The sequence below is a fragment of the Streptomyces sp. NPDC058307 genome, from assembly GCF_042880295.1.
Lineage (GTDB): Bacteria > Actinomycetota > Actinomycetes > Streptomycetales > Streptomycetaceae > Streptomyces.
This window is the reverse complement of sequence record NZ_JBHVYZ010000007.1, coordinates 21,953-78,405: the sequence shown is the minus strand read 5'-3', so window position 1 is coordinate 78,405 and position 56,453 is coordinate 21,953. Positions and strand designations below refer to the sequence as shown.

The following is a 56,453-nucleotide window of genomic DNA, read 5'->3' as shown; positions in this document are numbered from 1 at the left end:
GTGGATGGATCAAGGCATGCCGCCGGACCTCCTCACGGACCTCCAGGAAGCGCCCCAGCGGGTCCTCGGACTCCCGGCTCCACGGGAACGAGGTCGCGTACGGGCCGAGCATGCGCAGCTGATCCAGGGCGTCCGTCCAGCGGCCGAGGCGGACCAGCACGAACACCAGCTTGTTGCGGATCTCGGCCGGCCAGGGGTCGGCCGCCGCGAACGTGGCGGACAGCTCGATCGCCCGGTCGGCCGCCGCGTCCAGCCGCTCGCGCGGCACCGCGTCTCCGCCGGCCTCGGTGAGACAGGCGAGCGCTGCCCGCGCGGGCAGCGCCTGGATGAGGGAGCCGGGCGGGGCGTCCTGCGCGGCCCGGTCGGCGAAGTCGAAGCACTCGCGGTACGAGCCGCGCCAAGAGGCGGCCAGATAGCGCAGGGCGGCGACATGGCAGCCGTAGTGGAGCGGGGCGCGCCTTAGGGCCGCCTCCCACAGCTCCCCGAAGTAGGTGTGCCCGGCCTGCGAGCCGCGTGCGTGGTCCAACGCGATCCGCCACGGCACCGGGTCGCGGTCCTCGCCGCGCGCCGCGGCCGTGATCAGCGGGCTCACCTCGCGCAGCAGCTCCGTGCGGGCTGGTGAGTCCCATGCGCGGTCCACCGCGAGCTGGGCGCCCAGGAGCAGCTGGTCCGGGTCGTACGGGGCTTCGGCGCGCCAGGCGTCGTACCACTCGGGGCGCGAGCGGGCGAAGACGGAGAGGCGTCGGACGTACCGGTCGCGCAGCTCCCAGTCGGCGTCCTCGCGGGTCGCGCGGAGCAGCTCGGCCGCGCGCCCGTGGCCGCCCTGTCCGGCGGCGACCAGCGCGGGGCCGAGCCGGTCGTCGGGTACGTCGAGCAGGACCTCGTTGTCGGCGGGCAGCCCGCCGGTGAGGTACGCGGGCATCCGTGACGCGCGGATGAAGGGGGGCAGCAGAGCCATGGTGTCGACCATTGAAAGTCGGCGGGTCGAGGCTGCGCCAGTGCGAACGTGCAATTCGTGGAAAGTTGTATGTCGCAGGGTCAAAGGACGGTAAAAAGATGACCGTTCAACAACTCTCTGACCTGCGGTCTCACCGGTCCCTACCGGCGCCCTGCCGATTTCTTCACAAGGCCGGTCAGTTCCGCCGCAGCAGCCTCGAGGCCCCCGCCGCCACGGTGGTCGCCAGGATCCAGCCGAGCAGGACCATCGCCGCCGCCAGCCACTGCCAGCCGCCGCGCAACTGCCAGAACCCCACCTGCCCCAGATCGATCACCGGAAGCAGCAGGTCGAGAGCGAACAGGGCGGGATTCCAGGCCGGATGGTCGCCGCCCTTGAGCGGCGGATGGCTCGCGTGTGCGAACGCCATGGAGCTCGCGGCCCACAGCACCGCCATCCATACGGCGGCCCGCCCGGGCCGGTACCCGTAGGCGACCGTCCAGTCCTGCACGTATCCCCACAGCTTGGCGGCCGGCGGCAGGCTCTCGCGGCGCCGGCGCTGCTTGGCGAGCAGCACCTCGCGCGCGTCCTCGTCCTCGCCGCCGGCCCGCAGCACGGCGGCGAGCCTCTCGTACGGCTCCGGGTTGTACTCGGCGGTCGCGGCCGCCACCCACTCAAGCCGCTCGGCCAGCGGGAAGGGACCGTGCGGCACGAGGTTCTCGTAGACGAAACCGCCCATGTGCAGATTGCCGGGCCCCGGCCAGGCGCTCGCCCGGTCCACGAGGTTGCCGACGCGCGCGCCCGACAGCACCACCTTGCCGCGCTGCGGCCTCTCGCCGAGGAAGCGCAGCTCGGGCGCCTGGATGCGGCGCAGCGACAGCTCCTGCTCGTCGGTGAAGGTGAAGCGGGCCCGCTCCAGGTCCACGGCGTCCCCGAACCGCCCGTCGTCCAGCCGCACCCCGCCCTGGCACTCGAAGCGCTGGATCCGCGTCCCGCGCGCGGGAGTCGCTCCGCTGAGCATGGCGGCGCCGACGCCCGCGGGGGTCAGGTACAGCGTGCGCTCGACGGTCAGCTGGGGGGCGTTCAGCGCGAGCCGGGTGTACGGGTTGGTCAGCCGGGCGCCGCGCAGGCTCAGCGAGACGCCGATCGTCGCGCTGCGCAGGCTCAGCTCACCGTGCGACTCCAGCAGCTCGGCCTGCAGGTCCTGGCCCACGGTCATGCCGTCGGCGGCGATCGAACGGCCGCTGCGGTCGCGGTAGACGATCGCCTGGTTCATCAGCAGGTCGGTGCCGATGTGCGCGTCGGTCAGCCGTACGCCGTTGTGGAAGCGGCAGCGCGGCAGATGCAGATCGCCCTCCGTGTGCACCCGGGCGGCCTCCAGGCGCGGCACCGAGCAGTCCACGAACCGCGCGGTGGTGAAGCGGGCCTCCGGCAGCAGGACCTCCCGCTCGAAGCGGCAGCCCTTCAGCTCCACGTACGGCACCACGGTGCCGCCCGCGAGGTCCAGGGTGCCGCTGATCTGCACGCCGGTGAGCTTCAGGGACGACACCCGGCCCGCGAGCGCGGGCGGACCGTCCAGGAGCAGCCAGCACACGATCCGCGCGCGTACCGTCCGCTCGGGGCCCCAGGGGTGCCCGCCGTGCGGATCGTCGACGACGGTGTCGCCGCTGCTCAGGTCGTACACGGTGCCGTTGCGGAAGGCCTGCCACATGCCGGCCTCGGCGGCGGTCAGATCGTCCGGCAGGTCCCCGCTGCGGATGCCGGCCCCCTCGGTCACGGTTCTTCCAGCTCCTCGGTCACTTGTGATGCGTACAGCCGTTCATGCCCGCTGAGTAACCCACTGAACGCTAGACGTGAGGGGGATCTTCGGGGTTGCGTATCAGCCATTGGAATGCGCGAACGGGTCCTGACGAGGGTCTGAGAGAATTGGGACCGTGATCTCCCGAATCGATCTGCGCGGCGACGCCCTCCCCGAGGGCCCCGCCCTGCGCGACCTGCTGCCCCGAGCCGACTTCGACGTCTCGGCCGCCCTGGAGAAGGTGCGTCCGATCTGCGAGGCCGTGCACCATCGGGGCGACGCGGCGCTGATCGACTTCGCCGAGAAGTTCGACGGCGTGCGCCTTGAGCAGGTGCGGGTGCCCGCGAAGGCCCTCACGCGCGCGTTGGAGGAGCTCGACCCCGCCGTCCGCGCGGCCCTGGAGGAGTCCATCCGCCGCGCCCGTATCGTCCACCGCGAGCAGCGCCGTACAGACCGCACGACCCAGGTGGTGCCCGGCGGCAGCGTGACCGAGAAGTGGGTGCCGGTCGACCGGGTCGGGCTGTACGCGCCGGGCGGCCGGTCGGTCTACCCGTCCTCCGTGATCATGAACGTGGTGCCCGCGCAGGAGGCGGGGGTGGAGTCCATCGCGCTCGCCTCGCCGGCCCAGGCCCCCGCTTTTGAAAATGACCCGGCCGGCGGCCTCCCGCACCCGACGATCCTCGCCGCGTGCGCCCTGCTCGGCGTCGACGAGGTCTACGCCGCCGGTGGCGCGACCGCCGTCGCGATGTTCGCCTACGGCACCGAGTCCTGCCCGCCCGCCAACATGGTCACCGGCCCCGGCAACATCTGGGTCGCCGCCGCCAAGCGTTACTTCACCGGCAAGATCGGCATCGACGCCGAGGCGGGACCGACCGAGATCGCGATCCTCGCGGACTCCTCCGCCGATCCCGTCCACGTGGCCTCGGACCTGATCAGCCAGGCCGAGCACGACCCGCTGGCCGCGGCCGTCCTGGTCACCGACTCCGTCGAACTCGCGGACGCCGTCGAGAAGGAGCTGGAGCCGCAGGTCGCGGCCACCAGGCACATCGAGGACCGGATCGTGCCCGCCCTGAAGGGCAGGCAGTCCGCGATCGTCCTCGTCGACGGCATCGACGAGGGACTCAGGGTCGTCGACGCGTACGGCGCCGAACACCTGGAGATCCAGACGGCCGACGCCGCCGCGGTGGCCGACCGGGTCCGCAACGCGGGCGCGATCTTCATCGGCCCCTGGGCGCCGGTCTCCCTCGGTGACTACGCCGCCGGGTCCAACCACGTGCTCCCGACCGGCGGCTGCGCCTGCCACTCCTCCGGACTGTCCGTGCAGTCCTTCCTCAGGGGCATCCACATCGTCGACTACACGAAGGACGCGCTGGCCGAGGTCGCGCATCACGTGGTCACGCTGGCGGAGGCGGAGGACCTGCCGGCCCACGGGGCGGCGATCAAGGCTCGGTTCGGTTGGAAGGTACCCGGTCAGTGACTTTCGGCATCGACGATCTCCCCGTACGGGACGAGCTGCGCGGCAAGTCCCCCTACGGCGCGCCCCAGTTGGACGTCCCCGTACGGCTGAACACCAACGAGAACCCCTACCCGCTGCCCGATGAGCTGGTCGAGCGCATCGCCGAGCGCGTCCGCGAGGCCGCCCGCGACCTCAACCGCTACCCGGACCGGGACGCGGTCGAGCTGCGCACCCGGCTCGCCGAGTACCTCACCGACACCTCGGGGCACGAGGTGGGCCTCGCCAACGTCTGGGCGGCGAACGGCTCCAACGAGGTCATCCAGCAACTGCTGCAGACCTTCGGCGGACCGGGTCGTACGGCGATCGGCTTCGAGCCGTCGTACTCGATGCACGGCCTGATCGCGCGGGGCACCGGCACGGGCTGGATCTCGGGTCCCCGCAACGAGGACTTCACTATCGACGTCGAGGCGGCCGTGCGGGCGATCGCCTCCCGCAAGCCGGACGTCGTCTTCATCACCACCCCCAACAACCCCACCGGCAACGCGGTCCCACCCGAGACGGTCCTCGCGCTGTACGAGGCCGCGCAGGCGGCGAAGCCCTCGATGGTCGTAGTGGACGAGGCGTACATCGAGTTCAGCCATGGCGACTCGCTGCTGCCGCTCATCGAGGGGCGGCCGCAGCTCGTCGTCTCGCGGACCATGTCCAAGGCGTTCGGGGCGGCGGGCCTGCGCCTCGGTTACCTCGCCGCGCACCCGGCGGTCGTGGACGCCGTCCAGCTCGTACGGCTGCCCTACCACCTGTCGGCCGTCACGCAGGCGACCGCGCTGGCCGCCCTGGAGCACACCGAGACGCTGCTCAAGTACGTCGAGCAGCTGAAGGCGGAGCGGGACCGGCTGGTGAGCGAGCTGCGCGCGATCGGCTTCCAGGTCGTGGACTCGGACGCCAACTTCGTGCAGTTCGGGCTCTTCGACGGCGAGGGCGGCTCCCACGCCGCCTGGCAGAAGATCCTCGACCAGGGCGTCCTGGTCCGGGACAACGGCATTCCGGGGTGGCTGCGGGTGTCCGCCGGAACCCCCGACGAGAACGACGCGTTCCTCGACGCGGTCCGTGAGTTGAAGAAGGAGCAGAGCACATGAGCCGCGTAGGACGTGTGGAACGAGTGACCAAGGAGACCTCGGTCCTGGTCGAGATCGATCTCGACGGGTCCGGCAAGGTCGACGTGTCGACGGGCGTCGGCTTCTACGACCACATGCTCGACCAGCTCGGCCGGCACGGTCTGTTCGACCTGACCGTGAAGACCGAGGGCGACCTGCACATCGACTCGCACCACACCATCGAGGACAGCGCCCTCGCGCTCGGCGCCGCCTTCAAGCAGGCGCTCGGCGACAAGGTGGGCATCTACCGCTTCGGCAACTGCACGGTTCCCCTGGACGAGTCCCTCGCGCAGGTCACCGTCGACCTGTCCGGCCGTCCGTACCTCGTGCACACCGAGCCCGAGAACATGGCGCCGATGATCGGCGCCTACGACACCACGATGACCCGGCACATCCTGGAGTCCTTCGTGGCCCAGGCGCAGATCGCGCTGCACGTGCACGTGCCGTACGGGCGCAACGCCCACCACATCGTGGAGTGCCAGTTCAAGGCGCTCGCCCGGGCCCTGCGCTACGCCTCCGAGCGTGACCCGCGCGCGGCGGGCATCCTCCCCTCCACGAAGGGCGCGCTGTGACCGGCCTGTCGACCCTCCTGATCGTCGTCGGCCTCTTCCTGGCCGGCGGCATCTACTCCTTCGTCAAGCAGCAGATGCCCAAGGGACTCATCGTGCTGCTCTCCATCGCCGCCGGGATGTGTCTCGTCGCCGGTGTCATGAGGCTGGAGGTGTGGAATTGAGTGCTCCGTCCTCGAAGAAGGTCGTCGTCTTCGACTACGGCTTCGGCAATGTGAGGTCCGCCGAGCGCGCCCTCGCGCGCGCGGGCGCCGACGTCGAGATAACACGCGACTACGACAGGGCCATGAACGCCGACGGCCTGCTGGTGCCCGGCGTCGGTGCCTTCGCCGCCTGCATGAAGGGCCTGCGCGAGGCCCGCGGCGACTGGATCATCGACCGCCGGCTGTCCGGCGGGCGCCCGGTCATGGGCATCTGCGTCGGTATGCAGATCCTCTTCGCGCGCGGCATCGAGCACGGCGTGGAGAGCGAGGGCCTCGACGAGTGGCCCGGCTCGGTCGAGCCGCTCAAGGCCGACATCGTGCCCCACATGGGCTGGAACACCGTCGACGCGCCGGCCGGCTCCCGGCTGTTCGCCGGCCTGGACGCCGACGCCCGCTTCTACTTCGTGCACTCCTACGCCGTCCAGGACTGGTCGCTGGAGACGCACAACAAGGCGATGACGGCTCCCAAGGTCACCTGGTCGACCCACGGCGAGCCCTTCGTGGCCGCGGTGGAGAACGGGGCCCTGTGGGCCACCCAGTTCCACCCCGAGAAGTCCGGCGACGCCGGTGCGCAGCTCCTCACCAACTGGATCGGAACACTGTGAGCAAGCTCGAACTGCTTCCCGCCGTCGACGTCCGCGACGGCCAGGCCGTCCGCCTCGTGCACGGCGAGTCCGGGACCGAGACGTCGTACGGCTCCCCCCTGGAGGCCGCCCTGTCCTGGCAGCGGGCGGGCGCCGAGTGGCTGCACCTGGTCGACCTCGACGCGGCGTTCGGCACCGGCGACAACCGGGAGCTGGTCCGGCAGGTCACCGAGGCGATGGACATCAAGGTGGAGCTGTCCGGCGGTATCCGCGACGACGCCTCGCTGGCCGCCGCCCTCGCCACCGGCTGCACCCGGGTCAATCTCGGCACCGCCGCCCTGGAGAGCCCGGAGTGGGTCGCCAAGGTCATCGCCGAGCACGGCGACAGGATCGCGGTCGGTCTCGACGTACGCGGTACGACCCTCAAGGGCCGCGGCTGGACCAGCGAGGGCGGTGACCTGTACCAGGCGCTGGAGCGGCTCGACAAGGAAGGCTGCGCGCGGTACGTCGTCACCGACATCGCCAAGGACGGCACGCTCCAGGGCCCGAACCTGGAACTGCTGCGCAACGTCTGCGCGGCGACCGACCGCCCGGTGGTGGCCTCCGGCGGGGTGTCCTCGCTGGAGGACCTGCGGGCCATCGCCGAGCTGGTTCCGCTCGGTGTCGAGGGGGCCATCGTCGGGAAGGCGCTGTACGCGAAGGCGTTCACCCTGGAAGAGGCCTTGGAGGCGGTGGCTCAGTGAGCGATCTGCGACGCGTTGCGACCGGTGCGCCCTGGGAGGAGACCTTCGGGTACTCCCGGGCGGTGGAGCTGCCCAACGGCCTGGTGCTGGTCTCCGGCTGCACCTCGGTGGTGGACGGTGAGATCGTCGCGGGCGATCCGTACGAGCAGACGGTCAACTCCTTCAACGTCGCGTTCGCGGCCCTGAAGGAGCTGGGGCTCGGCCGGGACGACGTGGTGCGCACCCGCCTGTACCTCACCCACGCCCGGGACGTCGACGAGGTCGGACGCGCTCACAAGGAGCTGTTCGACGCCGTCCGGCCCGCCGCATCCATGATCATCGTCTCCGGCTTCGTGGACCCCAGCCTGGTCGTCGAGGTCGAGGTGGAGGCGTTCCGAGGAGACACCGCAGCATGACCCTCGCCGTACGAGTGATCCCCTGCCTGGACGTGGACAACGGCCGGGTCGTCAAGGGCGTCAACTTCCAGAACCTGCGCGACGCGGGCGACCCCGTCGAGATGGCCAAGGTGTACGACGCCGAGGGCGCCGACGAACTGACGTTCCTGGACATCACCGCCTCCTCCGGCAACCGCGAGACGACCTACGACGTGGTGCGCCGCACCGCCGAGCAGGTCTTCATCCCGCTGACGGTCGGCGGCGGTGTCCGCACGGCCGAGGACGTGGACAAGCTGCTGCGGGCCGGGGCGGACAAGGTGGGCGTGAACACCGCGGCCATCGCCCGCCCCGACCTGATCCGTGAGATCGCCGAGCGGTTCGGCCGACAGGTGCTGGTGCTGTCGGTGGACGCGCGGCGCACCCCTGAGGGCTCCTTCGAGGTCACCACCCACGGTGGCCGTCGCGGCACCGGCATCGACGCCGTCGAGTGGGCGCACCGGGCCGCCGAGCTGGGCGCCGGTGAGATCCTGCTCAACTCGATGGACGCGGACGGCACCAAGGACGGCTACGACCTGGAGATGATCGAGGCCGTCCGCAGGCACGTGACCGTCCCGCTGATCGCCTCCGGCGGCGCGGGCAAGCTGGACCACTTCCCCCCGGCCGTCGCGGCGGGCGCGGACGCGGTGCTGGCGGCCTCGGTGTTCCACTTCGGCGATCTGCGGATCGGTGAGGTGAAGGAGACGCTGCGGGGGGCGGGGCACCCGGTTCGCTGAACCACCAAGATGCGAAAGAGAAGTTGCGCAAAATCTGTTGTGCAACTTTTCTTTCGTATCTATGGTCGAGGGCATGGCAAGCACAGAGAACCGCCGGATCAAGGACGTCGGAACCCTCAAGGCGCTGGCCCACCCGCTGCGGGCGAACCTCTACCGGCTGTTGTTCATCAAGGGCGTCGCCACCGCCTCACAGCTCGCGGAGAGCGTGGACGAGGCCGTCTCGCTCGTCAGTTACCACCTGCGCAAACTCGCCGAGCACGAACTCGTCGAGGAGGCCGAGCCGCAGAGCGGGGACGGCCGAGAGCGCTGGTGGCGGCCCGCGTCCGACGGGGTGAGCATCCACGACGAGGACTTCCGCGGTGAGCCCGGCAAGGCGGCCGCACACATGGCGGCCACCCGGCTCTTCCACGAGCAGCGCGCCGACCTCTACCGGCGCTATCTCGACGAGCGGGCCACCTGGGGCCCGGAATGGAATGCCGCGGCCCCGGACAACGAGTCGTGGCTGCGCCTGACCGCGAGCGAACTGGGCGAGCTCCGCGCGGAATGGGAAGCCCTGGTCGGCAAGTACGACGAGAAGGGCCGCTCGGCCGAGGCCGCCGGCGACACCGAGGGACGTGAGGACGTCGCGCTGTTCGTGTACGGATTCCCGTTCCGCGCCTGACGTCCGGAGAGGACACCTTCCCGTGACCACCACGCACACGGCCCCGCCCACCGCCCCCGAACTGCCCGCCCACCGCGACGCCAACGTCCTGCGCTGGCTCGCCGCCTACACCGCCTCGATGACCGGCGACAGCGTCTACTACATCGCCCTGTCCTGGGCGGCCGTACAGGCCGGCTCACCCGCGCAGGCGGGCGTGGTCATGGCGGTGAGTGCCCTGCCGCGGGCGCTGCTCATGCTGGGCGGCGGAGTGATCGCCGACCGTCTCGGGCCGCGCAGAGTGGTCATCGCGAGCGACGCGGTGCGCTGTGCGGCCGTGCTCGCGGTGGCGGGGCTGCTGTTCCTCACCAGCCCGGGGCTGTGGCCGCTGGCCGTGCTCGCCCTGGTCTTCGGGACCGTCGACGCCGTGTTCATGCCGGCCGTGGGCGCCCTCCCCGCGCGCGTGACGAGTCGCGGACAGCTCGCGCGCGTGCAGGGCATGCGGGGACTCGGCATCCGGTTCGCCAGTGTGGTCGGCGGACCGCTCGGCGGACTCGCGGTGGCGCTCGGCGGAGCGGCGGCCGCCTTCACCTTCGCGGGGCTGCTCATCGCGGTCTCGGTGCCGCTGCTGGTGGCCGTACGGATACGCGAGCTGCCCGCCGACGGCAAGGGGAGCGGTGGCACCGCCTGGCGTGATCTGAAGGGCGGCCTGGCCTACATCCGCCGGCACCGTGTCCTCGCCCCTTTGATGCTGGCCATCGCCTTCGGCGACCTCGGGTTTGTCGGCCCCCTCAACGTGGGACTGACGCTGCTCGCAGAGGAGCGCGGCTGGGGCGCCTCCGGGATGGGCTGGGTGCTCGCCGGGTTCGGTGTGGGCGCGGGCACCGCCTCCCTGCTGCTGACCGTGCGTGGCCGGCTGCCGCACGCCGGCCAGGTGGCGGCCTACGCCATCCTCGCCGGATCGGTCGCCATCGGCTCCCTCGCCTACGTGCCGTCCGTCCTCGCGGCCGTCGGGGTCGCCCTGCTGGTCGGGCTGCTCGCCGGGCTCAGCGGGGCGCTGTGCGTCGCCCTGCTCCAGACCCAGGCCGACTCCGCCTACCTCGGTCGTGTCACCGCCGTCTCCGGACTGGTCAGCCTCGGCTTCGCCCCGCTGAGCATGCCGCTGTCCGCCGCCGCCATCGGCACCTGGGGCACTGGGCCGGTCTTCGTCGTCAGCGCGATGGTGTGCGGGCTCGGCGGGGTCGTCGCCCTCGGCGCAGGGAACCTGCGCCGCGCCGAACTCCCCGCCTGAGCCGTCAGATCCCGAGCTCCTTCGCCTCGTGCAGCTTGGCGATCGCCTCCTTGTCGCCGTCCAGCTCCACCTTGGCCGCGCTCTGCCGGCCGTACAGGAACAGCAGGAGCTCCGACGGCTCGCCGGTCACCGTGACGACCGGTGTGCCCCGGTGCGCGACCGCCGTCTGGCCGTCCGGGCGGCGCAGCACCAGCCCGGTGGGCGCGCCGCGCCCCATCAGCCGGGCGGTGCGCTCCAGACGGGACCACAGGGCGTCCTGGAAGACGGAGTCCAGCTCGCGCGGTGTCCAGTCGGGGCGGGCCCGGCGGACGTCCTCGGTGTGGACGTAGAACTCCACCGTGTTCGACAGCTCCTCGACCTGCTTGAGCTGGAACGGCGAGAAGCGCGGCGGGCCGGTGCGGATGAGCTGGATCAGTTCCTCGTAGGGCTTCTCGGAGAACTCGGTCATCACCCGGTCCAGGCGGGACGCGAGCTGCTTGATCAGCAGGCCGCCGGCGGCGTCGGGTCGGCGCTCGCGCACCACCACGTGGGCGGCGAGGTCGCGGGTGAGCCAGCCGTCGCAGAGGGTGGGGGCGTCCGGGCCCTCGGCCTCCAACAGATCGGCGAGCAGAAGTCGTTCACGCTTGGCGAAAGTCGACATGCAGTCAGAGTACGACCGCGTGACGGGTCCGCACAGTGGACACCACGCCGGGCTTGTCAGTGGCGCGCGGCACAATGGCCCCATGACCAGCACGCCCTCACCCAGCAACCTCGACCCGGAGATCGCCGCGCGTCTCAAGCGCAGCACCGACGGGCTCGTCCCCGCCATCGCCCAGCAGTACGACACCGGTGAGGTGCTCATGCTCGGCTGGATGGACGACGAGGCGCTGCACCGCACGCTGACCACCGGCCGCTGCACCTACTGGTCGCGCAGCCGCCGGGAGTACTGGGTCAAGGGCGACACCTCCGGCCACTTCCAGTGGGTCAAGTCCGTCGCCCTCGACTGCGACGCCGACACCGTGCTGGTCAAGGTCGACCAGGTCGGCGCCGCCTGCCACACCGGCGCGCGGACCTGCTTCGAGGCGGACGTGCTCCTCGAGGACGGCGCTGGTTCCGGTACCGCCGCCTCGGATCAGTAAGGTCAGCCGCCATGGACCTCGAGACCTTCCGCAAGCTGGCCACCGACCGCCGTGTCATCCCCGTCACGCGCAAGCTCCTGGCCGACGGCGACACCCCGGTCGCCCTCTACCGCAAGCTCGCCGCCGAGCGCCCCGGCACCTTCCTGCTGGAGTCCGCTGAGAACGGCCGTTCCTGGTCCCGCTACTCCTTCGTGGGTGTGCGCTCGGCCGCGACCCTGACGGCGCGTGACGGCCAGGCGCACTGGCTCGGCACCGCACCGGTCGGCGTCCCCGTCGACGGCGACCCGCTGGCCGCCCTGCGCGCCACCATCGAGGCCCTGCACACCCCGCACCAGGAGGGCCTGCCGCCCTTCACCGGAGGCATGGTCGGCTACCTCGGCTACGACATCGTCCGCCGCCTGGAGAAGATCGGCCCCGGCGAGCGCGACGACCTGAAGCTCCCCGAGCTGACCATGCTCCTGACCAGCGATCTCGCCGTCATGGACCACTGGGAGGGCTCGGTCCTGCTGATCGCCAACGCGATCAACCACAACGACCTCGACACCGGTGTGGACGAGGCCCACGCGGACGCGGTGGCCCGCCTGGACGCCATGGAGGCGGACCTGTCCCGCGCGGTGGCCCAGCCCCCGGCGGTCCTGCCGCCCTCCGAGCTGCCCGAGTACACCGCGCTCTGGGGCGGCCCCGACTTCCAGGAGGCCGTCGAGGACATCAAGGAGCGCATCCGGGCCGGCGAGGCGTTCCAGGTCGTCCCCTCCCAGCGCTTCGAGACGCCGTGCACGGCAAGCGCGCTGGACGTCTACCGGGTCCTGAGGGCCACCAACCCCTCCCCGTACATGTACCTCTTCCGCTTCGACGGCTTCGACGTCGTGGGCTCGTCCCCCGAGGCCCTGGTCAAGGTCGAGGACGGGCACGCCATGGTCCACCCCATCGCCGGCACCCGGTGGCGCGGAGCGACCCCGCAGGAGGACCAGGCCCTCGCCGACGAACTGCTCGCCGACCCGAAGGAGCGTGCCGAGCACCTGATGCTGGTGGACCTCGGACGCAACGACCTGGGGCGCGTCTGCGAGCCCGGCTCGGTCGAGGTCGTCGACTTCATGTCCGTCGAGCGGTACTCCCACGTGATGCACATCGTGTCGACCGTCACCGGCAAGGTCGCGCCCGGCCGTACCGCCTTCGACGTCCTGACCGCCTGCTTCCCCGCGGGCACCCTCTCCGGTGCCCCCAAGCCCCGCGCGATGCAGATCATCGACGAACTGGAGCCGTCCCGGCGCGGGTTGTACGGCGGCTGCGTCGGCTACCTCGACTTCGCGGGCGACTCCGACACCGCGATCGCGATCCGTACGGCCCTCCTGCGCGGCGGCACGGCCTACGTCCAGGCGGGCGCCGGCATCGTCGCCGACTCCGACCCGGTCGCCGAGGACACCGAGTGCCGCAACAAGGCGGCGGCGGTCCTGCGGGCGGTCCACACGGCGAACCGGCTCGGCGCGTAGGGCCTTTCGGCGCCGAATGGGGCGCTTCTCACGGAACCCCGGGTCACCGTCCGCCCGGGGTTCGGGTGATAGTGGGGTACGTGACTGCCGTACCCCACCCCCGTTCCGAAGCCGCCGGACCCGCCAGGGCCGGACGTCTGAGTCTCGCCGTCGCCCTGATGTGCGGCGCGCTCGGCGCCGCCGTGGCGCTGCTGGCCACCCGCCAGCAGTGGTCCGAGGGCACCGCGACCGTGGCCGGCGGCGCCTTTCCCCTGACCGCCAAGGGCAGTGACGTCACCGGCGTCCCCGCCGCCCTGGCCATAGTGGGCCTCGCCGCGCTCGTCGCCGTCTTCGCCGTCCGCAAGGCGGGACGCCACCTGGTCGCCGCGCTGCTCGCGCTCTCCGGCGCGGGAATCGTCGTCGCCGCGCTGGTCGGGGCGGGCGATTCGTCCGCGCTGGACGAGCAGGCCGCCCAGGCCTCCGGCGACACCTCGGCGACGGTCGCCTCCCTTTCGCACACCGCCTGGCCGTACGTCGCCGTGGTCGGGGGCGCGCTGATCCTTCTGGCCGGGCTGCTCGCCCTGCGGTACGGCCGGCTGTGGCCCGCGATGTCCGGGCGCTACGAGCGGGACGGGGCGCCCCGGGTCCGTCGTAAGGCCCCCGTCGTGGACCCTGACCGGCCCGAGGACATCTGGAAGGCGCTCGACCGAGGAGAAGACCCGACGGGGGCGTAGCGGCCGCCCGCGAAGCGCGACCCCGGATCACTTCGTGCCCTCGCGTGCGGGACAATGACTTCGAGCGTCCGGCTCAGACATGTACTTCAGCACCTAGGAGCAAGCAATGGCGGGCAGCAGCCACGGTCACACCCCGGCCGCCTGGACCGGTGTCACTATCGCCTTCATCGGGTTCTGCGTCGCGGGCGCCTTCATGGTGATGGCCCAGCCGGCGGGCTTCTGGGCCGGTATGGCGATCGTGGTCGTCGGCGGTGTCGTCGGCTGGATCATGAGCGCGATGGGGATGGGCATGCCCAAGGACGCCCACAAGCCGCTCGCCACCACGCAGCATCCCGAGGTCGAGACGGCCGAGGCCAAGAGCTGACGCGCGGAGAGCTTCGTGGAGGGGCGGCCCGGCGAGAGCGCCGGGGCCGCCCTTCACGCGTACGTGGGGACCGGCAGGGCACAATGCGAGGCGTGAACGCCGACACCCAGCGCGCACCCCGGCTCACCGGGCTCGCCGTCCCGGGCGGCATCCTCGCTGCCGTCGCCGGGGCCTTCGCGTACGTGGGGACCGTGGACCCCAACCAGCCCGGGCACTACCCCGTCTGCCCGCTCTACCGGATCACCGGCCTGTACTGCCCCGGCTGTGGCGGACTGCGCAGCGCACACGCGTTCGTCCACGGCGACTTCCTGGCCGCGCTCCAGGACAACGCGATGGGCGTGGTGGGCTATCTGGGCTTCGCCGTGCTGTGGACCGTCTGGGTGGTCCGCACGGTGCGCGGCCGGCCGCTGAAGCTCGGCCTCGGGCCGGTGCACCTGTGGACGGCGGGGACATTGCTGCTGGTCTTCACGGTTGTCCGGAACCTGCCGTTCGGTGGCTGGCTTCATCCTTGATCGGCTGGCGAAGGTCCAGTATGGGGGCGCCTCCCGCCCGAGCATGCGAAGCTTGTTCGAGGGTGGCGGAGGGACTGGCGTCAACCGGATGCGAGGGGTACGCCGTCCTGCGGATACCATCGCAGTGACCACCTCTTTTTCATCGGTCGCTGGAACTGTCAACCGTCTGGAAGGGGGCCGCTCGCGTGAGTGTGCTCGACGAGATCATCGACGGAGTCCGTGCCGACCTCGCGGAACGGCAGGCGCGCGTCAGCCTCGACGAGCTCAAGGAGCGCGCGGCGAAGGCTCCTGCGGCCAAGGACGGCGTGGCCGCCCTGCGCGGCGACGGCGTCAAGGTCATCTGCGAGGTCAAGCGCTCCAGCCCCTCCAAGGGCGCGCTGGCCGCGATCGCCGACCCGGCGGGCCTCGCCGCCGACTACGAGGCGGGCGGCGCCGCCGTCATCTCCGTCCTCACCGAACAGCGCCGCTTCGGCGGCTCGCTGGCCGACCTGGAGGCCGTTCGCGCGCGGGTGGACATCCCGATCCTGCGCAAGGACTTCATCGTCACGTCGTACCAGCTGTGGGAGGCCCGGGCCTACGGCGCCGACCTCGCACTGCTCATCGTCGCGGCCCTGGAGCAGCCCGCCCTGGAGTCCCTGATCGAGCGCGCCGAGTCCATCGGGCTCACCCCGCTCGTCGAGGTCCACGACGAGGACGAGGTCGAGCGCGCGGTGGACGCCGGAGCGAAGATCATCGGTGTCAACGCGCGCAACCTCAAGACCCTCGAAGTGGACCGCGGCACGTTCGAGCGGCTCGCCCCAGAGATCCCCGCCCACCTGGTCAAGATCGCCGAGTCCGGCGTCCGCGGCCCGCACGACCTGATCGCCTACGCCAACGCCGGCGCCGACGCGGTCCTGGTGGGCGAGTCCCTGGTGACGGGCAAGGACCCGAAGACGGCGGTGTCGGACCTGGTCGCGGCGGGCGAGCATCCCGCACTGCGGCACGGCCGCGGCTGATCTTTCGCTAGAGTTGACGCCGATGACTCTCACCGTGACGACCGTGGACCGGTACGCCCGCCTGGCGCGTGGCTGCCGTCCCCGAGGCTGCCGTGCCCCCGCCCGCCGGGTGCACGGCCGCCGCGTCAGGTATGTCATCGGTGACGAACCTGGACAGGTGAACGGCCGTCGATGGCAGCGCGCCCTATAGGGGCGCGGGGAACTGCGCGACAAGCCGCAGACGACCTTTCGTCGTCGGACAAACCCCGCCCCCACGGCGAATAGTGTCTTTTCAACGCACTCACCGTGAGGTATTGCCATGCCCAGCGAGTTCTTCATCCCCGACCCCGACGGTCAACTCCCCAGTGCCGAAGGCTACTTCGGCGCGTTCGGCGGCAAGTTCATCCCGGAGGCCCTCGTCGCCGCCGTGGACGAGGTCGCCGTCGAGTACGACAAGGCCAAGCACGACCCCGAGTTCGCCCGTGAGCTCGACGACCTGCTGGTCCACTACACCGGCCGTCCCAGTTCGCTCACCGAGGTCCCCCGTTTCGCCGCCGAAGCCGGTGGCGCCACGATCTATCTGAAGCGGGAAGACCTCAACCACACCGGCTCCCACAAGATCAACAACGTGCTCGGTCAGGCCCTGCTCACCAAGCGCATGGGCAAGACCCGGGTGATCGCGGAGACGGGCGCCGGCCAGCACGGCGTCGCCACCGCCACCGCCTGCGCCCTCTTCGGTCTCGAGTGCACGATCTACATGGGCGAGATCGACACCCAGCGCCAGGCCCTCAACGTGGCCCGGATGCGCATGCTGGGCGCCGAGGTCATCGCCGTGAAGTCCGGCAGCCGCACGCTGAAGGACGCCATCAACGAGGCCTTCCGCGACTGGGTCGCCAACGTCGACCGCACGCACTACCTCTTCGGCACGGTCGCCGGACCGCACCCCTTCCCGGCCATGGTCCGCGACTTCCACCGGGTCATCGGCGTCGAGGCCCGCCGCCAGCTCCTGGAGCGCGCCGGCCGACTGCCCGACGCGGCCATCGCCTGCGTGGGCGGCGGTTCGAACGCCATCGGCCTGTTCCACGCCTTCATCCCGGACACCGCCGTACGCCTCATCGGCTGCGAGCCCGCCGGGCACGGCGTGGAGACCGGCGAGCACGCGGCCACCCTGACCGCGGGCGAGCCCGGCATCCTGCACGGCTCCCGCTCCTACGTCCTCCAGGACGAGGAGGGCCAGATCACCGAGCCGTACTCCATCTCGGCCGGTCTGGACTACCCGGGCATCGGCCCCGAGCACTCCTACCTCAAGGACTCCGGCCGCGGCGAGTACCGCGCGGTCACCGACGACGCGGCCATGCAGGCCCTGCGCCTGCTCTCGCGCACCGAGGGCATCATCCCGGCCATCGAGAGCGCCCACGCGCTGGCCGGCGCCCTGGAGGTCGGCCGGGAGCTCGGCAAGGACGGGCTGATCGTCGTCAACCTGTCGGGCCGCGGCGACAAGGACATGGACACGGCCGCACGCTACTTCGGCCTGTACGACACCGACGCCGCCGTCGCGGCGGACGAGGCCGGCAGCGGCGCCGAGATCGAGGGGGACGCGAAGTGAGCGGGAACATTCAGCTGCTGTCGGACACCCTCGCCGGCGCCAAGGCCGAGGGACGGTCCGCGCTCATCGCCTACCTCCCGGCCGGGTTCCCGACCGTGGACGGCGGCATCGAGGCGATCAAGGCCGCCTTCGACGGCGGCGCGGACGTCGTCGAGGTCGGTCTGCCGCACAGCGACCCCGTCCTCGACGGCCCCGTCATCCAGACCGCCGACGACATCGCCCTGCGCGGCGGCGTCAAGATCGCGGACGTCATGCGGACGGTCAAGGAGACCTACGAGGCCACCGGGAAGCCGGTGCTCGTGATGACGTACTGGAACCCCATCGACCGCTACGGCGTCGAGCGCTTCACCGCCGAGCTCGCCGCGGCGGGCGGCGCGGGCTGCATCCTGCCGGACCTGCCGGTGCAGGAGTCGGCGCTGTGGAGGGAGCACGCGCACAAGCACGGGCTCGCCACGGTCTTCGTGGTCGCGCCCAGCAGCAAGGACGCGCGCCTCGCCGAGATCACCGCGGCCGGCAGCGGATTCGTGTACGCCGCCTCGCTGATGGGCGTCACGGGCACGCGTGAGTCGGTCGGGGCGCAGGCCCAGGACCTCGTCGAGCGCACCCGGGCCGCCGATGCCGGGGCAGCTCTGCCCGTCTGTGTCGGGCTCGGGGTCTCCAACGCCGCACAGGCCGCCGAAGTGGCCGGCTTCGCCGACGGCGTGATCGTCGGCTCGGCCTTCGTGAAGCGGATGCTGGACGCGCCCGACGACAAGGCCGGCGTCGAGGGCGTCCGCGCGCTCGCCGGCGAGCTGGCGAAGGGCGTGCGCCGACAGGCGTAGTCGGCCGTACGCCTGTCACGGCGGTGTGACGGAAACTGCGGTCACTCGAACGGGTGGACCTGGGACCGGGGAGGCGCGGTGCGCCTCCCCGGTTCGTTCTGCGGGTGTGAGCGAGAAGAACCGTGAGGGAAAGCGCACCGCCCGGGAGCGGCTGGCGGAGGAGCGCGCGAGGCAGAAGACCGCGGACCGGCGGCGCCGGATGCTGATCGTGGGCGCGAGTGTGGTGTGCGTCCTCGGTCTCGCGGCGGTGATCGGCGTCGTCGCGGCCAACGCCGGCAAGGACAAGGACAAGAGCGACGGCTCGGGCCCGGTCGTGGCGCCCTCGGGAGCCAATGGCCAGGACAGTCTCGCCATCCCGGTCGGCAAGGAGGGCGCCAAGTCGACGCTGGTCGTCTGGGAGGACTTCCGCTGCCCGGCCTGCAAGGCCTTCGAGACGGCGTACCGCCCGGTCGTCCACGAGCTCACCGAATCCGGGCAGCTCAAGGTCGAGTACCACCTGGCGACGATCATCGACGGCAACATGGGCGGCACCGGCTCCCGCAACGCGGCCAATGCCGCGGCCTGCGCCCAGGACGCCGGGAAGTTCCCCGGCTATCACGACGTGCTCTACGAGAACCAGCCCGAGGAGACCGACGACGCCTTCGCCGAGAACAGCAAGCTCCTCGAACTGGCGAAGAAGGCCGACGGGCTCGACACCCCCGCCTTCCGTGCGTGTGTGGAGAAGGGCACCCACAACAGCTGGGTCGAGAAGTCCGCGGCGGCCTTCCGCAACGGCGGCTTCAGCGGGACACCGACGGTCCTGCTGAACGGCAGGAACATCTACCAGGACCGGACGATGACGCCGGCGAAGCTGAAGCAGCAGGTACAGGAAGCGGCCAAGGGGTAAGGATTTCAGGCCCGCCTGTTATGGACCCGTTGCCGGACCGCCTGCCGTGGGTCCGGCCGGGCAGGGTAGCGTCGACCCTGCCATGGAACTTGCCTACATTCCCAGCCCGTCGCGCGGGGTCATCCACCTCGGTCCCATCCCGCTGCGTGGCTACGCGTTCTGCATCATCATCGGCGTCTTCGTTGCCGTCTGGCTCGGCAACAAGCGCTGGCTCGCCCGGGGCGGGCGAGTCGGCACAGTGGCCGACATCGCGGTCTGGGCCGTGCCGTTCGGACTGCTCGGCGGCCGCCTCTACCACGTGATCACGGACTACGAGCTGTACTTCAGCGAGGGCCGTGACTGGGTGGACTCCTTCAAGATCTGGGAGGGCGGCCTCGGCATCTGGGGCGCGATCGCGCTCGGTGCGGTGGGCGCGTGGATCGGCTGCCGCCGCCGGGGCATCGCGCTACCGGCCTACGCCGACGCCATCGCCCCCGGCATCGCCCTCGCACAGGCCATCGGTCGCTGGGGCAACTGGTTCAACCAGGAGCTGTACGGCAAGCCGACCGACCTGCCGTGGGCCCTGCACATCACGTCCTCCACGGACGGCCGGGTACCGGGCTACTACCACCCCACCTTCCTGTACGAGTCGCTGTGGTGCGTCGGCGTCGCCCTCCTCGTCATCTGGGCCGACCGCCGCTTCAAGCTGGGACACGGCCGGGCGTTCGCGCTGTACGTCGCCGCGTACTGCACGGGGCGCGGCTGGATCGAGTACATGCGCATCGACGACGCCCACCACATCCTGGGGGTCCGGCTCAACGTCTGGACCGCGATCGTCGTGTTCGTGCTCGCGGTGACGTACTTCGTGCTGTCGGCGAAGAAGCGCCCCGGACGCGAGGAAGTCGTCGAGCCGGGCGCGGATGCCGCCGACGGCGAGGCCGAAGGAGCCGAGAAGTCCGACACCGACAAGAAGGCCGAGGCTGAGGCGGACTCCGACTCCGACTCCGGCGAGTCCGAGACCGGCTCCCGCGAGACGGCCGACGAGGCCGGGTCCGCGAAGAAGACCTGACGGTCGGTCGTAAGTCGACGAGGGCGCCCCGAGTGGTCGGGGCGCCCTCGTCGTATGTCGGCGCGGCCGTCGTATGTCAGGCGCGGTCGGCGAGGGAGAGGGTGCGGTGGGCCTGGGTCACCACCGCCGCGTCGATGAACGTGCCGTCCGGAAGGGCCTGCGCCCCCGCGTGCGCCTGCGCCGCCTTGAGGACCGTCTCCGCCTGCTCGATCTCCTCCTCCGTGGGCAGGTAGGCCCGCTCGATCACCGGGAGCTGGCGGGGATGGACGGCTGCCCGGCCCAGGAAGCCCAGAGCCCGGCCGTGGGCGCAGGAGGCCCTCAGGCCCTCCAGGTCCCGGATGTCGGGGTGGACCGACTGGGACGGGGGAGGCAGGGCCGCCGCTCTCGCCGCCACGACCACCCGGGACCGGGACCAGTCCAGGCCCCCGTCATGTCGTACCCCCAGGTCGGCTCGCAGGTCCGCCTCGCCGAGGGCGATGCCTCGCAGGCTCGGGTGGGCGGTGGCGATGGCGTAGGCGTGCTCGATGCCCAGAGCCGATTCCAGGAGGGCGTACAGGGGTGGGGCTGGGGCGCCTCCTTCGGCCCGGGCCGTCGTCTGCGCGACGTGGGTGACCTGGGCGGGGGCGGTGACCTTGGGCAGGCGCAGGCCGCAGACGCCCGGGAGGGGGGCGATCGCCGCGAGGTCCGCTGACGCCAGGGGACCGTCCAGGGCGTTGACCCGGACGTGGACCGGGACCGGCTGGGGCTCGCCGAGACGTTCGGCGGTGGCCTCTCGGGCGTACCGCTTGCGGTCGGGGGCGACCGCGTCCTCCAGGTCGACGACCACGACATCGGCGCCCGCCACGAGGGCCTTGCTGACGGTCTCCGGGCGGTCGCCGGGGACGTAGAGCCAGGTCAGAGGGTACGGCCTCACAGCGCGCCCTCCGCGCGCAACGCCGTCAACTCGGCTGCGGTCAAGCCGAGTTCGGTCAGGATCTCTTCAGTGTCCGCGCCGTGCGGGCGGCCCGCCCAGCGGATCGCGCCGGGGGTAGAGGAGAGCCGGAACAGGACGTTCTGCATGCGCAGCGGGCCGAGCTCGGGGTCGTCGACCGTGGTGACGGTGTCGAGCGCCTGGTACTGCGGGTCGGCCATCACGTCCCGGACGTCCTGGATCGGGGCGATGGCGGCCTCCGCCTTCTCGAAGGCCGCGAGGACGTCGGCGCGGGTGCGTTCGGCGATCCAGGAGCCGACCGCCGCGTCCAGGACGTCCGCGTGGGCGGCCCGCTGGGCGCCGGTCGCGAACCACGGTTCGTCGATCAGCTCGGGGCGGCCCACCAGGTGCATCACGCGCTCCGCGATCGACTGGGCCGAGGTGGAGACGGCGACCCAGGTGCCGTCGGCCGTGCGGTAGGTGTTGCGGGGGGCGTTGTTGGCGGAGCGGTTGCCGGTGCGCTCCTGGACGTGTCCGAGCTGGTCGTACCAGGTCGGCTGGGGGCCGAGGACCGTCAGGATCGGTTCGATGAGCGCCATGTCGACGACCTGGCCCTCGCCCGTGCGGTCCCGGGCCGCGAGCGCCGTCATCACCGCGTACGCCGTGGCGAGGCCCGCGATGGAGTCGGCCAGGCCGAAGGGCGGCAGCACCGGCGGGGCGTCCGGTTCGCCGGTGATCGCCGCGAAGCCGCTCATCGCCTCGGCGAGGGTGCCGAAGCCGGGGCGGTGGGCGTAGGGGCCGAACTGGCCGAAGCCGGTGACGCGGGTGAGGACCAGGCGGGGGTTGGCGGTGGAGAGCTCGGGCCAGCCGAGGTCCCACTTCTCCAGGGTGCCGGGGCGGAAGTTCTCGATGACCACGTCCGCGGAGGCGGCCAGCCGCAGGAAGGTGGTCCGGCCGCCCGGCTTGGACAGGTCGAGGGTGATCGTGTGCTTGTTGCGGCCCAGGACCTTCCACCACAGGCCGATGCCGTCCTTCGAGGGGCCGTGGCCCCGGGAGGGGTCCGGTTTCGTGGGGTGCTCGATCTTGACGACGTCGGCGCCGAAGTCGCCGAGCAGGGTGGCGGCGAGAGGGCCGGCGAAGAGGGTGGCCGCGTCGAGCACGCGCAGCCCTTTCAGGGGGGTCTCGGTCATGACGTGGGTCATGGGCGGGCAGCCTCCCGGTGGGTGAGGTGGGCCAGGGTGTCGAAGCCGGTGCCGTTGAAGTCGGCGACGGAGGTGGCCAGGCGGTTCTTGAGGGGGGTGGTCCAGCGGTCGGGGAGCTGTTCCGGGGTGCCGGTCAGCAGGGCGGCGATGCTGCCCGCCGTGGCGCCGTTGGAGTCGGTGTCCCAGCCGCCGCTGACAGCCCTGCAGATGGAGGTGGTGAAGTCGCCGTTCGCGTGGGTGAGGGCGGCGGCGATCAGCGCGGTGTTGGGGACGGCGTGGACCCAGTGGTGGGTCGCGGCGTGGGTGGCGTGGAGTTCGTCCACGACCTCGTCGAAGTCGTCGTGCTGTCCGGCCAGTCGGATGGCGTGGGTGACGGCCCTGGCGAGGCGGGAGTTCGGGGGGATCACGGTGAGGCCGGTGCGCAGGCAGGTGTGGATGTCGGGGGTCGCCGCCGCCTGGGCGATCACGGCGGCCGTGAACATCGCCGCGTAGACGCCGTTCGCCGTGTGGGTGAGGGTGGCGTCCCTGTGGGCCTGTTCGGCCGCGGCCGCCGGGTCGCCGGGGTTGGTCCAGCCGTGGACGTCCGCGCGGATCAGGGCGCCGATCCATTCGCGGAAGGGGTTGCGGTGGCGGGCCGTTCTGGGGGGCTCCAGCCCTTGGAGGAGGTTGCGGTAGGCGATGCGTTCGGCGGTGAAGGTGCGCCCGGCGGGGAGTTCGTCGAGCCAGAGTTCCGCCACGTGTGCGGTGGTGAAGTGCCTGCCGTGGCGTTGGAGCAACAGGAGGTTCAGCAAGGGGTAGTTGAGGTCGTCGTCCTCGGGCATGCCGTCGATGTTCTCGGCGAGGGAGGTGGTGGCGGAGCGGCGGTTCCAGGGGTGGGCGGCGAGGAGTTCGGCGGGGACGCCCTTCGCCGTGAAGTAGATGTTCAGGGGCCAGTTGCCGGTGGCCGCGGCGAGCCTGCGGATGGCGTCGAGGGGGAGCTTCTCCACGGGCTTGCCCAGGAGGCAGCCCACCGCCCGGCCCAGCCAGGCCGCTTCCAGGGCGGTCCGGGTGAAGGATGCCGTAGAGGCGTGCCCGGGCCATGTCCGGCAGCGGGCCTTGATCCTCGCGAGGTCGGTGGGCTCGTCGTCCTCCAACGCGCTGGGAAGATCGGCCAGTTCGTCCAGCAGGTCGTCGGCGAGCTGCCGCAGATACCTGGACGCGGGCTCCGGCGAGGCGCCCGCGCGGACCGGCGCCTCCTTGCCTCCCGCCGCTCGCCACCTCGCCGCGATCGCCGACGGCTCCCTGCCGTCCTGGGCCGCCTGGCGGAGTTCGTGGCCGATGAGGTCCTCCGGCTGGACCCACGTCAGTCGGAGCATCTCGGGCCTCCGAGCTCCGCGAACGCCGCCTCGTGGGTCCTGCGATGGGTGAGGTCCCGCTCGAAGATCTCCCGGGTCACGGCGGTGAGCGTCGCCGCCGGTTCCCACAGATCCAGACGGCTCGCCTCCGACACCGTCTTCGACCAGTCGTCCGGGACCGGGGAGCCCAGGGCGCCGGACAGGGCACCGGCCATCGTGGCGATCGAGTCGCAGTCCCTGCCGTAGTTCACCGCGCCGAGCACGGCCTGCCGGAAGTCGCCCGCGGACACGAGCAACATGCCCAGGGCGACGGGGAGTTCCTCGATCGCGTGGAGGCGGGAGGGGCGGCGGGCGCCGAGGGAGGGGTTGCGGTAGTCGGGGCCGACCGTGTCGTAGGGAGCCACGGCGTCCCGCAGGGGTCGTAGGGCCGACTCGAAGTCCGTGTGACGGGCGGCCACTTCGCAGACCCGCTCGATCGCGGTGCGGGTGCCGTCCTTCGCCAGGGACAGGCAGGTCGTCACCACCGAGTCCGGCGTCGCTCCCGGTGCGGCCGCCGCCGCCACGGCCGCCGCGAGGACCCCCGCCGCCTCCCGGCCGTACGACGACTGGTGGGCGCCCGCGATGTCCAGGGCCTCGGTGTAGGCGGCCCGCGGGTTGGCCGCGTTGACCAGGCCGACCGGGGCCATGTACATCGCCGCGCCACAGTTGACGATGTTGCCCACGCCCGCTTCCCGGGGGTCGATGTGGCCGTAGTGGAGTCGGGTGACCAGCCATTTCTCGGCGAGGAAGATGCGGTGCAGGGGGAGGGCCTCGGCCTCCAGTTCCGGGATCCAGCGCGGGTTCGTCATCAGGTCGGGGACCAGGTGGTCGGCGATCGCGTAGGCGTCGAGGTGGTCCCTGACCCGGTCGTAGACGCGGATCAGCGCGTGGGTCATCAAGGTGTCGTCGGTGATGTGTCCGTCGCCCTTGTGGTAGGGGGCGATGGGACGGGCGGTGCGCCAGTCGTCGCCGTTCCAGGGGCCGACGACGCCGTGGACGCGGCCGGCGTGGCGTTCGAGGATCTGGTCGGGGGAGTAGCCCTCGACGGGACCGCCGAGGGCGTCGCCCACCGCCGCGCCCACGAGGGCTCCGGTGATCCGCTCCTCAAGACTGCTTTCTGAGTTTTTGGGCGTCATGCCGGAATCATCCTCCCGGGAGGGGCGGTTGTGCGGCTACCAGGAGTTCGGCGAGTTCCACGAGGTCCGTGCCGGTGAGGCGGGGCAGGGCACAGCCGGAGAGGGTCCGGCAGGTGTCGCGCCAGGAGGCGGGGATCGCGGTGCCGCCGCCCAGTGCGCCGGTCAGCGCGCCGGTCAGGGCGGGGGCCGAGTCGGCGACACGGGACAGACAGGCCGCGGCGGGGACCGCCTCCGCGATACGGCCCTGTGCGGCGATGGCCAGAGCGAGGGCCACGGGGACCGTTTCGGCGGCCGCGACGCCGTAGCTGTAGACGTGGTCGACGATCTCGTGTTCCAGAGCGGGGATCAGGGCGAAGGCGCTTTTGGCGGCCGCGGCGAGACGCAGGGCGTGGCGGGCGTTGCGGCCGATCTCCGTCTCCTCGGGGAGTTCGGTGAGCGCCGCTGTCACACAGGCTTCGACGGGGGCGCCGATCAGGGCGAGGGAGACGGCCGCGGCCATCGCTCTCGCTCCGTGCACTCCGTCTCCGTCCTGGGTGTAGCGGGCGTCGAACTCGGCGAGCTCCGCGGCGGGTCGGGGGGCGCCGGGGTGGGCGACCGCGAGGACACAGGCTCTGACGCAGGCCGCGTCGTCGAAGTAGTGCGGGTTGTCGTGGCCGGTGGCGGGTGGGCGCAGGCCGGTTGCGAGGTTGCCGAGTCCCGCCCTTACGGAGATGCGGGCGCGGAGGGGGATGTGGGCGGACTCGATCTCGGGGGCGCGGTCCGCCGCGGCGGCCACTTCGGCGGCGAGAGCGTTCCAGGCGAGGTCGATGGCGGCTCTCGTACGGCGTTCTCTCGTCAGGTCGCCGAGGGCGGTGTCGTCGCCTGCCTTGAGGAGGGCCTCCGCGGTGAAGGCGGCCCATTCGGCGTCGTCGGAGGGGCCGAGGCGGAGGGGCTCGGGGGGTTGGTTGAGGGCGATGGGGACGGGGAGGGTGGTGGTGGCGTTCTGTTCGGCGAAGGTGTCCAGCTCGCGGGTGAGGCGGCGGGTCCATTCGGGCATGCGGGCGGCTCTGTGCCGGGCGGCGGGCCAGCCGGCGGCGTCGCCCGCGGCGAGGCCGAGGAGGAGGCCGTGCACTCTCTGTCCGGCCTCGGCTTCGGGGGTTGCGTGTGGCAGCTGCCGCGCGTGGGGGGCCTCGGGTTCGCCTTCGGCGAGGCCGACGAGGAGCCCCTGGACTCTTCGCCCGGCCTCGGCTTCGCCTCCGGCCTTTGTGTTCCCACCCGCACCCCCCGTGCGGCTTTCGTCGTCGGGTGCGGGTGGCCCCAGTGGGGCGAACTCGCCGTCGGCGGCCGCGGGTTCGGCGGGGCCGGGGGTGGTCAGCAGGGCGGTGGGCTCGGACGCGGGTGGTGCGGCCGTGCTCGCGGACGTGGTCCGTAGAGCCGTCGTCGCGGACGTGTTCGGTCCGGTTGTGGCGTCCGCGGCGTTCGATGGGGCTGTCGGGGCCGAGTCGCTCGCCGTCGGTGTGGGGGCCGGGGGCTCCGCCCACGGCCCCGGCGGCCTCACCTGTCCGTCCCCGACTCATCGCCCGCCGCCAGGGTGAAGGCGTCCGGGTCGGGCGGGGACCACTCCTGTGTGAGGCCGGTCGTGGCCCATTTGCCGTCCTCGCCCGCCACCAGCAACTCCGCCACGTCCAGCACGTGATGGCCCGCCATGGCGGGCAGGCAGCTGCCTCTCGCCGGGCCGATCGCCGATGCCCACTCGGCCGGGATCGCCGACGCTCCCCTCGTCGCGCCGGCCAGCGCCCCCGCCACCGCCGCCGTCGTGTCCGCGTCTCTCCCCATGTTCACCGCCGTCAGGACCGCCTCACGGAAGTCGCCGTCCGCCGCCGCGTACGCCCCGAAGGCGAGGGCCACCGCCTCCGGGGCCAGGTCGGTCCACGGATAGCCGCCGATCACCACCGCGGAGCGGACCGCTCTCTCGCCCCGGTGGGCCACCGCCACGGCGCGGCGCAGCGAGCGGGCCGTCCAGCTGTCGTCCGGGATCACCGCCAGCGCGGAGGCGACGACGGCGATCGTCGGGGCGCCTGCCATCGCCGCCGCCACTCCCGCCGCGACCGCCTGGCCGCCGTAGATGCCCTCGCCGTCGTGGCTCACCGAGCCGTCGACGGCCACCAGGCGGGCCGCCTCCGCGGGGCGGCCCGCCGCGAAGACCCCGAAGGGGGCCGCGCGCATGGCCAGGCCGTCACTCCAGGCGTGGCGGTGCTGGGCCGAGATGGGGGCCGCCAGACCTCGGCGGAGGTTCTCCAGCGTGCCGCGTTCGCTGAAGCCGGCGCCCCGGAAGGGGCCCTCGTCGCGGTCCGCGATCCACTCGTGCCAGGCCGTCTCCACATGGCAGGGAGTGAGGGCCGAGCCGTGCCGGGCGAGGAGCAGACCCGAGAAGATCGCGTACTCCGTGTCGTCCGTGCCGGCCGGCTCGTCCACGACATAGCCCTCGATACGGCCCCAGCGGGCGCGGATCTGCGACGGCTTCAGGTTCTCGGCGGGGGCTCCCAGGGCGTCCCCGACCGCCAGGCCCAGCAGGGCGCCGCGGGCCCGCTCACGGAGTTCGGCGGCGTCCTGGGGTGCCTGGGCCGAGGAAACGCGGGCGATCGATGTCATAGCCGGCCTCTCCACAACAGGGAGCAGAGGGGGTTCGCGCCAGGCGCGGAACCTTTTGCCGTATATGTCCCACCATCGGCGGTTGACCTCAGCCCGCCCGCCCCCAACGTCACCCGGTCGACATCTGAGCGGCACCATGATCGTCTGCGCATTCGACGGTAAAGCCGCAGGTTAGCCGAGCCTTTCCTTGCTGGCGGACGGGAATCGGCCGACGTACTGTGTTTGTTGTTAAGAATTAGAACGTGTCCAAAGTTAGCTTTGGCTTAGCTTCCCTGGGGGACCGGAATGGCCATCCTTGACATCGAAGCGCCCCTGCACGAGGCGCACCGCGACAACCACACGCACCGGGATGTGAACGGTGGCTGGCTCAGGCCCGCCGTCTTCGGTGCCATGGACGGGCTGGTCTCCAACCTCGCCCTGATGTCCGGCGTCGCGGGTGGGGCCGTCGGCCAGCACACGATCGTGATCACCGGGCTGGCGGGGCTCGCCGCCGGCGCCTTCTCCATGGCCGCCGGCGAGTACACCTCCGTCGCCTCCCAGCGGGAGCTCGTGGAGGCGGAGCTGGACGTGGAGCGCCGGGAACTGCGCAAGCACCCGCAGGACGAGGAGGCCGAGCTCGCCGCCCTGTACGAGGGGCGGGGCGTCGAGCCGGAGCTGGCCAGGGAAGTCGCCCGGCAGCTGTCGAAGGATCCCGAGCAGGCCCTGGAGATCCACGCCCGCGAGGAGCTGGGGATCGACCCGGGCGACCTGCCCTCGCCGCTCGTCGCCGCCGTGTCCAGCTTCGGGTCCTTCGCCCTGGGGGCCCTGCTCCCCGTACTGCCGTTCCTGCTCGGCGCGACCACGCTGTGGCCCGCTCTGCTGCTCGCTCTTCTCGGGCTGTTCGGGTGTGGTGCCGTGGTGGCCAGGGTGACCGCGCGGACCTGGTGGTACAGCGGGCTCCGGCAGCTCGCCCTGGGAGGCGCGGCGGCCGGTGTGACGTACGCCCTGGGCAGTTTGTTCGGAACGGCCGTAGGATAGATCGGCTGCTACTTATGCGTCGGGTCGCATAAGTAGTCGTTACCCGCTGGTTTCGAGTGCTTAACCACTGGGCATGAGCCGTAAGCGCTGTGGGCAATGACGCTTGCGGCGCACTCGCGGGGTCGGCGACGACGCCTTCGCCGCCCCCTGGACCGACGGACGATGATCTGACCGATCAGTCCGGATCGATCCCCACATACTTCAGGCCACGTGTGCGACACCCCCCTCGCACCGCGTGGCGTCCGCATGTTGGAACGGAGTATCCGGTTCCCGAGATCCGCTCCATCATGTAACCTGCACGAAATTTTGCACACGCGCAGAGGGCCAACGTCGTCCCTCGGCAATTGCATATGCCAGTTGACGACGACGGGAGAGCCGATGCGTACGCCGCGCCAGCCGTCCCAGCACTCCACGAATGGCCAGAAGTGGTCCTTCATGGATGCTCGCCCTGCTGCGCAGGGTATGTACGACCCCCGCAACGAAAAGGACGCCTGTGGCGTCGGCTTCGTGGCCACCCTCACCGGCGAGGCGAGCCATGCGCTGGTCGAGCAGGCGCTCACGGTTCTGCGCAACCTGGAGCACCGCGGTGCCACCGGCGCCGAGCCCGACTCGGGTGACGGCGCGGGCATCCTGTCCCAGGTCCCGGACGCCTTCTTCCGTGAGGTCGTCGGCTTCGAACTGCCGACGGCCGGTGGGTACGCCGTGGGCACCGCCTTCCTGCCGGAGGACGGCCTCGACGAGGCCGTCTCGAAGATCGAGACGATCGCCGCCGAGGAGGGCCTCACCGTCCTCGGCTGGCGCGAGGTCCCGGTCGCCCCGGGGCTGCTCGGCGCCACCGCCCGCTCGACGATGCCGGCCTTCCGCCAGGTCTTCGTGACCGACGGCGCGGCAGTGCCCGCCACCGGTATCGACCTCGACCGCAAGGCCTTCGTGCTGCGCAAGCGCGCCGAGCGCGAGGTCGACGTCTACTTCCCCTCGCTGTCCGCGCGGACCATCGTCTACAAGGGCATGCTGACCACCGGCCAGCTGGAGCCCTTCTTCCCGGACCTGTCCGACCGCCGCTTCGCCTCCGCGATCGCGCTCGTGCACTCCCGGTTCTCCACGAACACCTTCCCGTCGTGGCCGCTCGCACACCCGTACCGTTTCGTTGCCCACAACGGTGAGATCAACACCGTCAAGGGCAACCGCAACTGGATGGCGGCCCGCGAATCGCAGCTGGTCTCCGACCTGTTCGGCAACGACAGCAAGGCCCTTGAGCGCGTCTTCCCGATCTGTACGCCGGACGCCTCCGACTCGGCGTCCTTCGACGAGGTCCTCGAACTCCTGCACCTGGGCGGCCGTTCGCTGCCGCACTCCGTGCTGATGATGATCCCGGAGGCGTGGGAGAACCACGACTCCATGGAGTCGGCCCGCCGCGCCTTCTACCAGTTCCACTCCAACCTCATGGAGCCCTGGGACGGTCCGGCCTGTGTCACCTTCACCGACGGCAAGCAGGTCGGCGCGGTCCTCGACCGCAACGGCCTTCGCCCCGGCCGCTACTGGGTCACCGACGACGGCCTGGTCGTCCTCGGCTCCGAGGTCGGCGTCCTGGACATCGACCCCGCCAAGGTGGTCCGCAAGGGCCGTCTGCAGCCCGGCCGGATGTTCCTCGTCGACACCGTCGAGCACCGCATCATCGAGGACGACGAGATCAAGGCCGGCCTGGCCGCCGAGCAGCCGTACGCGGAGTGGGTGGAGGCCGGCGAGATCGAGCTCGGCGACCTGCCCGAGCGTGAGCACATCGTGCACACCCACGCCTCGGTCACCCGCCGCCAGCAGACCTTCGGCTACACCGAGGAAGAGCTGCGCGTCCTCATCGCGCCGATGGCCAAGGCCGGTGCCGAGCCGATCGGTTCGATGGGCACCGACTCACCGATCGCCGCGCTGAGCGAGCGCCCGCGTCTGCTCTTCGACTACTTCACCCAGCTGTTCGCGCAGGTCACCAACCCGCCGCTGGACGCCATCCGCGAGGAGCTCGTCACCTCGCTGCGCTCCGCCCTCGGCCCGCAGGGCAACCTGCTCGACCCGAGCGCCGCCTCCTGCCGCTCCGTCGTGCTGCCCTTCCCGGTGATCGACAACGACGAGCTGGCCAAGCTCATCCACATCAACGCCGACGGCGACATGCCCGGCTTCAAGGCCGCGACCCTCTCCGGCCTGTACCGGGTCTCCGGCGGCGGCGACTCCCTCGCCGCGCGCATCGAGGAGATCTGCACCGAGGCGGACGCCGCCATCGACAACGGCGCCCGGCTGATCGTCCTGTCCGACCGGCACTCGGACGCCGAGCACGCGCCGATCCCCTCGCTGCTGCTCACCGCGGCCGTCCACCACCACCTCATCCGCACCAAGCAGCGCACCCAGGTGGGTCTGCTGGTCGAGGCCGGTGACGTCCGCGAGGTCCACCACGTCGCCCTGCTGATCGGCTTCGGCGCCGCGGCCGTGAACCCGTACCTGGCCATGGAGTCCGTCGAGGACCTGGTCCGCGCGGGCACCTTCCTGTCGGACATCGAGGCCGAGCAGGCCATCCGCAACCTGATCTACGCCCTGGGCAAGGGCGTCCTCAAGGTCATGTCGAAGATGGGCATCTCGACCGTCGCCTCCTACCGCGGCGCCCAGGTCTTCGAGGCCGTCGGTCTCGAAGAGGGCTTCGTCCAGAAGTACTTCAGCGGTACGGCCTCCAAGATCGGCGGCGTCGGCATCGACGTCATCGCCAAGGAGGTCGCCGCCCGGCACGCCAAGGCGTACCCGGCGAGCGGCATCGCGCCGGCCCACCGTGCCCTGGAGATAGGCGGCGAGTACCAGTGGCGCCGCGAGGGCGAGCCGCACCTGTTCGACCCGGAGACGGTCTTCCGCCTCCAGCACTCGACGCGCGCGAACCGCTACGACATCTTCAAGAAGTACACGGACCGCGTGAACGAGCAGTCCGAGCGCCTGATGACGCTGCGCGGCCTGTTCGGCTTCAAGTCGGACCGTCAGCCGATCTCCGTGGACGAGGTCGAGCCGGTCTCCGAGATCGTCAAGCGCTTCTCCACCGGAGCCATGTCGTACGGCTCCATCTCCAAGGAGGCGCACGAGACCCTCGCCATCGCCATGAACCAGCTGGGCGGCAAGTCCAACACCGGTGAGGGCGGCGAGGACGCGGACCGGCTGTACGACCCGGCGCGGCGTTCGTCGATCAAGCAGGTCGCCTCCGGCCGCTTCGGTGTGACCTCCGAGTACCTGGTCAACGCGGACGACATCCAGATCAAGATGGCCCAGGGCGCCAAGCCCGGCGAGGGCGGCCAGCTGCCGGGCCACAAGGTCTACCCGTGGGTCGCCAAGACCCGGCACTCCACCCCGGGTGTCGGTCTGATCTCCCCGCCGCCGCACCACGACATCTACTCAATCGAGGACCTGGCCCAGCTGATCCACGACCTGAAGAACGCGAACCCGCAGGCGCGGATTCACGTCAAGCTGGTCTCCGAGGTCGGCGTCGGCACGGTCGCGGCGGGTGTGTCCAAGGCGCACGCGGACGTCGTCCTGATCTCCGGTCACGACGGTGGCACCGGTGCCTCCCCGCTGACCTCCCTCAAGCACGCGGGTGGTCCCTGGGAGCTCGGTCTCGCCGAGACCCAGCAGACCCTGCTGCTCAACGGCCTGCGCGACCGGATCGTCGTCCAGACCGACGGTCAGCTCAAGACCGGCCGTGACGTCGTCATCGCCGCGCTGCTCGGCGCCGAGGAGTTCGGTTTCGCGACCGCGCCGCTCGTCGTCTCCGGCTGCGTCATGATGCGCGTCTGCCACCTGGACACCTGCCCGGTCGGCATCGCCACCCAGAACCCGGTGCTCCGCGACCGGTTCACCGGCAAGGCCGAGTACGTCGTGAACTTCTTCAAGTTCATCGCCGAGGAAGTCCGCGAGATCCTCGCCGAGCTGGGCTTCCGCTCCATCGAGGAGGCCGTCGGCCACGCCGAGGCGCTCGACGTGGAGCGGGCCGTCAACCACTGGAAGGCGCAGGGCCTGGACCTGTCCCCGCTCTTCTACGTGCCGGAACTGCCCGAGGGCACCCCGCTGCACCAGGTCATCGAGCAGGACCACGGTCTGGAGAAGGCGCTCGACAACGAGCTCATCAAGCTCGCCGCCGACGCCCTGGCCGCCGACTCGGCGACCGACGCCCAGCCGGTGCGCGCCCAGGTCGCCATCCGCAACATCAACCGCACGGTCGGCACCATGCTCGGCCACGAGGTGACGAAGAAGTTCGGCGGTGCGGGCCTGCCCGACGACACCATCGACATCACCTTCACGGGCTCGGCCGGCCAGTCCTTCGGCGCCTTCCTGCCGCGCGGTGTCACGCTGCGCCTGGAGGGCGACGCCAACGACTACGTCGGCAAGGGCCTCTCCGGCGGCCGGGTGATCGTCCGCCCGGACCGGGGCGCCGACCACCTCGCCGAGTTCTCGACGATCGCCGGCAACACCATCGCCTACGGCGCGACCGGCGGCGAGCTGTTCCTGCGCGGTCGTACCGGCGAGCGGTTCTGTGTCCGCAACTCCGGCGCGCTGGTCGTCTCGGAGGGCGTGGGCGACCACGGCTGCGAGTACATGACCGGCGGTCGCGCGGTGGTCCTCGGCGAGACGGGCCGCAACTTCGCGGCCGGCATGTCCGGCGGTGTCGCCTACGTGATCGACCTCGACCGGGACAACGTCAACGTCGGCAACGTGAACGCCGTGGAGGCGCTCGACGACACCGACAAGCAGTGGCTGCACGACGTGGTGCGCCGCCACCAGGAGGAGACCGCGTCCACGGTCGCCGAGAAGCTCCTGGCCGAGTGGGATACCCCTGGAGCAGGGGTCGAGCGCTTCAGCAAGATCATCCCCAGCACGTACAAGGCAGTGCTCGCCGCCAAGGACGCCGCCGAGCAGGCGGGACTCTCCGAGTCCGAGATCACCGAGAAGATGATGGAGGCGGCGATCAATGGCTGACCCGAAGGGCTTCCTGAACCACGGGCGCGAGGTCGCCAAGTCCCGCCCCGTCGACGTACGGCTGAAGGACTGGAACGAGGTCTACGTCCCCGGCTCCCTGCTGCCGATCATCAGCAAGCAGGCCAGCCGCTGCATGGACTGCGGCATCCCGTTCTGTCACAACGGCTGTCCGCTCGGGAACCTCATCCCCGAGTGGAACGACTTCGCCTACCGCGAGGACTGGTCCGCGGCATCCGAGCGGCTGCACGCGACCAACAACTTCCCCGAGTTCACGGGTCGGTTGTGCCCCGCCCCCTGCGAGTCGGCGTGTGTGCTCGGCATCAACCAGCCGCCGGTCACCATCAAGAACGTCGAGGTCTCGATCATCGACAAGGCGTGGGACAGCGGCGATGTCGCGCCGCAGGCCCCGGAGCGCCTGTCCGGCAAGACCGTCGCGGTCATCGGGTCCGGCCCCGCCGGTCTCGCCGCCGCGCAGCAGCTCACCCGGGCCGGTCACACCGTCGCCGTCTACGAGCGCGCGGACCGCGTCGGAGGCCTCCTCCGGTACGGCATCCCCGAGTTCAAGATGGAGAAGCGGCACATCAACCGCCGTATCGAGCAGATGCGCGCGGAGGGCACCCGCTTCCGTACCGGCATCGAGATCGGCCGCGACCTCAAGGCGACCGACCTGAAGAAGCGGTACGACGCGATCGTCATCGCCGTCGGCGCGACCACCGCGCGTGACCTCCCGGTCCCCGGCCGCGAGCTCAAGGGCATCCACCAGGCCATGGAGTACCTGCCGCTGTCCAACAAGGTCCAGGAGGGCGACTACGTCACCTCCCCGATCTCGGCCGAGGGCAAGCACGTCGTGGTCATCGGCGGTGGCGACACCGGCGCCGACTGCGTGGGCACCGCCCACCGCCAGGGCGCGGCCTCGGTGACCCAGCTGGAGATCATGCCGAGGCCCGGCGAGGACCGTGCCCCGCACCAGCCGTGGCCGACCTTCCCGATGCTCTACAAGGTCACCTCCGCGCACGAGGAGGGCGGCGAGCGGGTCTACTCCGTCAACACCACCCACTTCGAGGGCGACGAGGACGGCAACGTCCAGTGGCTGCACCTCACCGAGGTCGAGTTCGTCGACGGCAGGCTGAACCCGAAGCCGGGCACGGAGCGCAAGATCCCCGCCCAGCTGGTCACCCTCGCGATGGGCTTCACCGGCACCGACCGGGAGAACGGCCTGGTCGAGCAGTTCGGCCTGGAGCTCGACGAGCGCGGCAACATCGCCCGCGACGGCGACTTCCAGACCAACGTGCCGGGCGTCTTCGTCGCCGGTGACGCCGGCCGCGGCCAGTCGCTCATCGTGTGGGCGATCGCGGAGGGCCGCTCGGCCGCCCGCGGCTGCGACCGCTTCCTGACCGGTGCGAGTGAACTGCCCGCGCCGATCCGGCCGACGGACCGTTCGCTGATGGTCTGACGGTCACAGAAACGTCCCGTACAACGGCGTACGGGCGGGTTATCTGGGGGGCATGCCCCCCAGACCCCCCGTGACGGCGCCTGCCCTCCACGTCCCCGACCGGACCGGACGGCAGGCGCCGTCGCATGTCGTCCTACGGCACCCGGAACGTCTCCCCGTACACCTGCCACTCCAGCGGTGTCCTCAGGTCCAGGTTCCCGTCGTTCAGGAAGCGTCGTTGCGCGGTGTCGACGCGGGTGGTGTCGATGTCCGGGTCGCGGGTGCGCATGGCGTCCTCGCGGATGTCGAGGAAGGTGTCCAGGTAGGCCTTCTCCGAGCCGCCCTCGGTCGGGCTGTCGGACTTCTCGAGGGCGTGTGCGCGCAGGCCGTAGAAGCCGGTGGGGCTGGTGCCGGGGCCGTGGAAGACCATGGCGTCGTAGTAGACGAACTGGCCGAGCGGGCCGAGACCGTCGAGTTCGGCGAGCCGGACCGCGGGGTCGAAGTAGACGCGGTCGCGTGCCGTGTCCTGGGCCCTCCGGAAGGCCGGGACCTGGGCTTCCGCCCTCCAGGCGGCCGTGAAACCGGGGTCCAGGCCCTCGTGGGACTCCGTGCCGTCGACCGCGCGCAGGGCGGGGAGGTACCGTGCGAGGCCGTTGTCCGGGTGGGCCTTCGTGTAGTCCTCGACGAGGCTGAGCAGGTCGCTGGTGCCGGTGCAGAAGCCGATGATGCCAGCGGTGTAGCCCTGCCCGTCACCGATGTCCTCGATGTAGGAGTAGGCGCTGCGCCAGTCGAGGGTGGAGTTCTCGGCGCTCGCCACGAGCTGCTGGGCGAGTTCCTTCTTGGCTGGGGCGTCCAGTCCGGCCGACAGGCTGGCGAGGACCTCTTGGGCCTCCGCGCTCCCGGCCCCCTCGGGCTGCTCGGCCCAGGCCTTGGCTCCCTCGGCGCCCTTGGCGTCCTGGGCCGCCTGCGACCGGTAGGCCGCGGAGAGGTCGGGCCCCGCCCCTGGCGCGCCGGAGTCCTCGGGCGCGAGGAGGCAGACCGACGCCGTGACGACCACGGGGACGGCCGCGAGGAGCAGTGCGCGGACCCGTCTCACTGAGCTCCCGTCAGTTCGGTGACCTTGGCCCAAGTACACACCACGAGTACCGCCACGAGTACGGCGCACGCTCCCGCCTGTACGAGGGCGCGACGGCCGTCCCGGGGGGCGTACGCGTAGGCGAGGGTGACGAAGGCTCCGGCGAGCAGGCCGCCGAGGTGGCCCTGCCAGGACGTCAGCCCCGCGGAGATCAACAGCCACAGCAGCAGGCCCGCCATGAAGCGGTTCACCTGGGCCATGTCGGCGCCGAGGCGGCGGGCCATCACGTAGTACGCCGCGCCGAGCCCGAAGATCGCGCCGGACGCGCCGAGCGTGGGCTGGGTGGGCGCGACCAGCAGGACGAGGACCGAGCCGCCGAGCGCCGAGAGCAGATACAGGACGACGTACCTGAGGCGGCCGAGCTGGACCTCGACCACGCGGCCGATGTTCCACAGCGACACCATGTTCATCACGATGTGCAGGATCCCGAACGTGCCCCCGGTGGGCGGCAGATGGAGGAACGCGCCGGTCAGCAGCCGGTACCACTCGCCGTCGGCGACACCCTCGACCTGGAAGCCGGCGGGGTGGGGGGCCTGCCACACGTAGTGGCCGCCGTCCGGGCCCAGCAGACCGATGCCCAGCATCTCGAACCGGTCCACGATCGCCGGGCGCACGAGTTCGCCGACATAGGCGAGCACGTTGAGTCCGATCAGGACGTACGTCACCAGGGGAACCGTCGTGATCCGCCCGCCGAACGCGGTCCGGGCCCGCCGTACCGACCGTGCCCCCTCCCGCACGCACTCGGGGCACTGGTGGCCGACGGCCGCCTCCCGCATGCAGTCCGGGCAGATGTGCCGCTCGCAGCGGGTGCAGCGGACGTGGGACTCCACCCTGGGATGGCGATAGCAGGTGGTGACGGCGGACTCGGGTTCCACGGCCGGCTCTCCTCGGAGTGGCAGGGGTGATCATGAGCCGGTGGGGACGGCGGCGAACAAAATAGCGAACGCCGGTGAGGGAGCGGAGCGGAGGGGCCGGATTCGGGTGGCCGCACGTCCCGTTGGCATCGCCCACGCCTCGTGCCACCCTGTGGTTGATCCGACGGGAGGCGACGACTCATGGACGGCGCACGATCGGTGAACCAAGGCACTCGCGGGGGAGAGGCCGGCACGGGCGAGCGACTCGCCGACTGGGCGGACGGGCGGCTCGGCCTGTACGCGCTGGCCAAGGCCAACATGCGCAAGGTCTTTCCGGACCACTGGTCGTTCATGCTGGGCGAGGTCTGTCTCTACAGCTTCCTCGTCCTGATCCTCACCGGCGTCTATCTCACGCTGTTCTTCGAGCCCAGCGGTGTCGAGGTCGTCTACCACGGCTCCTACGAGCCCCTCAACGGCGTGGTGATGACCAGGGCCTACGAGTCCACGCTCGACATCAGCTTCGACGTGCGCGGCGGACTGCTGATCCGGCAGATCCACCACTGGGCGGCGCTGGTCTTCGTCACCGGCATGCTCGTGCACATGATGCGGGTGTTCTTCACCGGCGCCTTCCGCAAGCCGCGCGAGCTCAACTGGCTGTTCGGCTGGACCCTGTTGTTCCTCGGCATCATCACCGGTCTGACCGGCTACTCCCTCCCCGACGACCTGCTCTCCGGCACGGGTGTCCGGTTCGCCGACGGGGCGATCCTGTCGATCCCGATCGTCGGGACGTATCTGTCGTTCTTCCTGTTCGGCGGGGAGTTCCCGGGCCACGACATCATCCCGAGGTTCTTCCCGATCCATGTGCTGCTGCTGCCCGGGATCATGCTCGGCCTGGTGGTCGCCCACTTGATCCTGGTCTTCTACCACAAGCACACCCAGTACCCGGGCCCCGGCCGCGACAACAAGTCCGTGGTCGGCATGCCCTTCCTGCCGGTCTACCTGGCCAAGGCGGGCGGCTTCTTCTTCCTGACCTTCGGCGTACTGGCGCTGATGGGCGGACTCGCGCAGATCAACCCCGTGTGGCGTTCGGGCCGTACAGCCCGCACCTGGTGACCACCGGCGCCCAGCCCGACTGGTACCTCGGCTTCTCCGAGGGGCTGATCCGGGTGATGCCGGGCTGGGAGATCAATTTCTGGGGCCACACCCTGGTGCCCGGAGTCTTCATCCCCTTCTCCCTCTTCCCGCTGATCCTGCTCGCGATCGGGGTCTATCCCTTCGTCGAGGCGTGGATCACCGGTGACAGACGCGAGCACCACATCCTGGACCGGCCGCGCAACGTGCCCGTCCGTACCGGGCTGGGCGTCGCCTGGCTGAGCCTGTACGTGGTCCTGCTGATCGGCGGCGGCAACGACATCGTGGCCACGCATCTGCATCTGTCGATCAACGCGATCACCTGGTTCGTGCGGGTCTCCGTGTTCGTGGTGCCGGTGCTCGCCTTCGTGATCACCAAGCGCGTCTGCCTCGGGCTCCAGCGCCGGGACCGGGACAAGGTGCTGCACGGCCGCGAGACCGGCACCATCAAGCGGCTGCCGCACGGGGAGTACGTCGAACTCCACGAGCCCCTGTCCCAGGCGCAGTTGCACACCCTCACCCAGCACGAGCAGGAACCGCCGTACGAGCTCGGGCCGCTCGTCGACAGCAACGGGGTGCGGCGGCCGGTCAGACTCTCGCAGCGGATGCGGGCCGGGCTCGCGCGGGCCATGTTCGGGCCCGACACGCGGATCCCCAAGCCGACGGCGGAGGAGTACCGGGAACTCACCAGCGGCGACCACCACTGAGGACGGTGTCGCGGCACTCGTCGGGACCGCCCCAGGCGGTACGCAGGGCGCGGGCCTTGGTGAGCCACAGCGACAGGTCGTACTCCGAGGTGTACCCGATCGCGCCGTGGAGCTGGAGCGCGGTACGGGCCGTCCGGTACGCCGCCTCGCACGCCGTGACCTTGGCGGCGGCGACGTCTTCCGAGGTCATCGTCAGGGCGGCGCCGAAGACCAGGGGGCGCGCGAACTCCAACGCGATCTTCGCGTCGGCGAGTTGGTGTTTGACCGCTTGAAAGGAGCCTATGGGGGCGCCGAACTGGGTGCGCTGCTTGACGTAGGAGACGGTCTGGTCGAGGAGGGCGAGGCCCACGCCGAAGGCCTGGGCGGCGGTGGTGAGGCGGGCGGTGGTCACGGCGGCCGCCGTCGCGGGGTGCTCGGTGAGCAGGTCGCCGCCGGGGTCCAGCGGGGTGAGGCGACGGGCGGGGTCGAGCGAGGGGCGGACGGGGCCGTGGCCGGGGGCCAGACGCAGTCCCTCGGCCGTCAGGGAGAGACGGATGCCGGCCGCCTCACCGTCGAGGGCGTATCCGTGGCCGCGGGCGACCGTGGCCATCGTCCCGCCCGCGGCCAGAGTGGGCAGCAGCCGCTTCGCCGGTCCCGTGTCGTCCAGTGCGGCGAGCAGAGTCGCCGCCGTCACCGTCTCCACCAACGGGCCCGGTACCGCGTGCCGCCCCAGCTCCACGAAGGCCAGGGTGAGTTCCAAGGGGCGTAGGCCCAACCCCTCGTACTCCTCCGGTACCGCCAGCGCGAACACCCCCGCCTCGCCGATACGGCTCCACAGCGCGCGCCCGCTCGCGTGGTCCCCCCGGCTCCAGTCCCGTACGACCGACGGGGTGTCGGCGGCCGTCAGCATCGCGTGCAGGGAGGCGGCGAAGCCGCGCTGCTCTGTGTCGAGGAGGAAGTCCATCAGCGGCGGCCCTTCGGGAGGCCCAGCAGGCGTTCGGCGATGATGTCGCGCTGGATCTCGTTCGTGCCGGCGTAGATCGGGCCAGCCAATGCGAAGACATAGCGCTCGGACCAGTCCGTGTCCGCCGATTCGCCCTCCTCGCCCAGGAGATCCAGGGCCGTCTCGGTGAGCGCGATGTCGTACTCGGACCAGAAGACCTTGTTCAGGCTGGACTCGGGGCCGAGCGTCTCGCCGGCCAGGAAGCGGGCGGCGGCCGCGTAGGTGAAGAGCTGGTAGGCGCGGGCGCCGATCAGGGCGTCGGCCACACGGGTCCGGGTCGCATGGGGACTGCCCTGCGCCTGCCACAGCGCGAACAGCCGGTCTGCGGCCGCCAGGAAACGGCCCGGTGAGCGCAGCATCAGCCCCCGTTCGTTGCCCGCCGTCGACATCGCGATCCGCCAGCCCTGGCCGGGCTCGCCGATGACGTCCTCGTCCGGCACGAACACCTCGTCCAGGAAGAGCTCGGCGAAGGCCGGCTTCCTGTCGAGGCGGCGGATCGGGCGGACCGTGACACCGGGGGCGCGCAGGTCGAACATCAGGTAGGTCAGGCCCTGGTGGGGTCTCGGGGTGTCCGGGTCGGTGCGGAACAGTCCGAAGGCACGGTCCGCGAAGGCGGCCCGGGAGGACCAGGTCTTCTGGCCGCTGAGCAGCCAGCCGCCTTCCGTGCGCACCCCCCTGGACCTCAGGGACGCCAGGTCCGAGCCCGCCTCCGGCTCCGACCAGGCCTGCGCCCAGATCACCTCACCGGTGGCCATCGGCGGCAGCACGCGCGCGCGTTGCTCCGGTGTGCCGTGGTCGAAGAGGGTCGGGGCGAGGAGGCTGACGCCGTTCTGGCCCACGCGTCCGGGCGCCCCGGCCGCGTAGTACTCCTCCTCGAAGACCAGCCAGCGGATCAGCCCGGAGTCCCGGCCGCCGTAGCGGACGGGCCAGTTGACCACCGACCAGCGGTCCGCGGCGAGCTCCGCCTCCCACGCGCGATGGGCCGCGAAGCCCTCCCGGGTCTCCAGGGAGGGCAGCGGACAGGCGGGCACATGCGCGCGCAGCCACGCGCGGGCCTCGGCGCGGAAGGCCTCTTCCTCCTGCGTGAACGCCAGATCCATGGACACCCGTCCTTCCCTAACAAGTGTTTGGTAGGTTAGCGTGGCGCTATGACAGGCGTCGAGAGGCCGGTGTACGAACCGGGGCACGGGCTGCTGAAGGGACGCACCGCCGTCATCACCGCCGCCGCCGGCGCGGGCATCGGCGGGGCGACCGCGCGCCGCTTCCTGGAGGAGGGCGCACGCGTCCTGATCAGCGACGCGCACGCGAGGCGGCTGAAGGAGTACGAGGCCGAGCTGGGGCGGGAGTTCCCGGGAGCCGTGACCGCCGTACCGTGCGACGTCACCGACGAGGCACAGGTCCGCGCGTTGTTCGACGCGGCCGTGGAAGAACACGGACGACTCGACATCGTCGTCAACAACGCGGGCCTCGGCGGCACTTCGTCCCTCGTCGACATGACCGACGAACAGTGGAACCGCGTCCTGGACGTCACCCTCAACGGCACCTTCCGGTGCACCAGGGCTGCCCTACGGCTGATGCGGGACGCACGCGCGGGCGTGATCGTCAACAACGCCTCCGTCATCGGCTGGCGCGCCCAGGCAGGACAGGCGCACTACGCCGCCGCGAAGGCCGGGGTCATGGCCCTGACCCGGTGCGCGGCAGTGGAGGCCGCCGAGTACGGCGTACGCGTCAACGCGGTCTCCCCGAGCCTCGCCATGCACCCGCACCTGGTGAAGGTGACCTCGGCCGAACTGCTGGAGGAACTGACCGCGCGGGAGGCCTTCGGGCGGTACGCCGAACCCTGGGAGGTGGCCAACGTGATCGTGTTCCTCGCGTCCGGCTACTCCTCGTACATGACCGGCGAGGTCGTCGCCGTCAGCAGCCAGCACGCATAGGACGACAATGACTTCGTGCCGACCAAGCCGACCAAGAAGAAGCCCCAGGTGAGCGCCGCCGCGCCCGCGCGCCGCCGTGAACTCCTCGACACCGCCGCCGAGGTCTTCGCCGAACAGGGCTACAACGCCACGACCGTACGCAAGATCGCGGACCACGCGGGCATGCTCGCGGGCAGCCTCTACTACCACTTCGACTCCAAGGAATCGATGCTGGAGGAGATCCTGCGGACCTTCCTCGACGAGCTCTGGGGCGGCTACGACGCCGTCCTGGGCGGCGAACTCGGCCCGCGCGAGACGCTGGAGGCCCTGGTCACCGAGTCGTTCCGGGAGATCGACCGGCACCGCGCGGCCGTCGCGATCTACCAGAAGGAGAGCAAGCAGCTGGTGGCGCAGGAGCGGTTCGCGTTCCTCGCCGAGTCGCAGCGCAGGTTCGAGAAGGCCTGGCTGTCCACGCTGGAGCGCGGGGTCGCGGCCGAGGTGTTCCGGGCCGACCTCGACGTACGGCTGACCTACCGGTTCGTGCGCGACACCGTGTGGGTCGCCGCGTCCTGGTACCGGCCCGGCGGACAGCACAGCCCGGAGGAGATCGCCCGGCAGTACCTGTCGATGGTGCTGGACGGGATCGCCGTACGTACGTAACTCACTGGGGAGTTGCCATGGCCGAGGCCTACATCGTCGAAGCGGTCCGTACGCCCGTGGGGCGGCGCGGAGGAGGACTGAGCGCGGTCCACCCGGCCGATCTGGGCGCGCATGTACTCAAGGCGCTGGTCGCGCGCGCGGGCGTGGATCCGGCCGCCGTGGAGGACGTCGTCTTCGGCTGCCTGGACGCGGTCGGGCCGCAGGCCGGGGACATCGCGCGGACCTCGTGGCTCGCCGCCGGGCTGCCCGAGGAGGTGCCCGGGGTGACCGTGGACCGGCAGTGCGGGTCCTCGCAGCAGGCCGTGCACTTCGCCGCGCAGGGCGTGCTGTCCGGGACGCAGGACCTGGTGGTCGCCGGCGGGGTGCAGAACATGTCGATGATCCCGATCGCCTTCGCGACCCGGCAGGCCGCCGAGTCGCTCGGGCTGACCCAGGGGCCCTTCGCGGGCAGCGAGGGGTGGATGGCGCGGTACGGGGACCGGGCGGTGAACCAGTTCGTCGGCGCCGAGATGATCGCCGGGAAGTGGGGGATCAGCCGCGAGGACCAGGAGGAGTTCGCGCTCCGGTCCCACCGGCGGGCGCTGCGGGCCATCGACGAGGGCCGCTTCGAGCGCGAGACGGTGGCCCACGGCCCGGTCGCGGTCGACGAGGGTCCGCGCCGGGACACGTCGTTGGAGAAGATGGCCGGTCTGAAGCCGGTGATCGAGGGCGGCACCATCACCGCCGCCTGCTCCTCGCAGGTCTCCGACGGGGCGGCGGCCATGCTGCTGGCCTCGGAGCGGGCGGTGCGCGAACACGGCCTCACCCCACGCGCACGCGTACACCACCTCTCCGTACGCGGCGAGGACCCCATCCGCATGCTCACCGCCCCCATCCCGGCCACCGCGCACGCCCTGAAGAAGACCGGCCTCAGCATCGACGACATCGACCTCGTCGAGATCAACGAGGCCTTCGCCCCGGTCGTCCTGGCCTGGCTGAAGGAGACCGGCGCGGACCCGGAGAAGGTCAACGTCAACGGCGGCGCGATCGCCCTCGGGCACCCGCTGGGGGCGACGGGAGTGAAGCTCATGACCACCCTGCTGCACGAACTGGAGCGCACGGGCGGCCGGTTCGGGCTCCAGACCATGTGCGAGGGCGGCGGACAGGCCAACGTGACGATCATCGAACGTCTTTGAAGCCCTCCAGAGTCCCCTCCGCCTCCTTCATGATCCGTTCCACCAGTTCCGCGCACGACGGCAGGTCGTCGATCACCCCGGCGACCTGCCCGGCGGCCATGACGCCGAGATCCGTGCGGCCGTCCACCATCGCCGACCTGAGCAGCATGGGGGTGTTGGCGGCGAGCAGGACCTGGCTCCAGGTGAGGTCCTTGCCGTGGCGCATCGCCAGGCCGTCGCGGGCCATCCCCCGCCAGGTCAGGCCGGAGAGCCCGCGGAAGGCGGCGGCGTGCCGGGCGGCCCGCAGCAGGGCGCGGGTACGGCCGGCGCGCTCCAGGGAGTCCACCAGGTCCGTGCGGAGCATGCGGTGCGGGAGGCCGTCCACCGCCCGCGTCACCGTCACGTCCTTCACCGTCGCCGCCAGATAGCGCGCCTTCACCGCGTCCGGCACCGTCGAGTCCGAGGTGAGCAGGAAGCGGGTGCCCATGGCGACGCCCGCCGCCCCGTACGCCAGCGCCGCGACCAGCCCCCGCCCGTCGAAGAAGCCCCCCGCCGCCACGACCGGGATGTCCACCGCGTCCACCACCTGCGGCAGCAGGACCGTCGTCGCCACCTCCCCGGTGTGTCCGCCGCCCTCCCCTCCCTGCACGATCACCGCGTCCGCGCCCCAGGCAGCGACCTTCTCGGCGTGCCGCCGGGCCCCGACGGACGGGACGACGACGACCCCGGCCTCCTTGAGCGCGCCGATCAGCTCGGCGGAGGGCGCGAGGGCGAAGGACGCCACCCGCACCCCCTCGTCGATGATCACGCGCACCCGGTCACCGGCGTCCGCGGCGTCGGCCCGCAGATTGACCCCGAAGGGCGCGTCGGTACGGGACCTCACCTCCCGTACGGCGTCCCGGAGTCGGTCGACGGTCATCGTCGCGGAGGCCAGGATGCCCAGCGCGCCCGCGTTCGCCGTGGCGGAGACCAGGCGGGGCCCCGCCACCCACCCCATCCCGGTCTGCACGATCGGATGGCGGACCCCGGCCAGGCGGGTGAGCGCGGTCTCCATCAGCCACCGACCTCCCTGGACCGGGTGTCTTGGGGATCGATCACCTCGCGGATCAACTCGAGTTCCCGCGCGGTCGGTTCGCGCGTGTACGGCACCTCGTCGGACACCACCAGGTCGAATCCGGTGGCCTCCCGCACCTGCGCCACGGTGACCCCCGGATGCAGCGACGCCAGCCGCATCGAGTGGTCCGGCGTCGCGAAGTCGAAGACGCCCAGGTCGGAGACGACCCGGGGGATACGGTGATGAGGGGCGCCGTCCGCGTGGTCGTACCCCACCCCGCACACCATGTCGACCTTCTCGACGAAGACCCGCCGGGAGTGCCTCGGCACCCAGTAACTGGTCGGGTTGTTGAGGGTGTTGACCGGTGCCCCCCGCACCCCGAGCAACTGCCGCTTGGGTCGCGCCCAGTCGCCGATGCACGAGATGTTCTGGTTGCCGTACCGGTCGATCTGGCTCGCGCCCATCATCACGTGCCGTCGGCCACCGGTGACCAGGGCCAGGTGCTGCCGGTAGGGCAGCCAGCCCTCGGGCGTGCCGTCCGGGCGGACCAGCAGGGCCTCGCCGTCGGTCAGCAGCAGGTCGGGGGAGAAGGTGAGGCGGGCGAGCCGGGCGCCGACCGAGGGGATCAGGCCCATGGGGCTGGCCAGGATCTCGCCCGCGTCCCGCCAGGCCTCGGCGCAGGCGATCACGCAGTACTCACTCCGGGTCACGGTCATGAAATCCTCCCCCGAGATACCGTGCGGCGAACTCCGGCCAGGGCGTGGTCGCGTACTCCCGCTGTACGGCCTCGTCCCGGCCGTAGTCGGGAACGCAGGAGGTGAAGTGGGCGCCGCCCGGAGCCTCGACCACGCCGGTGACCGTGTGCCGTTTGAGCAGCAGCGACTGCGGCGGCGCCTCCTTCGTCAACTCAGCGGTGTCCACGATCCGTTCGCAGGAGACGTAAGCGGCGTCGGCCGCCTCGCAGAACAGGTCGTCGAAGTACGGGTCGGGGCCGAGGTACTGGCCGTTGCCCAGCCGGTCGGCGCGGTTCACGTGCACCAGGGCGGCATCCATGCCGAGCGCGGGCACGGCGACGAACGTCTCCCCGTCGTCGTACGGCGAAGTCACCGTCCGCAGGCCCGGGTTGACCCGCATGACGTCCGAGCCCAGCCCCGACCGCACCGGCAGGAACGGCAGCCGGTTCGCGGCCGCGTGCAGGCCCCACATGAACATCGCCTCGTCGATCTCCATCAGCTCGAAGGCACCGGCCTCCCGGGCCGCCCGGTAGTGCGGCTCCAGAGGGATCGAGTCGAGGGTGACGAAGGCGGTGACGAGCTTGCGGATACGCCCGGCCGCGGCGAGCATGCCGACGTCCGGGCCGCCGTACGAGACGATCGTGAGGTCGGTGACCGTCGATCGCAGCAACGCCCTGACCAGGGCCATCGGCTTGCGGCGGGAGCCCCAGCCGCCGATGCCGAGGGTCATGCCGCTGTGCAGCCGGGAGACGACCTCGTCGGCCGTCATGGTCTTGTCGCTCACTCGGCCTCCCTGCCGAACCTGTCACGGACCCGGTCGGCGACCCCGCTGACGCTCGCCTCGTAGGTGAAGCCCTGCTCGTAGCGGTAGCTGCGGCGGACGTCGACCGGGTCGATGCCGTTGATCGCGGCCTTGGCGAGGCGCAGCAGCTCGCCGTCCTTCGCGGCGATCTCGCGGGCCGACTCCAGGGCCGTGGCGGCGAGTTCGCCCCTCGGCACGACCTTCCACACCGCGCCGTGCCGGTGCAGTTCGGCAGCGGTGACCGTGCGCGAGGTGAAGTACAGGGCGCGCATGAGGTGCTGAGGGACAAGACGGGCCAGGTGGGTGGCCGCGCCGAGCGCCCCGCGGTCCAGTTCGGGCAGGCCGAAGGTGGCGTCCTCGCTCGCCACGATCACATCCGCGTTGCCCACCAGTCCGACGCCCCCGCCCAGGCAGAACCCCTGCACGGCTGCCACCACGGGCACCTCGCAGTCGTACACCGCGGAAAAGGCCTCCAGGCACCCGCGGTTGGCGCCGACGAGGGCGGCGGATCCGCGCGTCTGGATCTCCTTGATGTCCACGCCCGCGTTGAAGCCGCGCCCCTCGGCCGCCAGGACCACACACCTGACCTCCGGATCACGGCCCGCCGCGCGCACGGCGTCGGCCAGGGCGAACCAGCCGTCCGCCGGAAGAGCGTTCACCGGCGGGAAGTCGACCCCGACCAGGACGATTCCCTTTTCCGGGGACGAGGTGGAGACACCCATGGCCGCATCAGCTACCTTTCCACCAAACGTTTGTTAGGTGAAGGGTAGCGGTGAATGGAGCTGAGCGGGAGGGTCGTGGTCGTCACCGGCGGGACGCGAGGAGTGGGCGCCGGGATCGCTCGCTCCTTCGCGGAAGCGGGGGCGGACGTCGTCGTCTGCGCGCGCAGGCCGCCCGAAGTCCCCTTGCCGAAGACCCGGTTCGCGAGGCTGGACGTCCGGGACGGCGAAGCCGTACGGCACTTCTTCACCGAACTGCCGCGCCTGGACGTGCTGGTCAACAACGCGGGCGGGACGCCTTATCGGCTGCTCGCCGACGCAGGCCCCGAACGGCACCTCCGGGTCCTGGAGTTGAACCTCCTCGCCCCGCTGACGCTGTCCCTGGCCGCGTACGAGCGCCTGAGGCAGGCCCGCGGCTCGATCGTCATGATCGGGAGCGTCAGCGGCGGCCGGCCCTCGCCCGGCACGGCCGCGTACGGGGCGGCCAAGGCGGGCCTGGAGAACCTCGCCCGCTCGATGGCCGTGGAGTGGGCGCCGGACGTCCGCGTGAACACCCTGGTCGTCGGCATGGTCCGCACCGAGCAGTCGCATCTGCACTACGGCGACGAGCAGGGCATCGCCGCCGTCGCCCGCACGGTCCCCCTCGGGCGCCTCGCCGAGCCCTCGGACGTGGGCGCGGCAGCCGTGTTCCTCGCCTCCGACGCGGCCGCCTATATCAGCGGGGCCTCGCTGCTGGTGCACGGCGGCGGGGAACGGCCCGCCTTCCTCGACGCCGCCAACGCGGCAGCCATCGACGGCGATCATCGACAAGGAGACGTGAGTTGACCGGAATCTGCGACGGCCGGGTCGTCGTCGTCACCGGCGCGGGCCGCGGACTCGGCCGCGCCCACGCGCTCGCCTTCGCCGCCGAGGGAGCACGGGTCGTCGTCAACGACCTCGGCGTCGGCCTCGACGGCACCCCGGGCCCCGACAGCCCCGCCTTCCTCGTCGCCGAGGAGATCCGCGCGGCGGGCGGCGAGGCGGTCGCCCACGGCGGCGACATCGCCACGAGCGCCGGTGCTGCGTCCTTGATTCAGGCCGCCCTGGAGGCGTACGGCCGCCTCGACACCCTCGTCAACAACGCCGGGTTCCTGCGCGACCGGATGCTGGTCAACCTCGACGAGGAGGACTGGGACGCGGTGATGCGCGTACACCTGAAGGGGCATTTCCTGCCACTGAAGCACGCGGCGGCACATTGGCGGGCGGAGACGAAGGCGGGCCGTACGCCGGTGGCCAGGATCGTCAACACCTCCAGCGGAGCTGGTCTGTCGGGCTCGGTGGGACAGGGCAACTACAGCGCCGCGAAGGCGGGGATCGTGGGCCTCACCCTGGTCGCGGCGGCCGAACTCGCCCGCTACGGCGTCCAGGTCAACGCGATCGCCCCCGCGGCGCGGACGAGGATGACGGAGCGGACGTTCGCCGACACGATGGCCGCCCCCACCGACGGCTTCGACGCGATGGCCCCGGATAACGTGTCACCGCTGGTGGTCTGGCTGGGCTCCGAGGCGAGCGCGGGGGTGACGGGCCGGGTCTTCGAGGCGGAGGGCGGCCGGATCACGGTGATGGAGGGCTGGCGGCCCGGGCCGAGCGTGGACAAGGGGGCGCGGAGGACTCCGGCGGAAGCCGGCGAGACGGCCCTGAAGCTGCTCGGCGAGGCGGAGACACCGGGCCCGGTGTACGGGGCGTGATCGGGTACGCCACCCCCATCGGGTACGCCGCCCACCCCTACGTGTCACATTCCAGCACCGTCCGGCACAACGCGCAGCGGGCCCGCACCCGTCCCCGAACCGGCACCCGGATCCGCTGATGGCAGGTGGGACAGGGAAACGACACCCGCAGCCGCTCGCCCCCGTCAGGGGTGAACGTATAGGGGACCCCGGGCTGCGGCCCGGGCCCCGCGTGCCGCCGGTCGCGCGCGTACCGCCGCCGCCCCGCCCAGCCGGCGGCAGCCAGAGGCGGTTGCTCGGAGTCCTCGCGGGCCAGCGCCATCCCCTTCCCGTACGCCGTGTACGCCTGCGCACTGGTGAACCACACCGAGGGATCCTCCCCGAACACCAGCGACCGCTTCGCCAGCACGTACCCGAACTCCTCCGGTGTGAGATACCCCAGCTTCTGCGACGACGCCGCGTCCTCCCGGTACGCGTCCAGCAGCAGCCACCCCGCCCCCAGATACGTCGCCGCCGTGTCCGTGAGGATCTCGTTCTCCCGCACCCCGGGGAAGGAGAGGTCCAGCCGGTGCAGATACACGTGCATGACCTCGTGGGCGAGCGCCGCGCCGATGTCCCGCCGATGCGTACGGAACCGGTCGTTCAGCTCGACGAAGTACTCGGGGCCCGCGGTGAGTTCGACGTTCGCCGCGTGGGTCATCTCCCGGAAGCTCACCACGAACCGGGCGTCCGGCAGCCGGTAGTGCCGCACCAGCTCCCGGGCCACCCGCTGTGCGCCGAGATAGAGATCGTCGGTGTCGCAGAACGCCACGTCCACCGGCGCCACACTCGTCGCGAAGGCATGGACGGTGTCGTAGGAGAGCCGCTTGTAGAGCGCGTTGATCGAGGCCCGCACCGTCTCCAGATGCGGGTAGCCGTGCTGGACCGGTCCGTCGTTCGTCACGCCCGTACCCCCAAGACGCCCAGAACCCGATTCCACTCTACGAGGTCGCGGGCGGATTCTCGTGGGCCGGATCCGGGGCACGGAGCCGCAGCCCGCTCCCCTTCGCCGGTGCCTCCTCCAACTCCAGCACCCACACCTCGTTGCCGCCCTCCCGCAACACCGGACCCGGTACGTACAGCGACCGCTGCGGGCCCACCGACCAGTACCGGCCGAGGTTGAAGCCGTTGACCCACACGAACCCCCGGGTCCAGCCCGGCAGCTCCAGCACCGCGTCCCCGGCGCCCCGCACGCTCACCTCGCCCCGGTACAGCCCCGGCGAGCCGTCCCCGGGGACCGCCCCGAAGCCGATCCCCGTCACCGAGTCCAGCGCGTCGAGCCGCAGGCCCCGCGCCCGCACCCCGTGCAGGAACTGCCGCTCGTGCAGCAGCCCCCCGGTGATCCCCTTGGCCTCCCCGCTCCGGGGCCCGTAGTTGACCCGCCCCAGCGACTCCACCCACAGCTCCCACCGGACAGCAGCCGCACCGGCCGGCCATCCAGCAGGAAATCGCTTTCACCCACCGTGAACTCGCTCATAGGCTCCACCCTCACCACTGGCGGCGGCCAGGTCCATGGACAAAGATCGTCGCTGCTTGGACCGAAGCGCATACGAGGAAGCGCAGGCAAGGAGCGCGATGTACCACACCTGGATGCGGTTCTTCACCCCCAGCCCCGTCCACCACCGCCTGGGCCTGGTCTGCCTCGGGGTCGGCCTCCAGCACGGCGCCCTTCCCACCGTCGGTCCCCGCACCCTCGACAGCCACGTCGCCGTCGTCATCAGCACCGGCACCGGGTGGTACGAGACCCCCGATGGCCGCCGTACGACGGTCACCGCGCCCTCGCTGCTGTGGCTCACCCCCGGCATCCCGCACCACTACGCGCCCGACCCGGGGACCGGCTGGGACGAGGGCTTCGTCGGCTTCACCGGCCCCGCCACCGCCACCTACACCGAACTCGGCTACATCGAACCCGACCGGCCCGTCGTGCCCCTGTCCGACGCCACCGGCCCGCGCGCGGTGATCACCCGCATCGCACGCGCCGCCCGCCGCGACAACCCCCTCCTGGAGGTGGAGACCGGCGCCGCCGTCCACGAACTCCTCGTCGCCCTGCACCGCGCCCGCGCCGACCTCGCCCCCGACGGTGACCCCGTCCTCAAAGCCCTCGCCCGCGACGCCTTCAAACCCATGTCGGTCGCCGACCACGCCACCCGGCACGGCATGACCCTCGCCGAACTGCGCACCGCCGTCCGCCGCGGCGCCGGCTGCAGCCCCAAGGACTACCTCCTCGGCATTCGGCTCGGCCGCGCCAAGGAACTCCTCGCCGCCACCGAACTCCCCGTCGCCTCGATAGCCCGCCGCGTCGGCTACGACGACCCCGCCTACTTCTCCCGCCTCTTCACCCGCCGCGTAGGCATGCCCCCGATCCGCTTCCGCGCCCAGGAAAGCCGGACCGTACCGGGCGGCTGGAGCGACCGGATGCCTGATCCGGGGGATCTGCCACGGGTTTGAGGGGGTGGGGGTGATTGGACGGGGATGGGGATGGGGCTGGGCGTTGGACTGAGTTTGACCGCAGGAGTCAGGGGCTGCGCGGTCGGCCGAGTTTTGAGGGGCCGTGGTCTTGGATCTGAGTACGGCAGCGGAGGATGGGTCAGGCACCGGGGCACCGGTGTGCCGGGGGCGGGGGCGCCGGTCCGGCTGGTGCGCCGGGGATCTGGTCGCCGGTCTTTCGTCCGGCTGGTGCGCCGGGGACCTGATGGTGGGGCTGGCCCAGCCGGTGTGTGCTGGGGGCCCTGATTGGGGTTGCCGGTTCGATTCTGCGGGGGGCTGATCAGGCTTGCTGGTCCGCTTCTGCGGGGGGCTGATCAGGGTTGCCGGTCCGCTTCTGCGAGGGACCGTTCAGGGTTGCCGGTCCGGCGGGTGCGCCGGAGGGTAGATCGCCGGTCTCGGTTCAGCCGGTCCGTCGGGGATCTGTTCGCCGGTCTCCTGCCGGGCCGGTCCGCCGGAGAGCCGATCGCCGGTCCTCGATCTGGTCGGTGTGTCGAAGAGCTGGCCTCCCTATGTCGTCGAGCGGCCGCCCGTCTCCGGTCCAGTCGAACCCCCGGGCGAGCCGATCACCGTCCCCCGATCCGTTCCGCAGCAGCCGCCGGCCCCCGATCCGGCCCATCCGCCGCGGAATCGATCACCCCGGCCCCTTAGGGTTGTCGCCCATGACCACCAGCAACACCGGATCCGGTGACGTCGACCCCGCTGTCCGCGAAGAGCTCAACCGGCTGCGCGACAGCATCGACAACATCGACGCGGCCGTCGTCCACATGCTCGCCGAGCGGTTCAAGGCCACCCAGCAGGTCGGCCACCTCAAGGCCCGCCACCAGCTGCCGCCCGCCGACCCGGCCCGCGAGGCCCGCCAGATCGAGCGGCTGCGCACCCTCGCCGAGAACGCCAAACTCGACCCGGCCTTCGCTGAGAAGTTCCTGAACTTCATCATCGCCGAGGTGATCAGACACCACGAGCGCATCGCCGAGGACGCTGTCAACGGCTCCACGCCCCTGGCCGATTGACCTCGGCCGACCCGCGGATCAGGTGACACGGCCGCCCGCACCCGGCATGCTGCGCTGTGCACTCCTTGTCAGCCCACGAGCACACCGTGTCAGCGCACGGGCGTAGGCTGGCTGTCCGCGAGGGAGGGACGCCAGGCCATGCCTTCGGATGCCAAGATCCTGATCGTCGACGACCACGAGGACACGCTCTACGCCCTGGAGAGCGCCCTGGCCCCGCTGGGCTACCGGCTCGGCCGCGCCACCAGCGGTGACGAGGCCCTCAAGCAGGTGCTCCGGGGCCACGTCGGCCTCCTGCTCCTCGACGTACGGATGCCCGGCGTCAGCGGCCTCGACGTGGTCCGCTACATGCGGCGCCTGGAACAGACCCAGCACATCCCCGTCATTCTGCTCACCGGCTTCGGCCCCGACCACGAACTCACCTCCGCCGCCTTCGCCCTCGGCGTCGCCGACCTCCTGATGAAACCCATCGACCCCTGGGCCCTGCGCACCAAGGTCCGCTACCTCTACGACACCCACCGCCGCCACCTCGCCCTCGAACACGAGGTGCGGGAGTTACGCGCCCTCGTCAAGGACCACGGCGACAACGACAAGGACAGCAGCCCCCACGGGGCCCTGTCCCACCCGGACACCCGGGTACCGGTACAGCGCGACAACGGGGCGCACACCGGGGAGCTCGAACAGGACCGGACATAAGGCGTGTACCGATCCGCCTCTGTGAGTTGCCCCTGCCATCAGGCAGCATGTCCTGCATGTCCGTACTGACGCGCGACGAAGCGCAGACCCGTGCCAAGCTCCTCGACGTCCACCGCTACACCATCGCGCTCGACCTCACCACCGGCGACGAGACCTTCGAGTCCCGGACCGTCGTCCGGTTCACCGCGCGCGCCGAAGCGGACACCTTCGTCGAACTCAAGCCGGCCGAACTGCGGGAAGCCACCCTCGACGGCCGCCCCCTCGACCCGCAGACCCTCCAGGAGAACCGGCTGCCCCTCAAGGGCCTGACCGCCGGCGAGCACGAACTGCGCATCGACGCCGTCATGCGGTACTCCCGCACCGGCGAGGGCATGCACCGCTTCACCGACCCCACCGACGGCGAGACCTACGTCTACACCCAGCTGTTCATGGACGACGTCCAACGCGTCTTCGCCGCCTTCGACCAACCCGACCTCAAGGCCGTCTTCGACCTGTCCGTGAAGGCCCCCGAGGACTGGACCGTCCTCGCCAACAGCATCACCACCGACCTCGGCGAGGGCCTCTGGCAGGCCGCCCCCACCCCTCTGATCTCCACCTACCTCGTCGCCGTCGCCGCAGGCCCCTGGCACTCCGTGCGCACCGAACACCGCGGCCTGCCCTTCGGCATCCACTGCCGCCGTTCCCTCGCGCCCCACCTCGACACGGACGCCGACGAACTCTTCGAGATCACCAAGCAGTGCTACGACCGCTACCACGAGAAGTTCGAGGAGCCCTACCCCTTCGACTCCTACGACCAGGCCTTCGTCCCCGAGTTCAACGCCGGCGCCATGGAGAACCCCGGACTCGTCACCTTCCGCGACGAGTTCGTCTACCGCTCCGCCGTCACCGACACCGAACGCCAGACCCGCGCCATGGTCATCGCCCACGAAATGGCCCACATGTGGTTCGGCGACCTCGTCACCCTGCGCTGGTGGGACGACATCTGGCTCAACGAGTCCTTCGCCGAGTACATGGGCTACCAGACCCTCACCGAAGCCACCCGCTTCACCGACACCTGGGTCGACTTCGGCGTCGTACGCAAGGGCTGGGGCTACGACGCCGACCAGCGCCCCTCCACCCACCCCGTCGCCCCCGAAGCCGTCGACGACACGGCATCGGCCCTCCTGAACTTCGACGGCATCTCCTACGCCAAGGGCGCCTCCGCCCTGCGCCAACTGGTGACCTGGCTCGGCGAGAAGGACTTCCTCGCCGGCATCAACACCCACTTCGCCCGCCACAAGTTCGCCAACGCCGCCCTCGCCGACTTCATCGACTCCCTCGCCTCCGCCACCGAACGCGACGTCCACGCCTGGGCCGACACCTGGCTGCGCACCACCGGCGTCGACACCCTGCGGCCCGTCGTCACCCGCGGCGAGGAAGGCACGTACACCCTCCAGGTCGAGCACAAGGGCAGCCGCCCGCACCGCATCGCCGTCGGTCTCTACGACCAGGACATCGCCGACGAGGGCCGCCACCTCGTCCTGCGCGACCGCCTCGACCTCGACATCCCGCAGAGCACCCCGCAGCCCATCGGCAAGCGCCCCGCCCTCCTCCTCCTCAACGACGGCGACCTCACCTACGCCAAGGTCCGCTTCGACACCGACTCCTTCGCAGCGGTCACCGAGAGCCTCTCCGGTCTGCCCTCGCCCCTGACCCGCGCGGTCGTCTGGAACGCCCTGCGCGACGCGGTCCGTGACGGCGAACTGGCGCCCACCGCCTACCTGGACGCGGCCCGCGCCCACCTCCCGCACGAGACCGACCTCGCCCTCGTCCAGGGCGTCCTCGCCTTCGCCTCCGCCTACGTCGCCGACCGCTACGTCACCCCCGACCAGCGCCCCGCCGCCCTCACCACCCTCTCCTCCCTGTGCCGCGACCTCATCCGCCGCACCGAGGACGGCGACCACCCCGGCCTGCGCCTGATCGCCGTCCGCCACTGCATCGACGTCGCCGCCCACCCCGACACCATCGCCGCCTGGCTCGCCGACGGCACCGTACCCGGCGGCCCCGAACTCGACCCCGAACTGCGCTGGCGCGTCCTCGCCCGCCTCGCCGTCCTCGGCGCCACCGACGAGACCGCCATCGCCGCCGAACTCGACCGCGACCCCTCCGCCGCCGGCCAGGAGGGCGCCGCCCGCTGCCGCGCCGCCCTCCCCACCGAAGAGGCCAAAGCACAGGCCTGGGAAGCGATGTTCACCCGCGACGACCTCTCCAACTACCTGTTCACCGCCACCGCCCAGGGCTTCTGGCAACCCGAACAGACCGACCTCGTACGGCAGTACGTGCCCCGCTACTACCAGGACGCCGTCGCCCTCGCCGCCCGCCGGGGCCCCGCGATCGCCGTCGCTGCCGGCCGCTCCGCCTTTCCGGACTACGCCATCGACGAGGACAACCTCCACCTCGGCGAGGCCTGCCTGCGCGACGCCGACCCCACCCCCGCGCTACGCCGCAAACTGGTCGACCAACTCGACGACCTGGGACGGGCGTTGCGGGTGAGGCAGGCGTAGAGCGGATTTTCCCCGTACGGGAGTACCCCCTTTCGGGTCAGAATCGTTGAACTCTCCGGGCGCGCCCAGGCAACCGCGTCCAAGCTGGAAGCCCCCAGCGCCCCCGGAGGTCGACGATGCACACGCCGCCCCTGGCCTCGGGCCCCGAAGGCCGTGACGACCTGCGCCCGCTGCTCGACACGGTTCTCGACGCGTTGGGGGAGGGGTCCCGCCTGAGGGGTGGGCCCCTGCCGGCGGGTGGACCGGGGGCGGTCGCGGATCGGGTGCAGGATGCGCTGGGAGACGTACTCCCGGACGAGGGCGACCCGGAGGCCCTACGGCACCTGGTGCGCGCCTTGGCGGAAGGTTCCGCGGACCCGGCGGACCCTTTCTGCGCAGCCCACCTCCACTGCCCACCCCTCGCGGTGGCCGCAGCGGCAGACCTCGCCGTCAGCGTTTTGAACCCTTCGATGGACTCGTGGGATCAGGCTCCGGCGGCCTCGGAGCTGGAAGCACTGATGACACGTGCACTGGCGAACGAGGTCTACACAGGCCCACCCAGGGGCGCGGGGAACTGCGCGACCAGCCCCCACCGGCCCGCAGCCGAAAGCGATGCCCTGGTAACAACCGGCGGCACCGAGTCCAACCAACTCGCCCTCCTCCTGGCCCGAGAGACCCTGGGCCCCGGGGTCCGACTCGTCTGCGGCGAAAACGCCCACCACTCCCTCCCAAGGTCCGCCTGGCTCCTGGGCCTGCCGGCCCCACTCATCGTCCCCACTCCCAACGGCACCCTCGACCCCGCAGCCCTCGACAAGGCCCTGCACGGACCGTCGGTCATCGCCGCGACCGCAGGCACCACGGACACTGGCCACGTCGACCCCCTCCCCGAGATCGCCGCCCTGTGCGCGCAGCGCGGCGCACGGCTCCACATCGACGCGGCCTACGGCGGAGCCCTCCTCTTCAGCTCCCGGCACCGAGCCAAGCTCACTGGTCTGAGCGCCGCCGACACCGTCACCCTCGACCTCCACAAACTCGGCTGGCAGCCCGTAGCCGCCGGACTCCTCGCCGTCCGCAACGGCCAAGACCTCGCCGCCCTGACCCAGCACGCCGACTACCTCAACGCCGACGACGACACCGAAGCCGGCCTCCCCGACCTCCTCGGCCGCTCCCTGCGCACCACCCGCCGCCCCGACATCCTCAAGATCGCCGTCACCCTGAAGACCCTGGGACGGACGGGACTCGGCGCTCTCGTCGACCAAGTCTGCGACCAGGCAAGGGAGTTCGCGGAACTCGTCGACGAGCACCCAGGGTTCGAACTCCACGAACCGCCCACCATCAGCACAGTCCTGTTCCGACCGGCGAACGCCACCGACGACGCCGTAGCCGCCGTACGCCGACAACTCCTCA

Annotated in this window: 52 protein-coding genes and 2 pseudogenes (1 of these 54 cut by a window edge); 35 read left to right on the top strand and 19 right to left on the bottom strand. The window is 71.3% G+C overall.

Translation table 11 applies throughout. The annotated features are described in order from the left end of the window. On the bottom strand, positions 1-970 hold the 5' portion of the coding sequence (locus ACFVYN_RS07865; protein WP_389994065.1) for a hypothetical protein. It extends 41 nt beyond the left edge of the window; only the first 970 of its 1,011 coding nucleotides appear in the window; its start codon is at positions 968-970; its stop codon lies off the left edge, out of view. Between the two features lie 163 nt (positions 971-1,133). Then, on the bottom strand, positions 1,134-2,711 hold the full coding sequence (locus ACFVYN_RS07860) for an oxidoreductase (protein ID WP_389994062.1): 1,578 nt from the start codon (positions 2,709-2,711) through the stop codon (positions 1,134-1,136). Between the two features lie 157 nt (positions 2,712-2,868). On the opposite strand from ACFVYN_RS07860, the gene hisD reads away from it, so the two are divergent. The 10 genes from hisD (at position 2,869) to ACFVYN_RS07810 (ending at position 10,516) form a co-directional block, all read left to right on the top strand. Beyond that, entirely contained in the window at positions 2,869-4,209 is a 1,341-nt protein-coding gene (hisD, locus tag ACFVYN_RS07855) for a histidinol dehydrogenase (RefSeq protein WP_389994059.1), read from the top strand. After that, entirely contained in the window at positions 4,206-5,324 is a 1,119-nt protein-coding gene (locus ACFVYN_RS07850; RefSeq protein ID WP_389994056.1) for a histidinol-phosphate transaminase, read from the top strand. The genes hisD and ACFVYN_RS07850 overlap by 4 nt, the downstream gene beginning before the upstream one ends. Further along, on the top strand, positions 5,321-5,914 hold the full coding sequence (gene hisB, locus ACFVYN_RS07845) for an imidazoleglycerol-phosphate dehydratase HisB (protein WP_356345762.1): 594 nt from the start codon (positions 5,321-5,323) through the stop codon (positions 5,912-5,914). Before ACFVYN_RS07850 ends, hisB begins: the two co-directional genes overlap by 4 nt. Next, complete coding sequence (locus ACFVYN_RS07840) at positions 5,911-6,075, top strand: hypothetical protein (protein ID WP_007381382.1); 165 nt, start codon at positions 5,911-5,913, stop codon at positions 6,073-6,075. The genes hisB and ACFVYN_RS07840 overlap by 4 nt, the downstream gene beginning before the upstream one ends. Beyond that, positions 6,072-6,719 (top strand): imidazole glycerol phosphate synthase subunit HisH, encoded by a 648-nt coding sequence (hisH, locus tag ACFVYN_RS07835; RefSeq protein WP_389994054.1) that lies wholly within the window; start codon positions 6,072-6,074, stop codon positions 6,717-6,719. The genes ACFVYN_RS07840 and hisH overlap by 4 nt, the downstream gene beginning before the upstream one ends. Further along, positions 6,716-7,441: a bifunctional 1-(5-phosphoribosyl)-5-((5-phosphoribosylamino)methylideneamino)imidazole-4-carboxamide isomerase/phosphoribosylanthranilate isomerase PriA gene (priA, locus tag ACFVYN_RS07830; RefSeq protein WP_389994051.1), complete on the top strand. Its 726-nt coding sequence runs from the start codon at positions 6,716-6,718 to the stop codon at positions 7,439-7,441. Before hisH ends, priA begins: the two co-directional genes overlap by 4 nt. Next, on the top strand, positions 7,438-7,836 hold the full coding sequence (locus ACFVYN_RS07825) for a RidA family protein (RefSeq protein ID WP_389994049.1): 399 nt from the start codon (positions 7,438-7,440) through the stop codon (positions 7,834-7,836). Before priA ends, ACFVYN_RS07825 begins: the two co-directional genes overlap by 4 nt. Continuing rightward, a complete protein-coding gene (gene hisF / locus ACFVYN_RS07820; RefSeq protein WP_389994046.1) occupies positions 7,833-8,588 on the top strand; it encodes an imidazole glycerol phosphate synthase subunit HisF in 756 nt (251 codons plus the stop codon). Before ACFVYN_RS07825 ends, hisF begins: the two co-directional genes overlap by 4 nt. A gap of 73 nt (positions 8,589-8,661) precedes the next feature. Further along, the gene (locus ACFVYN_RS07815; RefSeq protein WP_389994043.1) at positions 8,662-9,249 is read left to right on the top strand and encodes an ArsR/SmtB family transcription factor; all 588 of its coding nucleotides are present in this window, start codon (positions 8,662-8,664) and stop codon (positions 9,247-9,249) included. A 22-nt stretch (positions 9,250-9,271) separates the two neighbouring features. Further along, the gene (locus ACFVYN_RS07810; RefSeq protein ID WP_389994041.1) at positions 9,272-10,516 is read left to right on the top strand and encodes an MFS transporter; all 1,245 of its coding nucleotides are present in this window, start codon (positions 9,272-9,274) and stop codon (positions 10,514-10,516) included. 4 nt (positions 10,517-10,520) lie between these two features. Here the strand turns inward: ACFVYN_RS07810 and ACFVYN_RS07805 are convergent, their stop codons facing one another. After that, positions 10,521-11,156, bottom strand: coding sequence for a TIGR03085 family metal-binding protein (locus tag ACFVYN_RS07805; protein WP_389994038.1), 636 nt, complete (start codon positions 11,154-11,156; stop codon positions 10,521-10,523). A gap of 82 nt (positions 11,157-11,238) precedes the next feature. Here ACFVYN_RS07805 and hisI point away from each other — a divergent pair, with 82 nt between their 5' ends. The 11 genes from hisI to lgt all read left to right on the top strand — a co-directional run bounded on the left by hisI (position 11,239) and on the right by lgt (position 20,048). After that, positions 11,239-11,634: a phosphoribosyl-AMP cyclohydrolase gene (gene hisI, locus ACFVYN_RS07800; protein WP_389994035.1), complete on the top strand. Its 396-nt coding sequence runs from the start codon at positions 11,239-11,241 to the stop codon at positions 11,632-11,634. A gap of 11 nt (positions 11,635-11,645) precedes the next feature. Next, a complete protein-coding gene (locus ACFVYN_RS07795; protein WP_389994032.1) occupies positions 11,646-13,124 on the top strand; it encodes an anthranilate synthase component I in 1,479 nt (492 codons plus the stop codon). Between the two features lie 71 nt (positions 13,125-13,195). Next, a complete protein-coding gene (locus ACFVYN_RS07790; RefSeq protein WP_389994030.1) occupies positions 13,196-13,837 on the top strand; it encodes a TIGR02234 family membrane protein in 642 nt (213 codons plus the stop codon). 106 nt (positions 13,838-13,943) lie between these two features. Then, a complete protein-coding gene (locus ACFVYN_RS07785; RefSeq protein WP_389994027.1) occupies positions 13,944-14,201 on the top strand; it encodes an HGxxPAAW family protein in 258 nt (85 codons plus the stop codon). A gap of 83 nt (positions 14,202-14,284) precedes the next feature. Further along, the gene (locus tag ACFVYN_RS07780) at positions 14,285-14,713 is read left to right on the top strand and encodes a DUF2752 domain-containing protein (protein ID WP_389994024.1); all 429 of its coding nucleotides are present in this window, start codon (positions 14,285-14,287) and stop codon (positions 14,711-14,713) included. A gap of 185 nt (positions 14,714-14,898) precedes the next feature. Further along, complete coding sequence (gene trpC / locus ACFVYN_RS07775; RefSeq protein ID WP_389994021.1) at positions 14,899-15,708, top strand: indole-3-glycerol phosphate synthase TrpC; 810 nt, start codon at positions 14,899-14,901, stop codon at positions 15,706-15,708. A gap of 22 nt (positions 15,709-15,730) precedes the next feature. Continuing rightward, positions 15,731-15,898, top strand: a complete 168-nt coding sequence (trpM, locus tag ACFVYN_RS07770; protein ID WP_189947481.1) for a tryptophan biosynthesis modulator TrpM — start codon at positions 15,731-15,733, stop codon at positions 15,896-15,898. A gap of 108 nt (positions 15,899-16,006) precedes the next feature. Next, positions 16,007-17,293, top strand: a complete 1,287-nt coding sequence (gene trpB, locus ACFVYN_RS07765) for a tryptophan synthase subunit beta (RefSeq protein ID WP_389994017.1) — start codon at positions 16,007-16,009, stop codon at positions 17,291-17,293. Continuing rightward, complete coding sequence (gene trpA, locus ACFVYN_RS07760; protein WP_389994014.1) at positions 17,290-18,114, top strand: tryptophan synthase subunit alpha; 825 nt, start codon at positions 17,290-17,292, stop codon at positions 18,112-18,114. Before trpB ends, trpA begins: the two co-directional genes overlap by 4 nt. A gap of 106 nt (positions 18,115-18,220) precedes the next feature. Further along, positions 18,221-19,000, top strand: a complete 780-nt coding sequence (locus ACFVYN_RS07755) for a DsbA family protein (RefSeq protein ID WP_389994011.1) — start codon at positions 18,221-18,223, stop codon at positions 18,998-19,000. 82 nt (positions 19,001-19,082) lie between these two features. Then, a complete protein-coding gene (lgt, locus tag ACFVYN_RS07750; protein WP_389994008.1) occupies positions 19,083-20,048 on the top strand; it encodes a prolipoprotein diacylglyceryl transferase in 966 nt (321 codons plus the stop codon). 76 nt (positions 20,049-20,124) lie between these two features. Here the strand turns inward: lgt and ACFVYN_RS07745 are convergent, their stop codons facing one another. The 6 genes from ACFVYN_RS07745 to ACFVYN_RS07720 are packed head-to-tail and all read right to left on the bottom strand — an operon-like array spanning position 20,125 to position 27,300. Then, positions 20,125-20,961: an HpcH/HpaI aldolase/citrate lyase family protein gene (locus tag ACFVYN_RS07745; protein ID WP_389994005.1), complete on the bottom strand. Its 837-nt coding sequence runs from the start codon at positions 20,959-20,961 to the stop codon at positions 20,125-20,127. Continuing rightward, entirely contained in the window at positions 20,958-22,148 is a 1,191-nt protein-coding gene (locus ACFVYN_RS07740) for a CaiB/BaiF CoA transferase family protein (RefSeq protein WP_389994003.1), read from the bottom strand. Before ACFVYN_RS07740 ends, ACFVYN_RS07745 begins: the two co-directional genes overlap by 4 nt. Before the next feature lie 8 nt (positions 22,149-22,156). Then, positions 22,157-23,515, bottom strand: a complete 1,359-nt coding sequence (locus ACFVYN_RS07735; protein WP_389994001.1) for an ADP-ribosylglycohydrolase family protein — start codon at positions 23,513-23,515, stop codon at positions 22,157-22,159. Beyond that, positions 23,503-24,669 carry an ADP-ribosylglycohydrolase family protein gene (locus ACFVYN_RS07730; protein ID WP_389993998.1) on the bottom strand — a complete coding sequence of 389 codons (1,167 nt, stop codon included), beginning with the start codon at positions 24,667-24,669 and terminating at the stop codon, positions 23,503-23,505. Before ACFVYN_RS07730 ends, ACFVYN_RS07735 begins: the two co-directional genes overlap by 13 nt. Positions 24,670-24,676: 7 nt before the next feature. Beyond that, on the bottom strand, positions 24,677-26,206 hold the full coding sequence (locus ACFVYN_RS07725) for an ADP-ribosylglycohydrolase family protein (RefSeq protein ID WP_389993995.1): 1,530 nt from the start codon (positions 26,204-26,206) through the stop codon (positions 24,677-24,679). After that, the gene (locus ACFVYN_RS07720) at positions 26,203-27,300 is read right to left on the bottom strand and encodes an ADP-ribosylglycohydrolase family protein (protein ID WP_389993992.1); all 1,098 of its coding nucleotides are present in this window, start codon (positions 27,298-27,300) and stop codon (positions 26,203-26,205) included. The genes ACFVYN_RS07725 and ACFVYN_RS07720 overlap by 4 nt, the downstream gene beginning before the upstream one ends. 285 nt (positions 27,301-27,585) lie before the next feature. Between ACFVYN_RS07720 and ACFVYN_RS07715 the strand changes: the two genes are divergently transcribed. The 3 genes from ACFVYN_RS07715 to ACFVYN_RS07705 all read left to right on the top strand — a co-directional run bounded on the left by ACFVYN_RS07715 (position 27,586) and on the right by ACFVYN_RS07705 (position 34,765). Further along, entirely contained in the window at positions 27,586-28,317 is a 732-nt protein-coding gene (locus tag ACFVYN_RS07715) for a VIT1/CCC1 transporter family protein (protein ID WP_389993989.1), read from the top strand. Positions 28,318-28,695: 378 nt separating this feature from the next. Then, positions 28,696-33,312 (top strand): glutamate synthase large subunit, encoded by a 4,617-nt coding sequence (gene gltB, locus ACFVYN_RS07710; RefSeq protein WP_389993986.1) that lies wholly within the window; start codon positions 28,696-28,698, stop codon positions 33,310-33,312. Continuing rightward, positions 33,305-34,765, top strand: a complete 1,461-nt coding sequence (locus ACFVYN_RS07705) for a glutamate synthase subunit beta (RefSeq protein ID WP_389993984.1) — start codon at positions 33,305-33,307, stop codon at positions 34,763-34,765. Before gltB ends, ACFVYN_RS07705 begins: the two co-directional genes overlap by 8 nt. A 133-nt stretch (positions 34,766-34,898) precedes the next feature. On the opposite strand, the gene ACFVYN_RS07700 is transcribed toward ACFVYN_RS07705, so the two are convergent. Beyond that, a complete protein-coding gene (locus ACFVYN_RS07700) occupies positions 34,899-35,840 on the bottom strand; it encodes a chitosanase (RefSeq protein WP_389993981.1) in 942 nt (313 codons plus the stop codon). Continuing rightward, positions 35,837-36,754 (bottom strand): rhomboid family intramembrane serine protease, encoded by a 918-nt coding sequence (locus ACFVYN_RS07695; protein WP_389993978.1) that lies wholly within the window; start codon positions 36,752-36,754, stop codon positions 35,837-35,839. Before ACFVYN_RS07695 ends, ACFVYN_RS07700 begins: the two co-directional genes overlap by 4 nt. A gap of 180 nt (positions 36,755-36,934) precedes the next feature. Here ACFVYN_RS07695 and ACFVYN_RS07690 point away from each other — a divergent pair. Next, positions 36,935-38,571 (top strand): annotated as a pseudogene (locus ACFVYN_RS07690) (cytochrome bc complex cytochrome b subunit). Here the strand turns inward: ACFVYN_RS07690 and ACFVYN_RS07685 are convergent. Both ACFVYN_RS07685 and ACFVYN_RS07680 read right to left on the bottom strand, forming a co-directional pair. Then, entirely contained in the window at positions 38,549-39,514 is a 966-nt protein-coding gene (locus ACFVYN_RS07685) for an acyl-CoA dehydrogenase family protein (RefSeq protein WP_389993975.1), read from the bottom strand. The pseudogene ACFVYN_RS07690 and the gene ACFVYN_RS07685 overlap by 23 nt on opposite strands. Beyond that, a complete protein-coding gene (locus ACFVYN_RS07680) occupies positions 39,514-40,653 on the bottom strand; it encodes an acyl-CoA dehydrogenase family protein (protein ID WP_389993972.1) in 1,140 nt (379 codons plus the stop codon). Before ACFVYN_RS07680 ends, ACFVYN_RS07685 begins: the two co-directional genes overlap by 1 nt. A gap of 48 nt (positions 40,654-40,701) precedes the next feature. Between ACFVYN_RS07680 and ACFVYN_RS07675 the strand changes: the two genes are divergently transcribed. From ACFVYN_RS07675 to ACFVYN_RS07665, 3 genes are read left to right on the top strand one after another with little or no spacing between them, the layout of a single operon-like run. After that, positions 40,702-41,487 carry an SDR family oxidoreductase gene (locus ACFVYN_RS07675; RefSeq protein WP_389993970.1) on the top strand — a complete coding sequence of 262 codons (786 nt, stop codon included), beginning with the start codon at positions 40,702-40,704 and terminating at the stop codon, positions 41,485-41,487. A 15-nt stretch (positions 41,488-41,502) separates the two neighbouring features. Further along, positions 41,503-42,126 (top strand): TetR/AcrR family transcriptional regulator, encoded by a 624-nt coding sequence (locus tag ACFVYN_RS07670; protein ID WP_389993967.1) that lies wholly within the window; start codon positions 41,503-41,505, stop codon positions 42,124-42,126. Positions 42,127-42,143: 17 nt separating this feature from the next. Further along, complete coding sequence (locus ACFVYN_RS07665) at positions 42,144-43,301, top strand: acetyl-CoA C-acetyltransferase (protein ID WP_389993965.1); 1,158 nt, start codon at positions 42,144-42,146, stop codon at positions 43,299-43,301. Here the strand turns inward: ACFVYN_RS07665 and ACFVYN_RS07660 are convergent. The 4 genes from ACFVYN_RS07660 to ACFVYN_RS07645 are packed head-to-tail and all read right to left on the bottom strand — an operon-like array spanning position 43,285 to position 46,592. Beyond that, complete coding sequence (locus tag ACFVYN_RS07660) at positions 43,285-44,334, bottom strand: NAD(P)H-dependent flavin oxidoreductase (protein ID WP_389993962.1); 1,050 nt, start codon at positions 44,332-44,334, stop codon at positions 43,285-43,287. The genes ACFVYN_RS07665 and ACFVYN_RS07660 overlap by 17 nt on opposite strands. Then, entirely contained in the window at positions 44,334-45,050 is a 717-nt protein-coding gene (locus tag ACFVYN_RS07655) for a CoA-transferase subunit beta (RefSeq protein WP_389993959.1), read from the bottom strand. Before ACFVYN_RS07655 ends, ACFVYN_RS07660 begins: the two co-directional genes overlap by 1 nt. Further along, the gene (locus ACFVYN_RS07650) at positions 45,031-45,852 is read right to left on the bottom strand and encodes a CoA transferase subunit A (protein WP_389993956.1); all 822 of its coding nucleotides are present in this window, start codon (positions 45,850-45,852) and stop codon (positions 45,031-45,033) included. Before ACFVYN_RS07650 ends, ACFVYN_RS07655 begins: the two co-directional genes overlap by 20 nt. Next, a complete protein-coding gene (locus tag ACFVYN_RS07645) occupies positions 45,849-46,592 on the bottom strand; it encodes an enoyl-CoA hydratase family protein (RefSeq protein ID WP_389993953.1) in 744 nt (247 codons plus the stop codon). Before ACFVYN_RS07645 ends, ACFVYN_RS07650 begins: the two co-directional genes overlap by 4 nt. A 54-nt stretch (positions 46,593-46,646) precedes the next feature. On the opposite strand from ACFVYN_RS07645, the gene ACFVYN_RS07640 reads away from it, so the two are divergent. Both ACFVYN_RS07640 and ACFVYN_RS07635 read left to right on the top strand, forming a co-directional pair. Then, complete coding sequence (locus ACFVYN_RS07640; RefSeq protein WP_389993950.1) at positions 46,647-47,414, top strand: SDR family oxidoreductase; 768 nt, start codon at positions 46,647-46,649, stop codon at positions 47,412-47,414. Further along, complete coding sequence (locus tag ACFVYN_RS07635; RefSeq protein ID WP_389993948.1) at positions 47,411-48,316, top strand: SDR family oxidoreductase; 906 nt, start codon at positions 47,411-47,413, stop codon at positions 48,314-48,316. The genes ACFVYN_RS07640 and ACFVYN_RS07635 overlap by 4 nt, the downstream gene beginning before the upstream one ends. 37 nt (positions 48,317-48,353) lie before the next feature. Here the strand turns inward: ACFVYN_RS07635 and ACFVYN_RS07630 are convergent, their stop codons facing one another. Both ACFVYN_RS07630 and ACFVYN_RS07625 read right to left on the bottom strand, forming a co-directional pair. After that, positions 48,354-49,238 (bottom strand): hypothetical protein, encoded by an 885-nt coding sequence (locus tag ACFVYN_RS07630; RefSeq protein ID WP_389993945.1) that lies wholly within the window; start codon positions 49,236-49,238, stop codon positions 48,354-48,356. Between the two features lie 37 nt (positions 49,239-49,275). After that, a pseudogene (locus tag ACFVYN_RS07625) lies at positions 49,276-49,758 on the bottom strand (beta-galactosidase); the annotation flags it as partial. Between the two features lie 151 nt (positions 49,759-49,909). Between ACFVYN_RS07625 and ACFVYN_RS07620 the strand changes: the two are divergent. The 5 genes from ACFVYN_RS07620 to ACFVYN_RS07600 all read left to right on the top strand — a co-directional run. Beyond that, the gene (locus ACFVYN_RS07620) at positions 49,910-50,782 is read left to right on the top strand and encodes a helix-turn-helix domain-containing protein (RefSeq protein WP_389994298.1); all 873 of its coding nucleotides are present in this window, start codon (positions 49,910-49,912) and stop codon (positions 50,780-50,782) included. Positions 50,783-51,480: 698 nt separating this feature from the next. Continuing rightward, positions 51,481-51,831 (top strand): chorismate mutase, encoded by a 351-nt coding sequence (locus ACFVYN_RS07615; RefSeq protein ID WP_389993942.1) that lies wholly within the window; start codon positions 51,481-51,483, stop codon positions 51,829-51,831. 138 nt (positions 51,832-51,969) lie between these two features. Beyond that, the gene (locus ACFVYN_RS07610; RefSeq protein ID WP_389993940.1) at positions 51,970-52,524 is read left to right on the top strand and encodes a two-component system response regulator; all 555 of its coding nucleotides are present in this window, start codon (positions 51,970-51,972) and stop codon (positions 52,522-52,524) included. Between the two features lie 56 nt (positions 52,525-52,580). Then, the gene (pepN, locus tag ACFVYN_RS07605) at positions 52,581-55,067 is read left to right on the top strand and encodes an aminopeptidase N (RefSeq protein ID WP_389993938.1); all 2,487 of its coding nucleotides are present in this window, start codon (positions 52,581-52,583) and stop codon (positions 55,065-55,067) included. Between the two features lie 116 nt (positions 55,068-55,183). Further along, positions 55,184-56,453 (top strand): pyridoxal phosphate-dependent decarboxylase family protein (locus ACFVYN_RS07600; RefSeq protein WP_389993935.1); only part of this gene is annotated, 1,270 nt, incomplete at its 3' end.

Excerpts from the sequence above, each read along its gene's own strand:
- ACFVYN_RS07785 (WP_389994027.1), top strand. The coding sequence starts at position 13,944 with ATGGCGGGCAGCAGCCACGGTCACACCCCGGCCGCCTGGACCGGTGTC.
- ACFVYN_RS07795 (WP_389994032.1), top strand. The coding sequence starts at position 11,646 with ATGGACCTCGAGACCTTCCGCAAGCTGGCCACCGACCGCCGTGTCATC.
- ACFVYN_RS07780 (WP_389994024.1), top strand. The coding sequence starts at position 14,285 with ATGCGAGGCGTGAACGCCGACACCCAGCGCGCACCCCGGCTCACCGGG.
- trpB (WP_389994017.1), top strand. The coding sequence starts at position 16,007 with ATGCCCAGCGAGTTCTTCATCCCCGACCCCGACGGTCAACTCCCCAGT.
- ACFVYN_RS07620 (WP_389994298.1), top strand. The coding sequence starts at position 49,910 with ATGTACCACACCTGGATGCGGTTCTTCACCCCCAGCCCCGTCCACCAC.
- ACFVYN_RS07720 (WP_389993992.1), bottom strand. The coding sequence starts at position 27,300 with ATGACATCGATCGCCCGCGTTTCCTCGGCCCAGGCACCCCAGGACGCC.
- ACFVYN_RS07665 (WP_389993965.1), top strand. The coding sequence starts at position 42,144 with ATGGCCGAGGCCTACATCGTCGAAGCGGTCCGTACGCCCGTGGGGCGG.
- ACFVYN_RS07805 (WP_389994038.1), bottom strand. The coding sequence starts at position 11,156 with ATGTCGACTTTCGCCAAGCGTGAACGACTTCTGCTCGCCGATCTGTTG.
- hisF (WP_389994046.1), top strand. The coding sequence starts at position 7,833 with ATGACCCTCGCCGTACGAGTGATCCCCTGCCTGGACGTGGACAACGGC.
- ACFVYN_RS07680 (WP_389993972.1), bottom strand. The coding sequence starts at position 40,653 with ATGGATCTGGCGTTCACGCAGGAGGAAGAGGCCTTCCGCGCCGAGGCC.
- ACFVYN_RS07715 (WP_389993989.1), top strand. The coding sequence starts at position 27,586 with ATGGCCATCCTTGACATCGAAGCGCCCCTGCACGAGGCGCACCGCGAC.
- ACFVYN_RS07660 (WP_389993962.1), bottom strand. The coding sequence starts at position 44,334 with ATGGAGACCGCGCTCACCCGCCTGGCCGGGGTCCGCCATCCGATCGTG.
- ACFVYN_RS07655 (WP_389993959.1), bottom strand. The coding sequence starts at position 45,050 with ATGACCGTGACCCGGAGTGAGTACTGCGTGATCGCCTGCGCCGAGGCC.
- ACFVYN_RS07675 (WP_389993970.1), top strand. The coding sequence starts at position 40,702 with ATGACAGGCGTCGAGAGGCCGGTGTACGAACCGGGGCACGGGCTGCTG.
- ACFVYN_RS07610 (WP_389993940.1), top strand. The coding sequence starts at position 51,970 with ATGCCTTCGGATGCCAAGATCCTGATCGTCGACGACCACGAGGACACG.
- ACFVYN_RS07640 (WP_389993950.1), top strand. The coding sequence starts at position 46,647 with ATGGAGCTGAGCGGGAGGGTCGTGGTCGTCACCGGCGGGACGCGAGGA.
- lgt (WP_389994008.1), top strand. The coding sequence starts at position 19,083 with ATGGAACTTGCCTACATTCCCAGCCCGTCGCGCGGGGTCATCCACCTC.
- ACFVYN_RS07815 (WP_389994043.1), top strand. The coding sequence starts at position 8,662 with ATGGCAAGCACAGAGAACCGCCGGATCAAGGACGTCGGAACCCTCAAG.
- ACFVYN_RS07730 (WP_389993998.1), bottom strand. The coding sequence starts at position 24,669 with ATGACGCCCAAAAACTCAGAAAGCAGTCTTGAGGAGCGGATCACCGGA.
- trpM (WP_189947481.1), top strand. The coding sequence starts at position 15,731 with ATGACTCTCACCGTGACGACCGTGGACCGGTACGCCCGCCTGGCGCGT.
- hisB (WP_356345762.1), top strand. The coding sequence starts at position 5,321 with ATGAGCCGCGTAGGACGTGTGGAACGAGTGACCAAGGAGACCTCGGTC.
- pepN (WP_389993938.1), top strand. The coding sequence starts at position 52,581 with ATGTCCGTACTGACGCGCGACGAAGCGCAGACCCGTGCCAAGCTCCTC.
- hisI (WP_389994035.1), top strand. The coding sequence starts at position 11,239 with ATGACCAGCACGCCCTCACCCAGCAACCTCGACCCGGAGATCGCCGCG.
- gltB (WP_389993986.1), top strand. The coding sequence starts at position 28,696 with ATGCGTACGCCGCGCCAGCCGTCCCAGCACTCCACGAATGGCCAGAAG.
- ACFVYN_RS07735 (WP_389994001.1), bottom strand. The coding sequence starts at position 23,515 with ATGCTCCGACTGACGTGGGTCCAGCCGGAGGACCTCATCGGCCACGAA.
- ACFVYN_RS07615 (WP_389993942.1), top strand. The coding sequence starts at position 51,481 with ATGACCACCAGCAACACCGGATCCGGTGACGTCGACCCCGCTGTCCGC.
- ACFVYN_RS07645 (WP_389993953.1), bottom strand. The coding sequence starts at position 46,592 with ATGGGTGTCTCCACCTCGTCCCCGGAAAAGGGAATCGTCCTGGTCGGG.
- ACFVYN_RS07740 (WP_389994003.1), bottom strand. The coding sequence starts at position 22,148 with ATGACCGAGACCCCCCTGAAAGGGCTGCGCGTGCTCGACGCGGCCACC.
- ACFVYN_RS07705 (WP_389993984.1), top strand. The coding sequence starts at position 33,305 with ATGGCTGACCCGAAGGGCTTCCTGAACCACGGGCGCGAGGTCGCCAAG.
- ACFVYN_RS07685 (WP_389993975.1), bottom strand. The coding sequence starts at position 39,514 with ATGGACTTCCTCCTCGACACAGAGCAGCGCGGCTTCGCCGCCTCCCTG.